This window comes from Rahnella variigena, from assembly GCF_003610915.1.
Lineage (GTDB): Bacteria > Pseudomonadota > Gammaproteobacteria > Enterobacterales > Enterobacteriaceae > Rahnella > Rahnella variigena.
In genome coordinates this window covers 4,492,232-4,549,902 of record NZ_NSDJ01000001.1, presented here as the reverse complement: position 1 = coordinate 4,549,902, position 57,671 = coordinate 4,492,232, and the positions used below count along the sequence as shown (strand labels likewise).

General features: G+C 52.0%; 54 protein-coding genes and 2 pseudogenes (2 of these 56 running past the window's edge). 35 read left to right on the top strand and 21 right to left on the bottom strand.

From position 1 onward, the window contains the following. A protein-coding gene (locus CKQ54_RS20980; RefSeq protein WP_120163734.1) for an efflux RND transporter permease subunit crosses the window boundary here: on the top strand, positions 1-722 show its 3' portion. The gene continues 2,404 nt to the left of window position 1, outside the view; only the last 722 of its 3,126 coding nucleotides appear in the window; its start codon lies beyond the left edge, outside the window; the stop codon is at positions 720-722. Next, positions 715-2,163 carry an efflux transporter outer membrane subunit gene (locus tag CKQ54_RS20975; protein WP_120163735.1) on the top strand — a complete coding sequence of 483 codons (1,449 nt, stop codon included), beginning with the start codon at positions 715-717 and terminating at the stop codon, positions 2,161-2,163. Before CKQ54_RS20980 ends, CKQ54_RS20975 begins: the two co-directional genes overlap by 8 nt. Positions 2,164-2,563: 400 nt before the next feature. Here the strand turns inward: CKQ54_RS20975 and CKQ54_RS20965 are convergent, their stop codons facing one another. The 4 genes from CKQ54_RS20965 to CKQ54_RS20950 form a co-directional block, all read right to left on the bottom strand. Continuing rightward, positions 2,564-3,043 (bottom strand): DUF2778 domain-containing protein, encoded by a 480-nt coding sequence (locus CKQ54_RS20965; protein ID WP_112290339.1) that lies wholly within the window; start codon positions 3,041-3,043, stop codon positions 2,564-2,566. Further along, a complete protein-coding gene (locus CKQ54_RS20960) occupies positions 3,040-3,522 on the bottom strand; it encodes an Hcp family type VI secretion system effector (protein ID WP_112290340.1) in 483 nt (160 codons plus the stop codon). The genes CKQ54_RS20965 and CKQ54_RS20960 overlap by 4 nt, the downstream gene beginning before the upstream one ends. A 297-nt stretch (positions 3,523-3,819) precedes the next feature. Then, a complete protein-coding gene (locus tag CKQ54_RS20955; RefSeq protein WP_167459655.1) occupies positions 3,820-4,998 on the bottom strand; it encodes a c-type cytochrome in 1,179 nt (392 codons plus the stop codon). Further along, on the bottom strand, positions 4,995-6,905 hold the full coding sequence (locus CKQ54_RS20950) for an NAD(P)-binding protein (RefSeq protein WP_120163066.1): 1,911 nt from the start codon (positions 6,903-6,905) through the stop codon (positions 4,995-4,997). Before CKQ54_RS20950 ends, CKQ54_RS20955 begins: the two co-directional genes overlap by 4 nt. A 261-nt stretch (positions 6,906-7,166) precedes the next feature. Here CKQ54_RS20950 and CKQ54_RS20945 point away from each other — a divergent pair, with 261 nt between their 5' ends. The 6 genes from CKQ54_RS20945 to CKQ54_RS20920 all read left to right on the top strand — a co-directional run bounded on the left by CKQ54_RS20945 (position 7,167) and on the right by CKQ54_RS20920 (position 10,068). Next, a complete protein-coding gene (locus CKQ54_RS20945) occupies positions 7,167-7,658 on the top strand; it encodes an Hcp family type VI secretion system effector (RefSeq protein ID WP_120163067.1) in 492 nt (163 codons plus the stop codon). A gap of 9 nt (positions 7,659-7,667) precedes the next feature. Further along, positions 7,668-8,024: a tlde1 domain-containing protein gene (locus tag CKQ54_RS20940; protein ID WP_120163068.1), complete on the top strand. Its 357-nt coding sequence runs from the start codon at positions 7,668-7,670 to the stop codon at positions 8,022-8,024. Further along, positions 8,021-8,521, top strand: coding sequence for a hypothetical protein (locus tag CKQ54_RS20935; RefSeq protein WP_120163069.1), 501 nt, complete (start codon positions 8,021-8,023; stop codon positions 8,519-8,521). Before CKQ54_RS20940 ends, CKQ54_RS20935 begins: the two co-directional genes overlap by 4 nt. Before the next feature lie 582 nt (positions 8,522-9,103). Continuing rightward, positions 9,104-9,373: a helix-turn-helix domain-containing protein gene (locus CKQ54_RS20930; RefSeq protein WP_120163070.1), complete on the top strand. Its 270-nt coding sequence runs from the start codon at positions 9,104-9,106 to the stop codon at positions 9,371-9,373. A 167-nt stretch (positions 9,374-9,540) separates the two neighbouring features. Beyond that, positions 9,541-9,798: a type II toxin-antitoxin system RelB/DinJ family antitoxin gene (locus CKQ54_RS20925; protein WP_112290346.1), complete on the top strand. Its 258-nt coding sequence runs from the start codon at positions 9,541-9,543 to the stop codon at positions 9,796-9,798. A 3-nt stretch (positions 9,799-9,801) separates the two neighbouring features. Next, the gene (locus CKQ54_RS20920) at positions 9,802-10,068 is read left to right on the top strand and encodes a type II toxin-antitoxin system RelE/ParE family toxin (RefSeq protein ID WP_112290348.1); all 267 of its coding nucleotides are present in this window, start codon (positions 9,802-9,804) and stop codon (positions 10,066-10,068) included. A 59-nt stretch (positions 10,069-10,127) separates the two neighbouring features. Here the strand turns inward: CKQ54_RS20920 and CKQ54_RS20915 are convergent, their stop codons facing one another. The 3 genes from CKQ54_RS20915 to CKQ54_RS20905 are packed head-to-tail and all read right to left on the bottom strand — an operon-like array spanning position 10,128 to position 15,816. Continuing rightward, entirely contained in the window at positions 10,128-11,531 is a 1,404-nt protein-coding gene (locus CKQ54_RS20915) for an efflux transporter outer membrane subunit (protein ID WP_120163071.1), read from the bottom strand. Continuing rightward, a complete protein-coding gene (locus tag CKQ54_RS20910; RefSeq protein ID WP_120163072.1) occupies positions 11,524-14,673 on the bottom strand; it encodes an efflux RND transporter permease subunit in 3,150 nt (1,049 codons plus the stop codon). The genes CKQ54_RS20915 and CKQ54_RS20910 overlap by 8 nt, the downstream gene beginning before the upstream one ends. 9 nt (positions 14,674-14,682) lie before the next feature. Then, complete coding sequence (locus CKQ54_RS20905) at positions 14,683-15,816, bottom strand: efflux RND transporter periplasmic adaptor subunit (RefSeq protein ID WP_120163073.1); 1,134 nt, start codon at positions 15,814-15,816, stop codon at positions 14,683-14,685. Between the two features lie 616 nt (positions 15,817-16,432). Here CKQ54_RS20905 and CKQ54_RS20900 point away from each other — a divergent pair. Further along, positions 16,433-18,034 carry a PTS transporter subunit EIIC gene (locus CKQ54_RS20900; protein WP_120163074.1) on the top strand — a complete coding sequence of 534 codons (1,602 nt, stop codon included), beginning with the start codon at positions 16,433-16,435 and terminating at the stop codon, positions 18,032-18,034. A gap of 6 nt (positions 18,035-18,040) precedes the next feature. Here CKQ54_RS20900 and CKQ54_RS20895 read toward each other — a convergent pair whose 3' ends face one another. Together CKQ54_RS20895 and CKQ54_RS20890 are read right to left on the bottom strand one after the other, a co-directional pair. Then, positions 18,041-18,781: a GntR family transcriptional regulator gene (locus tag CKQ54_RS20895; RefSeq protein ID WP_120163075.1), complete on the bottom strand. Its 741-nt coding sequence runs from the start codon at positions 18,779-18,781 to the stop codon at positions 18,041-18,043. A gap of 174 nt (positions 18,782-18,955) precedes the next feature. Further along, positions 18,956-20,710 carry an ABC transporter ATP-binding protein/permease gene (locus CKQ54_RS20890; protein WP_120163076.1) on the bottom strand — a complete coding sequence of 585 codons (1,755 nt, stop codon included), beginning with the start codon at positions 20,708-20,710 and terminating at the stop codon, positions 18,956-18,958. A 129-nt stretch (positions 20,711-20,839) separates the two neighbouring features. On the opposite strand from CKQ54_RS20890, the gene CKQ54_RS20885 reads away from it, so the two are divergent. Continuing rightward, the gene (locus CKQ54_RS20885) at positions 20,840-21,556 is read left to right on the top strand and encodes a tetratricopeptide repeat protein (RefSeq protein WP_120163077.1); all 717 of its coding nucleotides are present in this window, start codon (positions 20,840-20,842) and stop codon (positions 21,554-21,556) included. 26 nt (positions 21,557-21,582) lie between these two features. Here the strand turns inward: CKQ54_RS20885 and CKQ54_RS20880 are convergent, their stop codons facing one another. From CKQ54_RS20880 to CKQ54_RS20865, 4 genes are all read right to left on the bottom strand, one after another. Continuing rightward, positions 21,583-21,879: a HigA family addiction module antitoxin gene (locus CKQ54_RS20880; protein WP_112291957.1), complete on the bottom strand. Its 297-nt coding sequence runs from the start codon at positions 21,877-21,879 to the stop codon at positions 21,583-21,585. Then, positions 21,879-22,157, bottom strand: coding sequence for a type II toxin-antitoxin system RelE/ParE family toxin (locus tag CKQ54_RS20875; RefSeq protein WP_112291959.1), 279 nt, complete (start codon positions 22,155-22,157; stop codon positions 21,879-21,881). The genes CKQ54_RS20880 and CKQ54_RS20875 overlap by 1 nt, the downstream gene beginning before the upstream one ends. A gap of 117 nt (positions 22,158-22,274) precedes the next feature. After that, on the bottom strand, positions 22,275-22,607 hold the full coding sequence (locus CKQ54_RS20870) for a DUF805 domain-containing protein (RefSeq protein ID WP_120163078.1): 333 nt from the start codon (positions 22,605-22,607) through the stop codon (positions 22,275-22,277). A 281-nt stretch (positions 22,608-22,888) separates the two neighbouring features. Beyond that, positions 22,889-23,758: an MBL fold metallo-hydrolase gene (locus CKQ54_RS20865; RefSeq protein ID WP_120163079.1), complete on the bottom strand. Its 870-nt coding sequence runs from the start codon at positions 23,756-23,758 to the stop codon at positions 22,889-22,891. Positions 23,759-23,873: 115 nt separating this feature from the next. On the opposite strand from CKQ54_RS20865, the gene CKQ54_RS20860 reads away from it, so the two are divergent. Both CKQ54_RS20860 and CKQ54_RS20855 read left to right on the top strand, forming a co-directional pair. Then, a complete protein-coding gene (locus tag CKQ54_RS20860) occupies positions 23,874-24,791 on the top strand; it encodes a LysR family transcriptional regulator (RefSeq protein ID WP_120163080.1) in 918 nt (305 codons plus the stop codon). A 219-nt stretch (positions 24,792-25,010) separates the two neighbouring features. After that, positions 25,011-26,174, top strand: coding sequence for an MFS transporter (locus CKQ54_RS20855; protein ID WP_120163081.1), 1,164 nt, complete (start codon positions 25,011-25,013; stop codon positions 26,172-26,174). 71 nt (positions 26,175-26,245) lie between these two features. Here CKQ54_RS20855 and CKQ54_RS20850 read toward each other — a convergent pair. After that, positions 26,246-26,899, bottom strand: a pseudogene (locus tag CKQ54_RS20850) (Tn3 family transposase); the annotation flags it as partial. A gap of 9 nt (positions 26,900-26,908) precedes the next feature. Between CKQ54_RS20850 and CKQ54_RS20845 the strand changes: the two are divergent. The 6 genes and pseudogenes from CKQ54_RS20845 (at position 26,909) to CKQ54_RS20820 (ending at position 31,414) form a co-directional block, all read left to right on the top strand. Further along, positions 26,909-27,558: pseudogene (locus CKQ54_RS20845) on the top strand (recombinase family protein). Positions 27,559-27,616: 58 nt separating this feature from the next. Then, positions 27,617-28,681, top strand: coding sequence for a PAAR domain-containing protein (locus tag CKQ54_RS25845; protein ID WP_244220240.1), 1,065 nt, complete (start codon positions 27,617-27,619; stop codon positions 28,679-28,681). Between the two features lie 2 nt (positions 28,682-28,683). Then, entirely contained in the window at positions 28,684-29,850 is a 1,167-nt protein-coding gene (locus CKQ54_RS20830; RefSeq protein ID WP_120163083.1) for a hypothetical protein, read from the top strand. A 101-nt stretch (positions 29,851-29,951) separates the two neighbouring features. Continuing rightward, on the top strand, positions 29,952-30,296 hold the full coding sequence (locus tag CKQ54_RS25445; RefSeq protein WP_147412496.1) for a hypothetical protein: 345 nt from the start codon (positions 29,952-29,954) through the stop codon (positions 30,294-30,296). Positions 30,297-30,530: 234 nt separating this feature from the next. Next, entirely contained in the window at positions 30,531-31,016 is a 486-nt protein-coding gene (locus CKQ54_RS20825) for a hypothetical protein (RefSeq protein WP_244220239.1), read from the top strand. Between the two features lie 2 nt (positions 31,017-31,018). Then, complete coding sequence (locus CKQ54_RS20820) at positions 31,019-31,414, top strand: hypothetical protein (protein ID WP_120163084.1); 396 nt, start codon at positions 31,019-31,021, stop codon at positions 31,412-31,414. A 94-nt stretch (positions 31,415-31,508) separates the two neighbouring features. On the opposite strand, the gene CKQ54_RS20815 is transcribed toward CKQ54_RS20820, so the two are convergent. Continuing rightward, entirely contained in the window at positions 31,509-32,501 is a 993-nt protein-coding gene (locus tag CKQ54_RS20815) for a LysR family transcriptional regulator (RefSeq protein ID WP_120163085.1), read from the bottom strand. Positions 32,502-32,634: 133 nt separating this feature from the next. On the opposite strand from CKQ54_RS20815, the gene lysA reads away from it, so the two are divergent. Then, entirely contained in the window at positions 32,635-33,894 is a 1,260-nt protein-coding gene (gene lysA, locus CKQ54_RS20810) for a diaminopimelate decarboxylase (RefSeq protein ID WP_120163086.1), read from the top strand. A gap of 164 nt (positions 33,895-34,058) precedes the next feature. Here the strand turns inward: lysA and CKQ54_RS20805 are convergent, their stop codons facing one another. Then, entirely contained in the window at positions 34,059-34,376 is a 318-nt protein-coding gene (locus CKQ54_RS20805) for a PTS lactose/cellobiose transporter subunit IIA (protein WP_015696044.1), read from the bottom strand. 278 nt (positions 34,377-34,654) lie between these two features. On the opposite strand from CKQ54_RS20805, the gene CKQ54_RS20800 reads away from it, so the two are divergent. Genes CKQ54_RS20800 through CKQ54_RS20780 form a run of 5 tightly spaced genes read left to right on the top strand, consistent with a single transcriptional unit; the run spans position 34,655 to position 39,058 of the window. Then, complete coding sequence (locus CKQ54_RS20800) at positions 34,655-35,998, top strand: PTS sugar transporter subunit IIC (protein ID WP_113877584.1); 1,344 nt, start codon at positions 34,655-34,657, stop codon at positions 35,996-35,998. A 24-nt stretch (positions 35,999-36,022) separates the two neighbouring features. Beyond that, positions 36,023-37,459, top strand: coding sequence for a glycoside hydrolase family 1 protein (locus CKQ54_RS20795; protein ID WP_112288283.1), 1,437 nt, complete (start codon positions 36,023-36,025; stop codon positions 37,457-37,459). Between the two features lie 15 nt (positions 37,460-37,474). Next, on the top strand, positions 37,475-37,792 hold the full coding sequence (locus CKQ54_RS20790; RefSeq protein ID WP_112288284.1) for a PTS sugar transporter subunit IIB: 318 nt from the start codon (positions 37,475-37,477) through the stop codon (positions 37,790-37,792). Positions 37,793-37,829: 37 nt separating this feature from the next. Further along, positions 37,830-38,603 carry an FCD domain-containing protein gene (locus CKQ54_RS20785; RefSeq protein WP_095923259.1) on the top strand — a complete coding sequence of 258 codons (774 nt, stop codon included), beginning with the start codon at positions 37,830-37,832 and terminating at the stop codon, positions 38,601-38,603. A gap of 5 nt (positions 38,604-38,608) precedes the next feature. After that, positions 38,609-39,058 carry a GNAT family N-acetyltransferase gene (locus CKQ54_RS20780; RefSeq protein ID WP_120163087.1) on the top strand — a complete coding sequence of 150 codons (450 nt, stop codon included), beginning with the start codon at positions 38,609-38,611 and terminating at the stop codon, positions 39,056-39,058. On the opposite strand, the gene galR is transcribed toward CKQ54_RS20780, so the two are convergent. Both galR and CKQ54_RS20770 read right to left on the bottom strand, forming a co-directional pair. Beyond that, positions 39,055-40,062, bottom strand: a complete 1,008-nt coding sequence (gene galR / locus CKQ54_RS20775; RefSeq protein WP_112288286.1) for an HTH-type transcriptional regulator GalR — start codon at positions 40,060-40,062, stop codon at positions 39,055-39,057. The genes CKQ54_RS20780 and galR overlap by 4 nt on opposite strands. Before the next feature lie 223 nt (positions 40,063-40,285). Continuing rightward, the gene (locus CKQ54_RS20770) at positions 40,286-41,206 is read right to left on the bottom strand and encodes a LysR family transcriptional regulator (RefSeq protein WP_113877587.1); all 921 of its coding nucleotides are present in this window, start codon (positions 41,204-41,206) and stop codon (positions 40,286-40,288) included. Between the two features lie 119 nt (positions 41,207-41,325). Here CKQ54_RS20770 and CKQ54_RS20765 point away from each other — a divergent pair, with 119 nt between their 5' ends. From CKQ54_RS20765 to lplT, 9 genes are all read left to right on the top strand, one after another. After that, a complete protein-coding gene (locus CKQ54_RS20765; RefSeq protein ID WP_113877588.1) occupies positions 41,326-42,297 on the top strand; it encodes a transporter substrate-binding domain-containing protein in 972 nt (323 codons plus the stop codon). 76 nt (positions 42,298-42,373) lie between these two features. Beyond that, positions 42,374-43,267, top strand: coding sequence for an L-isoleucine 3(1)-dioxygenase (gene hilA / locus CKQ54_RS20760; protein ID WP_112288289.1), 894 nt, complete (start codon positions 42,374-42,376; stop codon positions 43,265-43,267). Positions 43,268-43,329: 62 nt separating this feature from the next. Continuing rightward, positions 43,330-44,061 (top strand): 3(1)-hydroxy-L-isoleucine 4-dioxygenase HilB, encoded by a 732-nt coding sequence (gene hilB, locus CKQ54_RS20755; RefSeq protein ID WP_120163088.1) that lies wholly within the window; start codon positions 43,330-43,332, stop codon positions 44,059-44,061. Next, positions 44,058-44,789, top strand: a complete 732-nt coding sequence (locus CKQ54_RS20750; protein WP_120163089.1) for an SDR family NAD(P)-dependent oxidoreductase — start codon at positions 44,058-44,060, stop codon at positions 44,787-44,789. Before hilB ends, CKQ54_RS20750 begins: the two co-directional genes overlap by 4 nt. Positions 44,790-44,836: 47 nt before the next feature. Continuing rightward, positions 44,837-46,093 (top strand): ATP-grasp domain-containing protein, encoded by a 1,257-nt coding sequence (locus tag CKQ54_RS20745; protein ID WP_120163090.1) that lies wholly within the window; start codon positions 44,837-44,839, stop codon positions 46,091-46,093. 59 nt (positions 46,094-46,152) lie between these two features. Further along, the gene (locus CKQ54_RS20740; RefSeq protein ID WP_112288293.1) at positions 46,153-47,391 is read left to right on the top strand and encodes an MFS transporter; all 1,239 of its coding nucleotides are present in this window, start codon (positions 46,153-46,155) and stop codon (positions 47,389-47,391) included. Between the two features lie 136 nt (positions 47,392-47,527). Further along, positions 47,528-49,786: a molybdopterin guanine dinucleotide-containing S/N-oxide reductase gene (locus CKQ54_RS20735; protein WP_120163091.1), complete on the top strand. Its 2,259-nt coding sequence runs from the start codon at positions 47,528-47,530 to the stop codon at positions 49,784-49,786. Between the two features lie 356 nt (positions 49,787-50,142). Then, positions 50,143-52,308, top strand: a complete 2,166-nt coding sequence (gene aas, locus CKQ54_RS20730; RefSeq protein ID WP_113877593.1) for a bifunctional acyl-ACP--phospholipid O-acyltransferase/long-chain-fatty-acid--ACP ligase — start codon at positions 50,143-50,145, stop codon at positions 52,306-52,308. Continuing rightward, positions 52,305-53,513, top strand: coding sequence for a lysophospholipid transporter LplT (gene lplT / locus CKQ54_RS20725; protein ID WP_112288295.1), 1,209 nt, complete (start codon positions 52,305-52,307; stop codon positions 53,511-53,513). The genes aas and lplT overlap by 4 nt, the downstream gene beginning before the upstream one ends. A gap of 76 nt (positions 53,514-53,589) precedes the next feature. Here the strand turns inward: lplT and CKQ54_RS20720 are convergent, their stop codons facing one another. The 3 genes from CKQ54_RS20720 to mutH all read right to left on the bottom strand — a co-directional run bounded on the left by CKQ54_RS20720 (position 53,590) and on the right by mutH (position 55,818). Then, a complete protein-coding gene (locus CKQ54_RS20720; RefSeq protein WP_112288296.1) occupies positions 53,590-54,630 on the bottom strand; it encodes an NADP(H)-dependent aldo-keto reductase in 1,041 nt (346 codons plus the stop codon). Positions 54,631-54,807: 177 nt separating this feature from the next. Beyond that, positions 54,808-55,026, bottom strand: a complete 219-nt coding sequence (locus CKQ54_RS20715) for a YgdI/YgdR family lipoprotein (protein ID WP_167459677.1) — start codon at positions 55,024-55,026, stop codon at positions 54,808-54,810. 105 nt (positions 55,027-55,131) lie between these two features. Continuing rightward, complete coding sequence (gene mutH / locus CKQ54_RS20710; RefSeq protein ID WP_112288298.1) at positions 55,132-55,818, bottom strand: DNA mismatch repair endonuclease MutH; 687 nt, start codon at positions 55,816-55,818, stop codon at positions 55,132-55,134. Between the two features lie 695 nt (positions 55,819-56,513). Between mutH and rppH the strand changes: the two genes are divergently transcribed. Both rppH and ptsP read left to right on the top strand, forming a co-directional pair. Further along, entirely contained in the window at positions 56,514-57,041 is a 528-nt protein-coding gene (rppH, locus tag CKQ54_RS20705; RefSeq protein ID WP_013574162.1) for an RNA pyrophosphohydrolase, read from the top strand. Positions 57,042-57,052: 11 nt separating this feature from the next. After that, a protein-coding gene (gene ptsP, locus CKQ54_RS20700) for a phosphoenolpyruvate--protein phosphotransferase (protein WP_112288299.1) crosses the window boundary here: on the top strand, positions 57,053-57,671 show its 5' end (the start). 1,628 nt of this gene lie beyond the right edge of the window; the window shows 619 of its 2,247 coding nt (coding positions 1-619); the start codon lies at positions 57,053-57,055; its stop codon lies beyond the right edge, outside the window.

The window sequence follows — 57,671 nt, the reverse complement described above, 5'->3', positions numbered from 1 at the left end:
AGGGGCAGACGGCGACCACTACTATTGCGTTCAACCTCGCCGACGGCTATGCGCTGGAAGATGCGCAGGCTGCGCTGAAAACGACGATGGCGCAGATTGGTCTGCCGGATACCGTTCACGGCAGTTATGCCGGTACCGCGCAGGCGTTTGAAGCGCTGGCCAGTTCCATGCCGTGGCTGATCCTGGCGGCGCTGGCGGCGGTATATATCGTGCTGGGCGTACTGTATGAAAGTTATATTCATCCGCTGACCATTCTTTCCACGCTGCCGTCTGCCGGACTGGGGGCGCTGTTGCTGATGCTGGTAACGGGGACGCAACTGACGGTGATCGCACTGATCGGGATCCTGCTGCTGATCGGTATCGTGAAAAAGAACGCGATCATGATGATCGACTTCGCACTCGACGCTGAACGGCGGCTGGGTCTGACGCCGCAACAGGCGATCACTCAGGCCTGTCTGATGCGATTTCGTCCGATCCTGATGACCACGCTGGCTGCATTCTTCGGTGCATTGCCGCTGGCGCTGGGCAGCGGCGGTGATGCGGATCTGCGCAGTCCGCTGGGGCTGGCGATCGCCGGTGGTCTGGCGCTGAGTCAGGTTCTGACGTTATTCACCACGCCGGTCGTTTACCTGTATATGGATCGCACCAGCCGCGCGACGCATCGTCTGTGGCACCGTTTGCGTCCTCACACGACGTCTCCGGAGGCCAGTTCTCATGACTGATCACACTGAAACTCATTACCCTGAAGCGAATCTGATGACTCTGCAAAAAACACGTTCTATGGTGTTCCGGCTTGCTCCGCTGGCGCTGGCACTTCTGGTCAGCGCCTGTGCCGTCGGCCCTGATTACAAACGGCCTGACGTTGCGATGCCCACGGCATTTAAAGAAGCCAAAGGCTGGACGGCGGCGATCCCGAAAGATAATCAGACCAAAGGCGACTGGTGGGCGGTGTATCAGGATCCTGAGCTGTCATCATTGCTGACACAGGTACAGATCTCCAACCAGAACGTCGCGCAGTATGCTGCGCAATACCGTCAGGCACAGGCGCTGGTGACACAGGCACGTTCCGATTTGTATCCGTCAGTGGATGCTACCGTCGGCAGCACGCGCAGTGGCACATCCACCTCAACCACTAACAGCCAGTCCGCACAACTGAGTGCCAGCTGGGAACTGGATTTGTGGGGCAAACTGCGCCGTACGGCAGAAGAGCAGGACGCCAGTGCGCAGGCCAGCAAGGCCGATCTGGCTGATGCAACGCTCAGCGCACAGTCCGAACTGGCGCAGGATTATTTCCAGCTGCGGGTGATGGATCAGCAAATCGCGCTGTATAAGCAAAGTATCGATTCTTATCAGCGTTACCTGACGGTGATCCAGAATCAGTATGAAGGTGGCAACACCTCACGCGCTACACTGGCGCAGGCGCAGACTCAGCTTGAAAGCACCAAAGCCTCGGCGCTGGATCTGCAATGGCAGCGCGCCCAGCTTGAGCACGCTATCGCGGTACTGATCGGCAAACCACCGGCGCAGTTCAGCCTTGCGGCACGCGACGTCAAACTCAACCTGCCTGCGATGCCGGACGCCATTCCGTCGCAGTTGTTGCAGCGTCGTCCTGATATCGCTGCCGCCGAACGCACCATGGCGTCTTCCAACGCCGCCGTCGGTGTAGCGACTGCCGCGTATTATCCCGATCTGACCCTGAGCGCCAGCGGCGGGTTCGCCAGCTCGGCATTCCACAACCTGTTCTCGCTGCCAAACCGCGTCTGGTCTTTAGGCCCTGAACTCAGCCAGACGGTACTGGATTTCGGTTCTACCCGCGGCAAAGTGGCGCAAGCCGAAGCCGCGTATGATGCCGATGTCGCCAGCTATCGCCAGAGCGTGTTAACCGCAATGCAGGAAGTGGAAGATTATCTGGTCGAACTGCACACGCTCGACAGCGAGCTGGTCGCCCGTCAGAACGCCGCCGATTCCGCCAAAGAATCCGCCCGCGTGACTTACAACCAGTATCAGGCCGGGATGATCGACTATCTTGACGTCGCGACTACCGAAAACACCAGCCTGACCCAACAGCAAAGTGTCCTGTCACTGCTCAGCACCCAGATGGTCACCAGCGTCAAGCTGATCGCTGCCCTGGGCGGCGGATGGAACGGGGATGTGGGTAAATAGAAGAGTTTGAATTATCTCTGCACTAAGGACACGTAAAACGGTCTCTGGTGTAGAGAACATCATTTATTTCAGTGCGAATGCTGCCATTCATCGTAAGTGGCCTCAATCACTTTAGACATAGCAATAAAATTGACGGGGAGCAATGTCACCGGGCTGCCTGTTTGCGATATGCGAAAAACTTTGCGATTACAAAAATTAAAAAAATATCTACAAGGGCTGAGCCTCCAAACAAAATGCTCATATAAATATTATCCCAGGTGTTTTCCTGAATAAAGTCTGTATGCGCTGAAATTTTCGAATAGAACCATTGTTCAGAACATAAAGCGAAAAGTGTCGTAAACGTCATTGTAAACAAGAAAACACTTCCGAGCCAAATAATCACACATTTCAAAGGGGACATTTAATATACCTGTACAGTTCCGAAAGCATTTAATGTTGAGCTGATTTTTATTTGTGGTGTATTTAATAATGCCTCACGCAGAATTGTAAAATGATCCTTTGAAGGCAACGTTATGCACCCGTGGCTTACCCCTTTGTAACCCGCCGGGTGTAGTCTGAAATTACCTCTTTTAACCTGATCGATGAAAGTTAAATCATCTATGCTGTTATCGTTTCTGTAAAGTGCAAACCACACTGACCTGTCGGATCCACTCACGACTGATCCAAAAAAATCAGAAACATGGGTGCCTATCCCACCAGTCCCTCGGGTCACTATATAATATTGTCCGGGTGGCAAAGGTCCGATATCTTTCACATCTGCTGAGTCAGGGTTGTTGCGATGTGGACCTACCTCACCAGAATAGGCGGGAAAGAAGCCGTAGCCAGGGCAACTGAGAGTGGATAAGCCTGAACCGTTCAAACGAAATGTGCATCTGATCATCTGTCATTCCACGCATCGGAAAAAATGATATTCCCATCACTATATTTCCAGGTGATCCGCTCGTATCTCAGAGATATAGATTCGAGGTGGTTGTGCTTTTCTGTTGCTGGATTTTTGCAGTCATGCATCAAAGGGCAGATCGCAACAACTTTCACATTTTCCAGCAGCATATTGAAATACTCAACTTCCTGACCAGCATCATTGATGCGATACCACCGGATTTCAGCAGATTTTAACGTTTGTCCTTTTGCTACAGCTTGGTATAAATATGGACTGGAGGAATCAAACTCTTTTTCAAACGTCATTGCTGAGTGCACTCGGGTACCGGTGATTTTTCCCGTATTATTATCAGTAGGCAAAAATAAACCATGCCCGAAACCCAAAATCTCAATGCTACTTTCACGCCCATTCACATCAACGGATCCTTTGATATGCGCACCGCCATCATCTTTAAGCCATAAATAAGCAGGAATCGCCATCTTTAAATCTCCCTATTGAAAGTAATAAATAAACTACTCCACAGGAGGATAACTGCAAGCGTATTTTTTGCATTGTATTAAGGTTTTTTATAATGATAATAATCAAGTATGAATTATTATTTTAGATTGATACTGGTAATTATTGGTTGAAGTTATTTAAATGAATATAAGGAAGTTCAACTGGAGTTTTTATTAAAGTTGATTGTGCATCAAATATCTGTAACCCCCCCTCCCAACTCCCCCTTCGCAGGGGGAGGAGCTCATCGAGCCAGGTTTTACCTGCGGTGAAACAAGCCCTTATTTCCCTGCTTTCCTCGCTTTCGCCACATCTCCCGGCGTGACGGCTGCTGCCTGATTTCCCCAGCTGGCGCGCAGGGTATTGGTGAGGTCTGCGGCCTGTTGATCAGTCAGCGTCCAGCCGTAGCCAGGCATTGTATTGGACATATGTTCTGCCGTCACCGGCGTCTGAGCGCCGTAGAGGATCACGCGCAGCAACGTCTGCGGGTTCTCTGCACTGACGGTCAGATTGCCCGCCAGCGCCGGAATGGCAAACGCTTTTCCGTCGCCTTTCACACCGTGACAGGTCGAACAGTAACGCATAAACGTCTGTTGTCCGGCCTCAGTCGCGACGGCCTTTTTGGCCGGTGCCGGTTGTGCCTCCGCTTTCAGACTGAGCAGATACACCGCCATGCTGTTGAGATCGTCATCGGTCATAAACTGCGTGCTGTTAGTGATCACTTCCCCCATCGGGCCGCTGACGGCGTCATGAGTATTGCGACCGGATTTCAGCAGCGTCACCAGTTCCGGCTGACTGATTTTCAGCCCGCGCAGGGAAGGTGCTGACCAGCCGTCCAGCTCGCCGCCGCTGAGAAACGCCATGTCCTTTTCATCGAGGGCTTTCTCCTGTTGCGCCCAGCCACGCGGGGTGTGACAGGCTCCGCAGTGTCCGGCACCCTGCACCAGATAAGCGCCATGATTCCATTGCGCACTCTGATCCGCCTGTGGCCTGTACTCGCCGTCTTCAAGAAAAATGCTGTTCCAAACCCGCAGCGGCCAGCGCACCGACATCGGCCAGCTGATGTCATTTTCACGGTTGGCAACGGGCTGCGGTTTGACCTCTTTCATCAGATAGTCATACAGCGCGCGCATGTCCTTCCCGCTCATTTTTACGTAAGAGGTGTAGGGCATCGCCGGATAGAGCGCATGGCCGTCTTTAGCAATCCCTTCGCGCATCGCCTTGTCGAACTCTTCAAAACTGTAGCCGCCAATTCCGTGCTGAATATCCGGCGTAATATTGGTGGAATAAATCTCGCCTACCGGTGTGGCAAAGCGCACACCACCGGATAAATCTGCACCCTGAGGCGACGTATGGCAGGCGGCGCAGTCGGCGGATTTCGCCACATACTCACCTTCGGACATCGCCATGGCAGAGCCTGCCGTTGCCATCAGCGTGGCAAAAATCATCAGCTTCTTCATGCGCTCACCTTTTTCATTGCCGTCAGTTCATTCACTGCCCGCCAGGCCTGATCAACTGCTGAGTTGGCGTACGGGCTCCAGTCAGAATCTGAGTTGGCGATAGTGATCCGCCCGACAGGCGTGCGCGCCAGATGAATGGTTTTCTGCGCGTCGTCTTCGTCGTCGAACATCCCGCTGAGGAAGTAGGAATAGCCGTGCGACCAGCGGTTAACGGTGATCGCCATGATGTCGCGCTGATGGTCAAAACCAGCTTCGCCGAACATGCCCTGCAACTGATCGCGGATCATTTTTTCATGGGCATCAAACGAGGTGCCGAGCAGTAACGCACGGCCTTTACGTGACTGCTCGCGTGGGCTGAGGCCGCTGCCCGGCAGCGTCGGCACATACACCATATGCAGGCCAATCGGCTGGTTCGGGTCACGCGGATGCTGATAACCGCCCATATCCACCGGATAATCCAGTTTCACGCGGCTGTAAGGCGCTGCCGGAGAGTAAATTTCATGGACGCCAAGTTTGATAAACGGCTGCCAGTTGCGGATCACCACTTTCGAATAGACCAGCGGCGCTTTGACGTTTTCTTTCAGCGCGGCTTTCTGCGCTTCAGGGATTTCCGGCACCAGATACGGGATCATCATATTGTATCCGGCCATCACTGCCTGACCGGCGCGGACGCGGTGCAGCGTGCTGCCGGTCATATAGGTCACTTCTACCGCCGGTTTGCCTTCGTGTTCTGCGTTGGCGACATGCATTCCGGTGCTGTTGAGGCGAAGCCGCACCGGCTGCCCGGCCTTATCGAGCTGGCTGTAATCGAATTTCGCCAGCACGATATCTTCCATCGTATTTCCCGGCGCGACCTGCGGGATCAGATGGCGCACCATCAGCCGCGCTAAACCGGCGTTGCCATCGGGGAAGTGGAAAATATACGGCTCGTCGAGATCGGCCAGCGATTCGGCGTCCAGCGGCGGCAGGCCCATACCTTCCAGACCTGGCAGGGCGCAAATGCGCGCATCGCTGCATGAGGTGGCATCGATTCCAACCGCCTGAAAATCATTGGTCCGCTGCTGGAAATAGCGGATAGCAATCTCGCTCAGCCCGACTTTTTCACGCAGGAACTGGGTATAGCTGTGCCCGTCGACCCAGGCGACTTTTTCTTCCTGACTCATGCCGTGCAGATAATCTTTTGATTCAGTGTGCAGGGCGATCAGTGCCTGACGGTCAGATTCCGGCAGCGGGAAGTCACTGATAAAGTCTTTGATATCACGGCCATTGAGACGCTCTGGTGGAATATCATCAGCCACCGCACGTCCCGGATCGCCGCTGACAATTTTATCGACGCCGAAGTTTTTACGGTCGAAATACACCCCGCGGCTGAGATGCAGATCAGGGTAAAACGTCTGATCGAAGTCTTTCGCCATCTTCTCGATATCGACGTTGAGGGTTTTCAGCAACCCCATTGCAACCGGACTGAAATTGGTGCGTGGCGACTGAAAGGACTCGCTGCCGCCGTAGCCCAGCAGCATTTTATCCTCGACGTGAAATTCATTACGTTTGGCATGCCCGCCGAAATCATCATGGTTATCGAGCAACAAAATACGCTGGTCTTTACCGTGCTGTTCCTGCCAGAAACACGCCGCCGCAAGCCCGCTGATCCCGGCTCCGACCACCACCAGATCAAACTCATCTTCCACCGGCAAACCGGAAGATTCGACCTTTTTGCCTTCGCGCCCGAGGATATGCGCCGCTTCATAAGAACCCTGATGATTTCCGCGCAAACCGGTAAGGGAAGGCGGATAATACAACGACTGCGTGGCTGTTTGCGGCGAAGCCCGCAGCGCCTCAAACGGAGTCATTCCGGCAGTGACCGTAATAGCCACGCCGTTTAGAAAATCACGACGAGTGATGCCCATATTGTTTCCTTAAAATTTACATCATCAACCCGCGCGGAAGCCGCACGGCAAAAGCGTTTCGCTCAAAAAATGTCTAAGTATTTTAACAAATTTAACATAAAGAAACACTTAGCGAGCGTGACGGCGGGCGCAAATGAGGAAACAAGGGGAGTTCACCAGTAACAAACTTCTGAAAATTCCATTTTTAAAGGTTCTCCAATGGTTTGTGAAAACATACGGGCATAACGTATTGCCTCACTTTTTAAAAAGGAATTTATCAGAATGGCAATCCCGGCATATTTATGGCTTAAAGACGATGGTGGCGCGGACATCAGAGGATCGGTTGATGTACATGGTCGCGAAGGAAGTATCGAGATTATTGGATTAGCTCATGCCCTGGAAATCCCAACTGACTCCAATACAGGTAAAATTACAGGCACAAGAATTCATCATCCTTTCGTATTTGATAAAGAAATAGATTCATCGAGTCCCTATCTTTATAAAGCTGTTACTACGGGTCAAACGTTTAAATCAGCTGAGATAAAATTGTATCGAATTAACGATGCTGGGCAGGAAGTCGAATATTTTAATACGAAGCTGGAAAATGTGAAACTGGTGTCATTATCGGCAATGATGTATGACGTGAAAAATCGTAATTTTGAAAAGCAAGGACACATTGAATGTGTGGAACTGCGTTACGAAAAAATAATCTGGACTTACACTGACGGCAACATTATTCATTCAGACTCATGGAACGAACGTGCAACTGCATAAGGAAGATTTATGACCTGGACATATAAACAAAGCACCGGTGAATTATTTCATGATGGAGTATTCATTGAAAAGGGATATTCGGGCGTCCTGACAAATAAAAATAACCCAGATCGTCAACATGTCAAAGGAATGGGACCACTTCCACAGGGGTCATATCGCGTTGGTATTGCCACAAGTTCCAAGGGACCACTTACGATTGAACTGCATCAAACCTCCGGTGAATCATATGGTAGAAGCTTATTTCGCATACACGGCGAGAGAAGAGAAGGCCCGGCCGGGTTTGCTTCAACTGGTTGTATCATTATGAGCAATCCTACCCGCCGTTTAATAAGAGGAACCTCAGAAGTTCTAGAGGTGGTGAGATGAAAATTCTTCCCTTAATTTTTCTTGTTCCAATAATGGCTTTTGCTTCTGCTACACCGAAGGATATAAGAACAAGTGTCCAGAAATATGGAAGCAACAGTTTTGCATCTAAAATAACAGCTGAAGACTGGGCTGAGACGATAAATAAAATCTCCACGGGTGACGGTGAATGGCTAATGTTAGTCCCGGATTTAGCGCCTGTAGTGAATCTACAACAATCCAATCAACTTTCAGGTGCTCTCTATTACGCGCTCGATGCGAATGCTAAAGAAGCGTTAAAAGTGATGTCAATTCTCGATAAGCACCATTATAAATACCAGCAAGGAACGGATATAGCCTGCGTCCCGCCATTTGACAAAATAACGAATAGCGATATGGAGACATATAATCGCATCCGTCTTTCTTTGTTAGATGCAGGACCACAAGCCGCGACTTGCCTGTGGATAATGGAGGGTTGGGTCGAAGAGATCAAAGCAAACGAGGCTCGAAAATCCTCATAGACCCAGTAGAAATTCTCGTTCATAGCCCGGAGTTATCCGGGCTAATCTTGAATGCGTTATTTTGCGAGAAGTCTCTACAGAATTTCTTCATCGGTTTGGATTTTGAGCCCAGCTTTCAGCACACGGGCGAGCCCTCGGGAAAGATCTTAAGCAGATTACGCACCAAAAAAACGGTCCGCCCTCGACGGCTTAGTGCTTCCAGTCTTCTGATGGCTTCAAGTTTCTTCATTTTATCTATACACAAAAGCGACAAAAAAGTGTCTTTACTGTAGAGCTGGAGTGTAGGTGTTTAGGGGACGGGGGAAAATATAGAAATGTAAATGATAAAAAGGCTGCACAGCAGCCTGAATAAAAGTATTCAATCTAGAGTTGTTGAGAGCTCTATCAGATCGAAAATTTTCATCAAAATAACTTTTTTATCGACATTAGCTCAGTTAACTCATCAATATTACATTTCATCTTATCTATCAATGACCTGATCACTATTCATCTGGTTTTATCCCGTTTTGGGATAATTTTTCTCCCGGTTTACTCTTCCTGTGTAGACGTTTTATTTACTCATAACTCAGGAAAGGATCCTCCATGAACAACACACAGAATCATAACGACTGGCATCAGGCAGACATCATTGCGGCATTGCGTAAACGGGGCACAACGCTGGCGGCGGTATCGCGCAGTGCGGGATTGAGTTCTTCGACGCTATCGAATGCGCTGTCGCGGTCATGGCCGAAAGGGGAGAAGGTGATTGCGCAGGCGCTGAATTTGCATCCGAGCGTGATCTGGCCGAGCCGTTATTTTGATGCGCGGGGAGAGTTGGTGGTGAAAGTCATTCGGAATTCAGCTAAATCCTGAGTGACAATGAGCTTTTTTGGAAGTTTTGCCGCAGCGATGAAAGTACAAAGTTGCTGATAAAACAGTATTCGATATTCTGCACACTGCTCTGTAAGTGAATACATTTTGTTCAGTGACTACATGAGGGCTACAATGTAGCTACACGACAAAATTGATCCGGAGGTTTTATGACTGACACTGTTGTCAGAGCTCGAGTAACTTCAGCGTCAAAGGCTGCTGCAATGGCAAACGCAAAGGCAATGGGGTTGGATCTATCGACAATCATTCGAATGGTTGTAAATAGGTTGGCTGTGAATGCTGAGCTACCCGTCGAATTGTTGCAGCCTAATGCCAAAACACTTCAGGCCATTCGGGATATGGAAAATGGAATTGGTGTTGAAAGAGTCGCAACGATTGAGGAGTTGAAGCACGATCTGGGATGGTGATATGTGCTAAGGATTGTTTATCAGACAAGATTTAAAAAGGATGCGAAAAAATACACCAACGATAAACGAGCGCAAGGAGCTATTCTGGAGACATTATCCTTGTTGCAGGCGGGTGAACCTTTACCTATTCGATATTGTGAACACCGGCTTTCAGGTGATTATGCGGGATATATGGAATGCCATGGTGCGCCAGATCTTTTACTCATTTATCAGAGAAATGACGAAGAATTGAAATTGTACCGGGTAGGGAGTCATTCTGAATTATTCTGATATCAGATGAACCCTGCGAAAAACGCCGACTTCCGTCGGCGTTTCCATTCACTCAAAAATCACTCCTTCCAGCCACCGCCCAGTGCTTTATACAAACTGATGTCCTGATTCAGTTGGGCAAGTTGTGTGGTGATCAGCGTTTGCTGAGCAGAATACAGCGAGCGCTGCGCGACCAGTACGCTCAGGTAGTTATCGACACCGCCTTTGAAGCGCATCTGCGAAAGATCATAGTTGCGCTGATTGGCGTCGGCATCCTGCTGGCGGGCCAGCAATTCGTCTTTGTAAGTCGCCTGTCCGGCTAAGCCGTCGGACACTTCTTTGAACGCCGTCTGAATCGCTTTTTCATAGTTGGCGATATCAATTTTCTTGGTGTCTTTCGCGATGTCGAGATTGGCCTGATTCACGCCGCCGTCGAAGATTGGGATATTAATCGATGGCATAAATGACCACGCACCGGTGCCGCCGTCGAACAGTTTGCTCAGGCTGCCGCTTTCGGAACCGGCGGTGCCGGTCAGCGTAATGCTCGGGAAGAACGCCGCTCGCGCTGCGCCGATATTGGCGTTAGCCGCTTTCAGCGTATGTTCCGCGGCAATAATATCAGGACGACGTGTCAGCAGATCAGACGGTAAACCGGCCGGCGTCTGCGGGAATTTCCAGTCCTGTTGCAGGGTGGCGTTCGCCAGCAAATTTTGCGGAATGGTGGTGCCGACCAGCAGCGTCAGCGCGTTCACATCCTGACGAACCTGACGCGTGTATTGCGCGATATCGGCCTGCGCTGCACGAACGGTGGTTTCGGCCTGCACCAGATCCTGCGAAGTGCTGATGCCGGAATCGTAACTGCGTTTGGTCAGCTCGTAGGATTTGTTCTGGCTGTCAGCGGTACTGATTGCCAGTTTCAGCAGATCGTTATCCGCCGCCAGACTCAGATAACCGGAAGCGACTTCAGACACCAGCGAGATTTGCGTCGCACGCTGCGTCGCTTCGGTGGCGAGGAAGGTTTCCAGCCCCTGATCGCGCAGGCTGCGCACGCGACCAAACAGGTCAACTTCATAAGATGTCACACCCAGATTGGCGCTGTATTGCTGATACGTCACCGGTCCGGTATTTTGCGTCGAATACAATCCGCCTGGCAGATGCTGGTTGGTTTCACCGGCGCTGGCGTCAAGCGTCGGCAGCAGCGCGGCGCGGTCAATCTGGAAGGCCGCGCGCGCGGTATCGACGTTTAACGCCGCGACCCGAAGGTCGCGGTTGTTAGCGAGAGACATGCCAATCAGCTGATTCATCGCCGGTTGATTGAAGAAGGCTTTCCAGCCGATATCCTGCGCAGCGCCGGTTTTGGCACCGTCCCAGTTGCTGGCGACCGGCAGCGCAGGGCGCTGATAATCAGGCTCCATCGTGCAGCCCGCCAGCAGGGTGAGTGAAAACGCGCCGATAAGCGACAGCGCGAAATGCGGTTTATTCATGGTGTGTTGCCTCAGACGCCGGAAGCGCCTTCTCTTGTTTTTTCGATTTGCGGGTGAACAAATTCACAATCGTCACGTAGAACATCGGGACGAAGAAGATCGCCAGGAAGGTCGCCGTAATCATCCCGCCGACCACGGCGGTACCGATGGAATGCTGGCTGCCCGCGCCCGCGCCGCTGGAAATGGTCAGCGGGAATACACCGAGAATAAAGGCCATCGAGGTCATGATAATTGGCCGGATACGCAGCTTGGCCGCTTCAATCGCCGCTTCCGTGACCGACATGCCTTCGTTCTCATGCAGTTCTTTGGCGAACTCGACAATCAATATGGCGTTCTTCGCCGCCAGCCCGACGGTGGTTAACAGACCGACCTGGAAGAAGACGTCATTCGACAAGCCGCGCAGCAACACGGCACCGATCGTCCCGAGGATCCCCAGCGGTACCACCAGCATGACCGAGAACGGGATCGACCAGCTCTCGTACAGTGCCGCCAGACACAGGAACACCACGATCATCGACAGGGTATAAAGTGCCGGGGTTTGTGAGCCGGAAAGCTTTTCTTCGTAGCTCAGACCGTGCCATGCCACTTTATAGCCCGGTGGCAATTTGGCCGCGATTTCCATCACCGCGTCGTTGGCATCGCCCGAGCTGTAACCCGGTGCCGGTGCGCCCATCAGTTCGACAGAAGACACGCCATTGAAACGCTCGTAACGCGGTGAGCCGTACACCCATTTGCCGCTGCCGAACGCGCTCCACGGCACCATATCGCCGCTCGAGTTACGGAAATACCAGTTGTTCAGATCTTCCGGTGTGACGCGTGAAGCCGCCTTGCCCTGGATGTAAACGCGCTTCACGCGGTTGTTGTACATGAACTGATTCACGTACGCCGAACCCCATGCCGCTGACAAGGTGTTGTTGATGTCGTCGAGGCTCAGCCCCAGCGCCTGTGCGCGTTCATCATCAATTTCCAGCTGATATTGCGGCTCATCTTCCATCCCGTTCGGACGCACGGCGGTCAGACGTTTGTCCTGCGAGGCCAGTTGCAGGAACTGGTTACGTGCCGCCATCAGGGCGTTATGCCCTTTGCCGTTGGTGTCCTGCAGGAAGAAGTCGAAGCCGGTGGCGTTACCCAGTTCCATAACGGCTGGCGGAACGAAAGCAAACACGCGGGCGTCTTTGATAGTGGCGAAATGCGCCATCGCACGACCGGCCAGCGCCTGAACTTTCTGCGCGGCGTCCGGACGTTTCGCCCAGGTTTTCAGCTGCACGAAGGCAATCCCGACGTTCTGACCACGTCCGGCGAAGCTGAAGCCGTTGGCGGTGAACACCGAAGAAACGATGCCGCCTTCCTGTTTCATCAGGTATTCACGCACGTTATCCAGCACCTGCTGGGTACGTTCCGCCGAGGCGTTGGCAGGTAGGGTGGCCTGAATCAGCATGACGCCCTGATCTTCATCCGGCAGGAAGGTGGTCGGCACGCGGGTGAACATAAAGCCGGTGGCAATCACGATCAGCAGATAGATGCACATAAACATACGACGACGGGAAATCACCGTGCCGACGGCGCTGGTATAGCGCATCGCGCCTTTGTCGAAGGTACGGTTAAACCAGCCCGCAAAGCCTTTCTGCGATTTTTCCTCGTCATTGTGTTTGATGATGGTGGCACACAGCGCGGGAGTGAAAATCAGCGCCATCAGCACGGAGAGCGCCATCGCGGACACGATAGTGATCGAGAACTGACGGTAGATGATCCCGGTCGAGCCGCCGAAGAAGGCCATCGGCACTAACACGGCGGAGAGCACCAGTGCGATACCAAACAGCGCGCCCTGGATCTGTTTCATCGATTTGATGGTGGCTTCTTTCGGCGACAACTTATCTTCCGTCATCACACGTTCGACGTTTTCCACCACCACGATGGCGTCATCCACCAGCAGGCCTATCGCCAGCACCATCCCGAACATGGTCAGGGTGTTAATGGAATACCCCGCAGCCGCCAGAATACCGAAGGTACCGAGCAGCACCACCGGCACTACCAGCGTGGTGACCAGCGTTGCGCGCAGGTTTTGCAGGAACAGCAACATCACGCAGAACACCAGCACGATGGCTTCGATCAGCGTTTTCACCACTTCTTCAATCGATGCACTGACCACTGGCGCAGTCTGGTACGGGAACTCGACTTTCACGCCAGCCGGCAGGGAATCTTCCAGCCCTGCGACGGTGGCTTTTACCGCTTTGTCGGTATCCAGCACATTTGCGCCGCTCGCCAGACGCAGGGCGATAGCGGTAGACGGGCTGCCGTTAAAGGTCGAGGAGATAGAATAACTTTCCGGCCCCAGGTCAACATTTCCGACATCACTCAGGCGCACCTGCGAGCCGTCGGCATTCACTTTCAGCAGCACGTTTTTGAACTGATTAATGCTGTCGAAACGGGTTTTACCGATAATGGTGGCGCTGAGTTTGCTGTCTTTGACCGTCGGCAGTCCGCCGAGTGAACCGGAGGACACCTGCACGTTTTGTGCTTCAATAGCGGCGCTGACATCACTTGGGATCAGCTGATATTTATACAGTTTTGCCGGATCGAGCCAGATACGCATCGCGTATTCGGAACCCAGCACCAGGAAGTCGCCGACGCCTTTGGTACGCACGATCGGATCTTCCAGTTTGGTCACCAGCAGGTTACTCAGATCCGAGTTACTCATTTTGCCATCGGTCGAAATCAGGCTGACCAGCAACATGAAGTTGGCCTGATATTTGGCAATTCGGATCCCCTGATTGACCACTTCCGTCGGTAACTGCGATTCGGCCAGAGACACTTTGTTCTGAACCTGAACCTGCGCGATATCCGGGTTAGTGCCCTGATCGAAGGTGGCAATAATGGTGGCGCTGCCGTCGCTGTTACTTTGCGATTCGATATAGCGCAGGTTATCCAGCCCGTTCAGTTGCTGTTCAATAACCTGAACCACGGTGTTCTGCGCGGTTTCCGCCGAGGCACCCGGATAGGTGACGCTGACGGAAATCGCCGGAGGCGCGATATTCGGGTACTGGTTGATCGGCAGTTTCATGATCGACAGCGCACCGGCGATCATGATGACGATGGCAACAACCCAGGCGAATATGGGGCGATTAATAAAGAAAGTAGACATTCAGCTCACCTATTGCGCGGAAGGATCGGTCATCGCGAGATTAGCCTGTTCGGCAGGGGCACTGGCTTTGCGCTCGGTGGCATTCACTTTGGCGCCCGGCCTGACGTTCTGTAATCCGTCAGTGATCACTTTGTCGCCGTCATTCAGACCCTGATTCACCAGCCAGTTACCGTTCATCATCTGACCGGTGGTGACGGAACGCTGCTCAACCGTGTTATCGGTTTTCACCACGTACACGTATGGCGCGCCTTTCACGTCATGCATGATGGCTTCCTGCGGCACCAGAATACCTTTGTCATCAATGCCTTGTTGCAGCTGGGCGTGGACAAACATGCCCGGCAGCAGTTCGTCGTGCGGGTTCGGGAACGAGGCGCGCAGGGTGACGGAACCGGTGCTTTGCGACACGGTGACTTCAGAGAATTCCAGCTTGCCCGGCAGCGCATATTTGCTGCCATCTTCCAGCGTCAGCGTGGCCTGCGCGGCGTTATCACCGGCACTTTGCAATTTGCCGGAAGCCAGCGCACGGCGCAGTCTCAGTAAATCCTGCGAGGATTCATTGACGTCGACATAGATAGGATTGAGCTGATCGATAGTGGTCAGATACGCGGTCTGGCCGCTGGTCACCAGCGCCCCTTCGGTATACAGCGAGCGGCCGATGTGGCCGGAAATCGGCGCGTACACTTTGGTGTATTGCAGATTTACGCGGGCGGTTTCGACATCTGCTGCGGCTTCGCGCTCGGCGGCGACTGCATCGTCATATTGCTGGCGGCTGACGGCTTGCGCATCGACCAGCGGTTTGTAGCGGCGGGCGGTGGCATCGGCGCTTTTCCAGGTTGCCATCGCGCGATCAAATGCGGCCTGATAGGTCGAAGGATCAATCTGATAAAGCTGCTGACCGGCTTTGACTTCACTGCCTTCAACGAACAGACGTTTTTGGATCACGCCGTTCACCTGCGGGCGGACTTCCGCGCTGCGAACCGCCGTGGTACGACCGGGCAGGCTGGTGGTCAGGGCGACGGGCTGACTGTGTAAAGTGACGACATTAACCGCAGGCACCTGTGCCGCCGGGGATGCAGAACCGGCGGAACCATCACATGCGGAAAGCAGTACGACTGTACTGACAGAAAGAAACTTCAGGCGCATAGAATTCACTCTTATTGGGGAATTGAGAATAACCATTCTCAACAAGTCCTCCACTATACGAGAGCGCCAGAGTTCGCTGTGTAAGGATATTGTCATTACCCATGAGTCGATGTTTCTAAGTATGAAGAAAATGTTGCTGTATAATCCATTGAAATTATAAGGTTTTAAACTTTTTGTGCAGTGGTAAATGGCAGGAAAGTCGTTACTTAGCAAACTAATCGATAGTTCTTAAGAATGATAACCAGTTAAATATTCTAAAAGTGAATGAATTGTTGGTGGTTAGAAAAGTGTGATGCAGATCAAACAAATTTATACATTTTAACCCGCTGCTTACCAGAAAAGGCTGAAGGATCGCGGCAACTGCCGTTACCTTAAGGGCCGAGAGCGAGCAGTTCTCACATTTGCTTGTTGCCAGCCGTTCTGAACGACGGCCAGTCGCAACCCCCGCGCCCACAGTCCGATGTGGGCTTTTTTTTGCCTGCTGCGCCAATCCGTTTTTCCCCGGCAAAACTGTGATCCCTTTCATACTCCTGACTGCTATGTCTATACAACTATACATTCTGTGACTTAACTCAATTAACGGCTTATTTTTAGCCAGCTAACTGAGGGACGACAGATGATAAAACTTGGCAGCAAGGTGCATGATCTGGGCAAGGCCCTGATGACGCCTATCTCGGTGATTGCCGCCGCCGGGATTTTCTTAGGTCTGGCGGCGGCGTTGCAGAATCCTGCCGTCACCGGTGAAGCCTTCACGCAGATGAAAACCCTGCAACTGGTGATTGGGTTTATTCGCCAGGTATCCGGCGCATTGTTCGCCAATCTTCCGCTATTTTTTGCCGTCGCCACTGCGATGGGTCTGGCCAATGCAGAGAAAGCCACAGCGGCTTTTTCCGCAGTGATCGGCTTTGTCGGGTTGCACGTCGGTGTTAACTACAGTCTGCTGGCGCAGGGGATTACGCCGGAAACCATTACGGTCGCCAAACTCATGGCCAAAGGCATGACCGAAAGCGATGCGATGATTTACGCTGCCGAGTTCACCAATACGCTGGGGATTTTCACCTACAACATGAGCGTGCTGGGCGGGGTGCTGGTCGGCTTAATCACCATGTGGCTGCACAATCGCTTTTATACGATAGTGTTACCGACGGCGATCGCGTTTTTTGGCGGACGCCGTTTCGTGCCGATCATCACCATTCTGGTGCTGCCGATTGTCGGCGTGCTGATGTCGCTGATCTGGCCAACGATTGCCATGGGGATCCAGTGGATCGGTGAACTGATCGGGCGCACCGGTGAGATCGGCACCTTTATCTATGCCACGTCGGAGCGTTTGCTGATCCCGACCGGTTTGCATCACATCATCAACGAAACCGTACGTTTCACACCCATTGGCGGCGTGACGACGGTGGATAATCAGAGCATTGTCGGCGCGCTGAATATCTTTAATGCCGCGCTGGCTAATCCCGGCATGATCCCGGACGCGGTGACGCAGCAGGCGACGCGTTTCCTGGCGCAGGGGAAAATTCCGGTGATGATGTTTGGTTTACCGGCGGCGGCGCTGGCGATGTATCACTGCGCCAGACCGGAACATAAAGGCCGTGTAAAAGCACTGATGCTGGCGGGCGGACTGGCCTCGTTTACCACCGGGATCACTGAGCCGCTGGAGTTCTGCTTTATCTTCGTTTCGCCGGTGCTGTATATCCTGCACGCCGTGCTGACCGGCCTGTCATTTGTGCTGATGCAGATGCTGCATGTGATGATCGGTAACGTACAGGGCGGGGCGATCGACTTCCTGATCTTCGGTGTTCTCGGTGGCAGCAGAACGCACTGGTGGTATCCGCTGATCCTCGGGATCATCTACGCGCCGGTTTACTACTTCAGTTTCCGCTGGGTTATCTTGCGGATGCAGATCAAAACGCCGGGGCGCGAGGATGAAAACGATGCTGAAGAACGCGCGAAGCCTGCGCAGGGAACCGGCGAGAAAACCAAAAATATCATTATCGGACTGGGCGGCGAGGGGAATATTACGGCGGTCGATTGCTGCTTTACCCGTCTGCGCGTGAAGGTCAAAGACATGGCGCAGGTGCAGGACGGGACGCTAATGAAAACCGGTGCGGCAGGCGTCAAACGCATTACCGACACGGACGTGCATGTGATTTATGGTCCGCAGGTTGAGCAGGTGGCAAATCTGGTGAAGGCAGAGCTGTCGGGTATTGCCTGAGGGCGGCTAGGCTTTGACTTTGGCATGGACGCTGAAGGCATAGTTTTTCTGGTTGTAGTACACATCAGACACTTCAAACAGCGTGTCGTCGGTGAATGAGACAATGGCATGAGAATGCAGAACCGGCTGATCGCGTGACAAATTCAGCGCGAGGCGGATTTCGTTAGAGGGCAGTTCGGCGGAAATCAGTTTGGTGCTGCCTGCTGGCTGAAAACCTTTGGAACGGATATAGGCATATTTTGAAGATGTCATGGCGGCACGCGTGATGTCCGGGAAGCGGTCGCACAGCATCCAGCACTGTTCATAGACGAAGGGTTCATCGCCTAATAAGCGCAGGCGGATCATAAAATAAACCTCGGTACCGTCCGGGATATTCAGCTCGCGGGCGATGTCTTCACTGGCTGGCATGCGCCGAAATTCCAGCACCTGATTTTCAATCCGCTGATTATTTTCCTGGGCGACTTCACTGGCGGTGAGATGGCGGTCGAGCGGGAGGATGATTTTCTGCTGCTCAGCCGGTTCGACCACAAAGGTACCACGGCCACGAAAACGCGCCACACGGCCCTGACGCACCAGATAATCGACGGCTTTTCGTGCGGTCATGCGTGACACTCCGTAGATTTCGCAGAGCGCCGCTTCGGTCGGGATGGAGTCGCCCGGTTTGATTTCGCCCGCGCTGATTTTTTCGGTCAGTTGCTGCTCAATTTGCAGGTAAAGCGGGGTGAATGAATTCTTATCTATTTTCATTAAGCCTGACCTCCGGTTCTTCACTTAAGAATAATTGTATAGTTAGCTATACAAATGAGCTAACCGCGTTGCTGATATTCTGTTCAAAATGGGTTTCAGCACACAAAAAAGAAAGGTTGCTGATATCAGCAACCTTTGTTCGTTTTCAGCCACTTCGCAGTGGCGTCTCAGGCGTTACTCAGGCAGCAGTGCGCTGGAGGTAAATCCACACGGACCGTTTTCCTGATTTTTGAACCGCCAGCAATGCTCATGGTATTTCGCCACGGTATTACGGTGCGCCACACTGATAACCGATGTCTGCGGCAACTCGCTGAGCAGCAGAGAGTAAACCTGTTGCTCGGTTTCGTCATCCAGCGCGCTGGTGGCTTCGTCGAGGAACAGCGTATCCGGCTGGATCAAGAGGGCGCGGGCGAATGACAACCGCTGTTGTTCACCCGGCGACAGGCGCTGGCTCCAGTTGGCGTAATCATCGAGGATTTCAACCGAGGCCAGATGCGGCAGGCGGCATTGTTCCAGAACCTGTTGCAGGCGTTCATCGGTATATTCGCGGCTGGCGTCAGGATAACTCAGCGCATCACGTAATGTACCAATCGGGATATAACTGCGCTGCGGCAGGAACAGATAACGCTTCCCTTCCGCCAGCGCAATATTGCCTGAACCGTAAGGCCAGATACCGGCGATGGCGCGCAGCAGGGTTGATTTACCACAGCCAGAAGGACCGGCAATCAGCACGCGCTCACCCGGCTTCATTGAAGCGGAAACGTCACAGAACAGCGGATTACCGTTCGGCAGATTCAGTGTCAGCTTGTCGAGTTGCAGGGCATGTTCACTGCTTTTACCGACGTTAATCCCGCGTGGTTGAGCATTGACCTGATCGATAGCGGCATTGAAACCGGCAAGACGGTTAACCGTGGCTTTCCAGTTGGCCAGATCGGTAAACGCATCGATAAACCAGGATAACGCGCCCTGTACCTGACCGAACGCAGAAGCGATTTGCATCAGCGCACCCATCTGAATGGCACCGGCGAAATAGCGCGGCGAGGCCACCAGAATCGGGAAGATATTGGCAAACTGTGCATAAAAGTTGGTCGCGACGTTCAGACGACGGGTGACGCGCATGATTGACCACCAGTTGGTTTTGATGGATTCAAACTTGCCGGTCAGCTGGTCGTGCTCGTTTTTCTCACCGTGATACAGGGCAATTGCATCGCTGTTTTCGCGGATACGGATCAGGCCAAAACGGAAGTTTGCCTCGAACCATTCCTGATTAAACCCGAGTTTTACCAGCGGTTTACCGATATACCAGATAATGAAGGAACCGACGGCGGCGTAAAGCAGCGCGAACCAGAGCATATAGCCCGGAATTTCAAAGTGATGCCCTGCCAGCATGAAGTTCAGCGGGCCACTGATCGACCACAAAATAAACACGAACGAGAACAGCGTCACCACGCTCGACAGCAGCCCGAGCACCAGAGAAAGTGTCCCGCTGGTCAGGGCATTCAGGTCATCTGAAATACGCTGATCGGGGTTATCCACCTGATGCTGATACTCCGTGTAATAATAGGCGTGATTGGTCAGCCACTTCTCCATATACTCTTCGGTCATCCAGCGCCGCCAGCTCATTTGTAGGCCCTGCGTCAGATAGACCCGGTAGATGGCAATCACGATAAACAGCAGCGCCAGCCAGGTAAATTTCCACAGCTGGGCTTTGAAAACCGGATAGTTTCTGTTTTGCAGCGCGTCATAGAAAACGCGGTTCCATTCGTTAAACTGCACGCTGAGGTACACGCCAGCCAGCGAAAGGATGATGATAGTGGTCAACATGCCCCAGGCTCGCCACTTTTCTTCCGAACGCCAGTAAGGCTTAATTAACTGCCAGACGGCGCCCCATTGCGCCGATTTCCCAGGTTTTTTAGTCATAATAGCCATGTGTAATCGATATGTTGTGAAGCCAATCATCCCAGAATGAGTGTCTCAGTGCGATAGGGCAATGAACCACTTGTAAGGATGTTTTTCCAGCACGAAGCTCTGTAGACCACAAAAGTAGAAGGATGTTTGATGAAAGTCGCAGTGAATTTACTGCTGGTGGCAGGATGTTTTGCCAGTGTTCAGGCGTTTGCTCAGATTGATGAACCTGATATTGATGCTGATTGCGTAAAAGCAGGCATTTATGCTGCTGCCGGAAAAGTCGCGTATCAGCAGGGCGATATGGGCAAAGCGCGGGAAATTTTCCGCAATCAGGTCGCGTGGAGCGAGTTTTGCCACAAGCCGCAGGATCAGATTGCAACGGCTTACAACAACATCGCGCTGACCTACATTAAGCAGGGCGATTATCTGAAAGCCAAAGCCTGGCTGATGCTGGCGCCTGCTGACAAAAAATCACAATACAACCTGGGTCTGATCCAGCCGGAACTTGCTGCAATGCCGCAGGCACAAAGTCCGGCGGGCGTTTACTGGCAATATGCCGGTTTTGGCAGCTGGAATATCCTGGAAGTGAAAGGCGAAGAAGCGCAGTTCAAAATCGATTTTAGCGGCTTATACATGGGACAGATGTCGTTATACTACGGCCCGAACACCGGCGAGTTTTCAGTGGTGACGGCAATTAAAGACAATCACGCGATTTACCACGAAGCCGACGATGCCTCTGCCGGTGGCGGTGAGTGCAGCGTAGACATGAATTTCGACCCGCAGAACGTGAAACTGCATACCACCGGTGACTGCGGTTTCGGCCATAACGTCCAGGCCGAAGGCGGATTTGTACGGGTAACGCAGTAAGTTTTGCTAGTTATAACTAACCCGCCTCAGGCGGGTTTTAATGTCATCGCCAGCCGGTGTAATCCGCTGACATCAACAGTTTGTTCCGCAATCCATAAACTACGATTTGCCTGCAGTTTAAGCCAGTATTCGGCCGAACTGCCTAATACTGCTGCCAGTTTCACTGCCATTTCCGGCGTCACTGCCATTTTCCCGCTCACAATACGCTGCGCAGTAGAAGGGGCAATTTGCAGGGCACGGGAAAATTCACGCACGCTGACATTCAGTTCTTCAAGCGTTTCTGCAATCAGTTCGCCGGGATGAGGGGGGTTATGCATGTTCATCAGTGATAATCCTCGTAATTGACGATGTAAGCATTTCCATCAATAAATTCAAAGGTAAGACGCCAGTTGCCAGAAACCGTTATTGACCATTCTCCCTTACGGGAACCCTGCAGGGAATGTAACAGATAGCCGGGCCGGTCAATGTCATTTATAACCTGTGCTGCGTGAAGCGTGGCAAGTCTGAGCCTGAGTTTCTTAGCATGTTCAGCGTTGATCCCGGCTGTAGAACCGGATGTGAAAAATCGACTCAGGCCTTTATGTTTGAAATCCTTAATCATTGGATGCATCCTGCATGTTGCGCCTTACGCAACAGTATAAAGGGTGTTGCGTGAGGCGCAACACCCTTTGTTATAAATGGATGATTAATTGCACCTGGTGCAAGATATCTTGAGGGTCTACGCCTGTGGCTCAACCACATAAGGGCCGAAGCAGTTATCCTCTGGATCGCTTTGGAAGAACATCAGGATCAGATTGAAGACCGGACACAGTACCCACCAGCCGCTGTATCCTGCATCGTGATTACGACGCACGGCTAATGCCAGGCTGGGAAGAAACACGAATAATGAGTAGAGCAAAGACAGTAAATACTCATCGCCAAATATCTTTGCAATAATGCTTACACCCATTGATATAAGAATATTAAATAACACGAACCACCAATATTCTCTTCTCCGGGCGCGACCAGAAAAATTAGCGTAGTTTTTTAATGCCTTTAAATACCAGTTCATAATAATCCTTTATTAATTGGATAAGGTACATCCTCTGACTGAATAGCAGAAGATATTGACCGTTTTTGGTGGGGCGGCAGGATTTTATTATGCTGTTTTTTACTATTCAATGATTTATTAATGCATTGAGAGTGAAGGGGAAAGTGATGGCAAGTTTTTTTAGAAAGTTAATTTACAACTGTATGATTTTACTTGATGCTCTGTTTCTAAGGTTTCTGAAAATAAAATAACGGCAGGGTATTTTCTGCCGTTATAATAAATCCGTTATTCGTTATCTATATTTACTGCGGCCACTTCATTTCGCCCTTCAATACTTTCGCGCTCAGTTCTAATGACGAATCATCTTTAAGCTGCGGATAATGTTTTTTCATCGCAGTGATAAGTGCCGCGGAATCTTTCGCTTTTGGTAATTCTTTTTCCAGTGTCAGCAGATACTGGCGGGTGAATTTCACCGATTCCAGCGTTTTTGGCGCACCCGTCAGGAAATGTCCCGGCACCACGACGTCCGGTTTCAGGCCGGTAATTTCATCCAGTGCTTCCACCCACTGTTTACGCGCTGTCGCAGTCTGCGTATCTGCGGTCCAGACGTGCATGTTGTCGCCATTTACCAGCACGCCGCCGACTACCGCTTTTAATGACGGGATCCACACGAACGTACGTTCTGCATCCACGCCCTGAATTTCAAATTTATGGCCTTCGAGCGTGAATTCATTGCCCTTCAGCGGCTCTGGCGTGGTGACGGATTTTGGCGCGTTGTCCTTAAGTTGTGGCCCCCAGAATGCGACTTTGCCGTCTTTAGTCGCATTAATCTGATTCACCGTTGCCTGCGTGGCTACCACTTTCGCTTCCGGGAATGCGGCGCGGATCACGTCCAGCCCGAAGTAGAAATCAGGATCTGACTGGCTGATGTACACGGTGGTCAGTTTCTTGCCGGTCGCTTTAATCATCTGCACCAGTTTTTCAGCATCATTGCGCTGGAACTGCGCGTCGATCAGTACCGCTTCTTTTTCGCCGGTGATGATTTCAGAGGACACCGGGAAAATGCTGTTTTCACCCGGGTTATACACCTCCATTTTCAGCGCGCTGGCGGCGTGAGCGGAAAGGCTGCTGCCCAGCAGGGCGGCGATCAGAGTCAGATGTTTCAGTTGCATGGGGTTTCCTCAGGGGCATTAATAATCACATTCAGTAAGTATCTACTGTACGTTGCATAATCCGCGGGAAAAACCGGATAATGCGCAACTGTTTGTTGCATAAACCGGACGAATCATGGACAGAATTACCGCTGCACAAGTGTTTGTTGCCATCGTTGAACGGGGAAGCATGATCAATGCTGCCGAGTCGCTGAATATGTCGCGGGCGATGGTGACGCGTTATTTGTCGGAGATGGAAAAGTGGTCGGGCGCGCGCCTGCTGCACCGTTCTACCCGCAAACTCAGCCTGACGGATGCGGGCGAAAACACGCTGGCGCGTTGCCGGAAAATGTTGTCAGTGGCGGCGGAAATGGCCAGCGTCGCGGATACGGGCGATGAAGCGCTGCGCGGTTTGCTGCGTCTGAGTTGTTCACAATCATTCGGGCAGGGCGCCGTGGTGATTGCGGTCACCGAGTTTTTGCGGCGACACCCGCAGGTCAGTATCGATCTTCAGCTGGAAAGCCGGGCGATCAATCTGGTCGAAGACCGTATCGATCTGGCGCTGCGTATTACTAACGATCTGGATCCGAATCTGATCGCCCGGCCGCTGGCGTTGTGTCCTTCCGTGGTATGCGCTTCTCCGGCTTATCTCGCCGCGCAGGGCACGCCGCAACATCCGCAGGATCTGGCGGTGCATAATTGTCTGACGTACACGTACTTCGGCAAAAGCCTGTGGCAATTTGAACGGCAGGGCGAGCAGGTGGCGATCCCGGTGAGCGGCAATCTGAGCGCCAATGAATCGCTGGTACTGCTGACCGGCGCGGTGGAAGGCGCGGGGATTGTCATGCAGCCTTATTACTCGGCAGCGCCGCTGATTGCCAGCGGGCAACTGGTTCCGTTACTTGAACAGTGGCAGCCGCAGGAAATGGGGATTTATGCGATTTATGCATCACGACGGCAAATGCCAAAGGCGTTGCGTGCGCTGCTCGATTTTCTGGTGGAGTGGTTTAAAGGGAATCCGCGCTGGATTTCGCTGAAAGAAGAAAAGCGCTGAGCTGACGGGGGAAATAAATCACTGGAATCGGTTCCTTTTCCGCTTTTAGCGCATTTTCCGCAATGTATTGTTATGTAAAGATTAATCCTCAAAACGGATATTTTTCAGGCAGCAAGGGCACAGACTGCGTCTGGTCAAAAGTGTGATCAACGTGGTATTTAAGCCAGTCCGGTGTCATACCGGAGCCTTTACTCATAACTAAAAATATCCGGAGTTTTTATGCCTGTCGCACTCCTGGCACTGGCGCTAAGCGCGTTTGCCATCGGTACCACCGAATTCGTCATTATGGGGCTGCTCCCCAACGTGGCGGGGGATCTGAATGTCAGTATTCCTTCTGCAGGCTGGTTAATCAGCGGATACGCACTGGGCGTGGCGATCGGCGCGCCGATCATGGCCGTGCTGACGGCAAAACTGCCGCGCAAGAAAACCCTGCTGCTGCTGATGAGCATCTTTATTATTGGCAACGTGATGTGCGCGCTTTCCTATAGCTACGGTTTCCTGATGCTGTCGCGTGTCATTACCGCGCTGTGTCACGGTGCCTTCTTCGGGATTGGCGCGGTGGTGGCGGCAAGTCTGGTGGCACCTAACCGCCGTGCTTCAGCCGTTGCGCTGATGTTTACCGGCCTGACGCTGGCTAACGTGCTGGGTGTTCCGCTCGGTACCGCGCTCGGGCAGGCTTTCGGCTGGCGTTCAACATTCTGGGTAGTGGCCGTGATTGGTGTGGCGTCGCTGTTTGCACTGTATAAAAAACTGCCGGATAAGAAAGAAGAAGAGCCGACCGATCTGCGCAAGGAAATCCGTGCGCTGGGCAGCCTTGGTTTGTGGCTGTCGCTGTCGATCACCATTTTCTTTGCGGCGGCGATGTTTGCGCTGTTTACCTATATCGCGCCGATCCTGACGCAAATCACCGGCGTAACTGAGCACGGTGTCAGCTGGACGCTGCTGCTGATTGGCCTCGGTCTGACCATCGGTAACGTGCTGGGCGGACGTCTGGCCGACTGGCGTCTGGGCATCTCGCTGACCATGACGTTCCTGATGCTCGCCATATTCTCCGTGCTGTTCAGCTACACCAGCGTGCATCTGGTGGCCGCCGAAATCACGCTGTTTATCTGGGCGATGGTGAACTTTGCTGCGGTGCCGGCGCTCCAGGTTAACGTCGTGACTTACGGTAAAAATGCGCCGAATCTGGTTTCCACGCTGAACATTGCCGCCTTTAACGTCGGCAACGCGCTGGGCGCGTGGGTTGGCGGTGCGGTCATTGAACGCGGAATGGGGCTGAGCACCGTGCCGCTGGCGGCGGGCGGACTGGGCGCCATCGGCTTCGTGCTGTGTGTGATCACTTTCCGCCGTGCGGCGAAGAAAGCGGAAAAAGCCGTCGCGTAAATCAGTACATTGAGAGATAAGGCGGCCGGAGAGGCCCTCAGTTGCAGGGCCGATAACAACCGGGACGATTATTTGCGCAATGTGCTGAATTTTTCGGTAATAAGATGAAGCGGTTCGAAATTATCCTTACGTGCAAGGAGCCGGGTTTCCTCCAGGCTGGCGGCAAAATCTTCCCACGGTAATATCTGTTCAACAGCAGACAGAGGATCTTCGCCTGCGTTGCGTGCATCCAAGATAGCCTGTCCAACGGAAACATACTGCCGTAATTTCTACTGTATCAGCTTGCCCGTTTTCTGAAGGCGTTCGGCCTGCTGACGTTTTGCCCGACTGAACATACTGCCCAGTATGCGTTCATGCAGTTCTATAATTTCATCAATGATTGTGGCTCTGGCCTCAGTCAGTACACAGACCATTGTTGCGTATCGACGAGTAGGGGAAAAATCAGCTAAATCCCGGCTGCTCATTTTGCGGCCTTCCCGCGCCAGTTTCAGCAGCCGGTTCTGATGAACTGTTTTATCCACGCCTTCCGGTAGCACCAGTGCTTCAATGGCGTTAAGGCGGTCGATATGTTGTAGGACATTCTTTCCATTGATCTTCCCAGGAGGCTGAAGCAACCACGTTAAACGAGAAATTTGCTTTTCAGTTGTCACCAGTAGCGCATCAAACGCTGATTTATGCGTGGCGCTAAGGTGCGTATTCAGCGTTGTATAAACCGCTTTATCACCCTGCAAAAAATGTTCATCAGAGCTTATTTAAGGGCATCGACGGAAGATCAGTTCGCCGATCGGGCAAAAGAGATGCTGGAGCAGTTCGTCCAGGAGCGGGGCATAAAATCGCCAGCTACTATCGGGAGAACATCAGCGGTACAAAACTTGACCGTCCGGAGCTTGGCCGCTTACTGATGGACAGTCACCGTAATGATATTTTGCTGGTCGAGCAGATAGACCGCCTGACCCGTCTGAGTAACAGCGACTGGATGACGCTGAAAAAGCAGATAGAACAACAAGAGTTGCGGATTGTCAGCCTGGATGTCCCCACTTCATGGCAGGCGCTGTCAGATAAAGACCCTTCGCAGGTCGACCCTATCACCCGCGCAGTAATAACCGCCATTAACAATATGCTTATCGACCTGATGGCCGCAATGTCACATAAGGACTGGCTGAGTCGCCGCCAGCGACAAAAACAGGGAATTGAGCGGGCGCATACGCTGGGTAAATATCGGGGTAAGCAAGCCGATCAGGATCGGCATCAGAAAGTCCTGTACTACCGGCAGGTCAAGAAACTCAGTATCAGGGAAACAGCGGATGCAACGGGATACAGCCCTTCCCAGATATGCCGCATTCAGGCGCTGTACCGACAATCAGAAGCGAGTGATTTTGGTTAAGTCGTGATTACTGTATGATGCCGGTGAGTATAACCGCTTATATATTGAGGGATTAATAATGGCAAGAGCACTGGCCTGCCTGGGCGACAAAACAAGTTATGGGGAAATCATTTCTGCCACTGCGACCTGGTTTGAGGGAAATAAAGCAATAGCCCGGACCGGTGACAAGGCATCATGCAGTAAATGTGATGGTTATTTTGAACTTCTGGCTTCGGCTCAGGACTGGGCCGAAGAAGGGCGGGCTTATGTTGCCACGGGTGACAGAGTGTTATGCCATTGCCCGGACCATTACGTTTTCGGCTCTGCCACACAGTATACCAGCACGATGCCGGGTACCCTGATCTCCCGCAATACCCATCATACCTCCATTCCTGCACAGCAAGCTCAGGACTCCAGCGCCCGGAACTGTATTCGCTTTCAGTGCGCTGGTGACGAGGGGCAGCTAATGGCCGGTTGCCGTTATACCCTGATGTTCCCGGACGGACGCTCTGAAGCTGGCGTTACCGATGAGCACGGGGTTTACCGGATGGCATTATGCCGAATCGGTAAACGATATCAGCCTGCATATTCTTACGGACTGAGGAAAACATGTATGTCAGACAACAGATGGAGCGGTGTGCACGGCAAAAACTCCGGGCTTGATGGTGATAAAACGTCAACAGGGGCAGTCTGTTATGCCGGGAGTCAGGGCTGGTCGGTGAACGGAAGGCGAAAGCTCTGCGTGGGCGATAAAACGTCACTCTGCCCGAAATGCGGGCAGCCAGGAGTGATTGCATCCGGCGATCTCCGGCAGACCAACCCACAGGGACGGGCCGTAGCCGTCAATGGTTCACCAGTGCGCTGTGGATGTGAGACCGGAACGAACTTCGTTATTGCGGCGGGAAATCCTTCAACGGGAAAAATTGTCAGCGCACAGAGCCAGCCTGCACAGCAACCTTCTTCACGTAAAACCCTTCGTTTTCAGTGTGCCGATGATGATGGCAGGCTGATGGTGAATTGTCGGTATGTTCTGATGTTCCCGGACGGTCATACAGAAACGGGGAATATGGATAGCCAGGGGATGACAGAGTGGCATTATGCTGAATCTGCTGAAAATATTAACCTGCATATATTAATGGATTAATGATGGCTGTTTACCACCTCAGTACCCGTATTAACTCTAATGTCCCGGCTGATTCTTTGTTGTATGACCTGTGTATTTATCGCATGGACGCCAGCAGGAATAAATATCCCCTGGTGGATGTGAAACAACAGCCGTTTCTGGGAAATTATGAAACACAGAGCCACATGACCGGAAATATAAATGAGTCACTCTCAACCATTTATATTATGGAAATGAAGCTTTACCGAAAAACCATGTTGCATACGCACTGTGTAACGCCTGTTCCGTTCACTAAGATGTACACCCTGGAAGAATTTGCGTCAGGCAAAGCCTGGTCTCCGGTTAAGCGGGAGAACCCCTGCTATTTTGAATCAAAAGGGACAATGAAGCCTGAGAGTCAGGGGGGGGAAACAAAGCAGATTAAAATCACTATCCCGGAGCGACCATTTGTTGCGAAAGAATATCCTATCGGAACACCGCAGGATCCGTTTGAAAGAAACAAAATTGAAGCGGATATTCAGGATAGATTCAGCAATCTCTCTTATCCTTCTCAATCCGGGGCTAGTGTGTGTGGCCCTGCTGCATTTTTTTACTGTCTGCAAAAAGACCGCCCTGATGTTTATGCACAGGCTGCCCGTGAACTTTGGCGATATGGCAAAACCAGAATCGGTGACCTTGAGATAGAACCTAGTGAGGGATGCCGCCATCCTACGGGGCATTTTTATAACAATATCTCCGGCCTTGACTGGATGACTCTGGCAGGGCTAAGAGATTCAGAGAATACAATATTTAGCTTTGATACCCTTGACTCTCCTGTTGCTGGCGTCACTCTGTGGAAAACGCTAACGGAATGGTTTGAAAAAGCTGGTTATGAGAAGGTGTTCAGCAATGTCGGGATAGCACAGGCTGGCATTCAGGGTATTCGAGATTTAAATGAATATATTAATAAAGGTTATAAAGTCATCACCCTTATTAATGATGGATTATTAAATGGAAGCTTGTCTGATAAATTGACAGTACCCACTCACTGGATTGTCTGGGATGGTCCTGTAACACAGGATATTAGTGGAGCAGTTCATTTGAAATTATTTTCATGGGGACAAGTGGAAAATCAAATAAAGCATGGGAAAAATATCTATTTTTTCATCAATCGATTTTTTGGGGGAGTGGTTTTTAAACCATTAAAATAAAAATGCGAACTATAAACTTTCTTATTATTGGTTGTACGTTTTTTCTTTCTGCATGTAGTTTATTAAGCCCGAAAGCCGAGTATATTCCAGAAAGCAGTAGATTGAAATCAGCCTCAGTGGGTGTTCCTTACTTTTTTAAAATAGATATTATTGGCGGGCCTGTTATGGGCGGATGGTATCACCAACGATCTGGTTATATTCCTGGTACTGTTACACCATCTGATGCAGGTATTTTCCTGCGAAATTGCTTGTTACCTGACGAAAATACAGATGACTCTATGGCGCATAAAGAGCCACGTTATAATGGAAACTGTGTAGAAGTTTATGGCACACCGAATAAAGTAGTTGAAATTAAGATAAATATTAGTGGTGGAATGTATGGAAGCATGATCGCTCCAGCTAACTATTTTAGTAAAGACTATACGCTGAACGTAGTTAAGCCCTGAAGCAGAAAGGAGCTTCTGGAGAGGATTTAGCGCCCCATCAAGATATGAGAACCCGCTCAGATAGCGGTTTTTTCGTATCTTGATGGTTAAAAAACAGCCTTAACGTACAATAATTTTCGATATCCAAACTGACCCCTATATGCACAGGCGGTCTGGGAACTATGGCGATATGGAAAGACCAAAATAGGTGCACTGGCCATCTCCCCAGGAGAAGGATGTAAACATCCTTCGGGTATGTTTTATACAAGTGGAGGGAAAGCAAGGATATTAGGACTTGACTGGATGACTCTGGCTGGGCTTAGGGATTCAGAGAACACAGTATTAAGTTTTGATGCTCTTGATTCTCCTGTGGCGGGTATCACAATGTGGCAAACACTGACGGAATGGTTTGAGAAAGCCGGTTATGAAGTGATCTTTAGTAATGTAGGGATCACTCAGGCAGGTGTTCAGGGAATAAGAGATTTAAATAAATATGTAGAGAAAGACTATAAAGTCGTCACATTAATAAATGATGGGCTTCTTGATGGCAGTGAGAATAATACAACATTACCTACACACTGGATTGTGTGGGATGGTTCTGTAACACAAGATAGTAATGGATATGTTAAATTGAAATTATTTTCTTGGGGGCAGTCAGCTAACTGGATTAAACAGAAAAAAGATTTGCAATTTTTTATCAATAGATTATTCGGGGGGATGGTTTTCAAACCATTAAAATAACCATGAAGATATTTTCTGTTGTTTTTGTTTTATTTGCATTATCAGCGTGTACTTTACATGCTGATGTTACTCCTGATGGTAATGTTCTTAACGATGCCATAGTAGGAACGCCGTATGTCAGTGACATAAATATAAATGGTGGGGCGGTATCTTCTTTAGATTCTAATGGGAAAGAAGGATTTGTAGGTGACATAACTCCATCCGATACAGGATTATTTTTAAGGTATTGTAATGACTCACCAGCTCACAATTGTGTCAGGATTCAGGGGGTGCCAGTAAAGCCTGGAGTTGTCTATGTTCGGGTATCGGGCGGACTGTTTGGTACAAATGTAGCGACAGGCGGCGAATTTGATAAAACCTACACTATTACGATTAAGGATCCAAAAGGATCTTCTTAAGATTGTTTGAGAGGTACTCTCAGCATTGTTCATCAAGATATGAGAACCCGCTCAGAGAGTTGTTTCCTCACATCTGAGCGGTTAAAAAATAACCTTAACGTACAATATTTTCCGTTTCCCAAACGGAGCCCTTGTTCAGCGCGGCTTTAAGGCGATCGGCAAAGCGCTGCGCCTGCTGATGGCAGTGTTCGATAAATGTGTCTACCAGTGCGGAAGCGGGGCGGTGCAGCGGGCGGATCAGGCTGACGGTGAAGGGTACGGCAATGCTGAATTCCCGTAAGACGACGCCGTTCTCGCTGTTTTTAACAGAGCCGCTCTCGCTGTTTTTAACAGAATAGTCCAGCGCGGTCAGCGGATTGACAATCGACACGCCCGCGCCTTCGCGCACCATGCTGCACACCGACGCCGCACTGTGGGTTTCCATCACCAGTCGCCGCGTAACCTGTTGTTCCGTAAATAAAGTATCCAGCAGTTGCCGGTAACTGTCAGTCGCCGACAGGCTGATATAATTCAGGCCGCTGAAATCTTGTGGCGTGAGTCGTGATTTCTCAGCCAGAGGATGTCCGGCAGGCAGTACGCAGACTTCATTCAGCGTCAGCAGCGTCTGGCGTTCGGTTCCGGCAGGCGTCTGGGTATTTTCCGTCAGCCCTAAATCATGGCGCTGCGCAGACAGCCATTCTTCAAGCAGCGGCGATTCCTGCGGCACAATATTGAAACTGACGTCAGGGTAACGGTCGAGGAACGGTTTACACACCGCAGGCAGCAGCGACTGACTGAACACCGGCAGGCAGGCGATTGAGAGCTGTGCCTGCTCGAACTGGCGGATCCCTTCCGCCGCGCTGATGATCCTGTCCAGCCCGTAATATGAGCGCTGCACTTCCTCAAACAGCCGCAGACCCTGAACGGTAGGATATAAACGCCCGCGCAGGCGTTCGAATAATTGCAAATTCAGCAGCTTTTCGCAGCGTGCCAGTTCGCGGCTGACTGTCGGCTGTGAGGTATTGAGCAGCGCGGCAGCTTCAGTCAGATTGCCGGTGGTCATTACCGCATGAAAAATTTCGATATGGCGCAGGGAAATCGCAGGCATGGTTTATCCGGTAAACGGCGTGATTTATCCATATCATAAATGAATAGACTGGCCTGAAATAGATATTTTATCGCCAGATTGTTACGCGGCATACTGAGGGAAATATGACTGAATTCACCTGACGGAAAATCTTATGCCACGCGCCCTGAACGATATGTCTACCGCGCTTAATGCCGCGAACTTACTGGCTCTGCCGCAACAATTTGGCTGCCCTGTGTGGGCGTATGATGCGGAGATTATTAAAGCGCGCATCGCGCAGTTGCGTCAGTTTGACGTCGTCCGTTTTGCACAAAAAGCCTGTTCCAACATTCATATTCTGCGTCTGATGCGCGAGCAGGGCGTGAAGGTCGATTCTGTTTCGCTGGGCGAGATTGAACGTGCGCTGGTGGCCGGTTTTATTCCGGGCCGCGAAGACAGTGAGATTGTGTTCACCGCAGACGTGCTGGATCAGCCGACGCTGGAACGCGTGACGGCGCTGGATATTCCGGTGAACGCTGGTTCCATCGACATGCTCAGTCAGATTGGTCAGCATAAAGCCGGGCATCCGGTGTGGCTGCGCGTCAATCCGGGCTTCGGTCACGGACACAGCCAGAAAACCAACACCGGCGGTGAAAACAGCAAACACGGGATCTGGTATGCCGATTTGCCACAGGCGCTGGCAGAAATCGCCCGTTACGGCCTGAAACTGGTGGGTATTCATATGCATATCGGTTCCGGCGTGGATTACGGCCATCTTGAGCAGGTTTGCGATGCGATGGTGCGTCAGGTGATTGAAACCGGACAAGATATTGAAGCGATTTCAGCCGGCGGTGGTCTGTCGATCCCGTATCATTTTGAAGAAGAATCCATTGATACCGGCCACTATTTTGGCCTGTGGAACCGTGCGCGTGAGCAAATCGCTGCGCATCTGGGGCATGAAATTAAACTGGAGATCGAGCCGGGGCGGTTCCTGGTGGCGGAAGCTGGCGTGCTGGTGGCGCAAATCCGTGCGGTGAAAGACATGGGCAGCCGTCATTTTGTGCTGTGTGATGCAGGTTTTAACGACCTGATGCGTCCGGCGATGTACGGCAGCTATCACCATATTTCGCTGTTACCGGCCGATGGCCGCGAGGTGAGCGGACAACCGCTGACGGATTCCGTGATCGCCGGTCCTTTGTGCGAATCCGGTGACGTGTTTACCCAGCAGGCAGGCGGCGGAGTGGAAACCTTCCCGCTGCCGCCGGTACACATCGGCGATTATCTGGTGTTCCACGATACCGGCGCGTACGGCGCATCGATGTCATCGAACTACAACACCCGTCCTCTGCTGCCGGAAGTGTTGTTTGAGAATGGCGTGCCGCGGTTGATTCGTCGCAGGCAGACGGTGGAAGAGTTAATTGCTCTGGAATTGTAGTCCCTGCTCCTGAATGTGAGAGGGAATTTGCTCTGCTCCTCCCCCTGCGAAGGGGGAGGTCGGGAGGGGGTTTTAAATACAAAGCAATGAGTTAAAGCACACTTTGAATTTTGTTTTGGACCTTAATACCCCACCCCAGCCCTCCCCTTCGCAGGGGAGGGAGCTTACTTATCAAACATCTCTTTTCTCAGTAACACGATCTCTTCGGCCAGATCACGGCACAGCATGGCGGTCATCAGATGATCCTGCGAGTGCACCATGATCAGATTCACCGGGATTTTGCCCACGCCTTCATCCAGACCAATCAGTTGCGTCTGGACTTTGTGTGCGACCCGCGCCGCGTCGTCCGAGGCTTTCAGCATCGCATCAGCCTGTGCCCACTCTTTTTTACGTGCGTGCTGAATTGCCATCATTGCGTTAGATCGTGCTTCTCCGGCGTTGATCAATAACTCCATCACCGTTTGTTCCAGATCGAATTCCATCGAAAACTCCAAATTGGTATACCAGAAAAGTGTGAATTCATCATATTGGAATTCCAATATTCACATGTGAGAACGCTGTCACAGAAATTAATTCGTATTCCGCTATTTTTTGGCATGCCACATTACGGAAAGTTCGCCGGAAAGTGGCCGACAGGATAATTAACAGAACCGGATTCTGACTCCGCTTCGGACGACACCTTTAATCCTCATTCAATATAAAAAGGTGAAGACGAAACCAACACCTGTGAAGTATAGAAAAAAGAAAATGAGGTGCTGTCATGTCACTGAAAGACCGTTTTATCGATTCTCTCGGGGGATTCGCCAATACCTTTAATAGCCTCAGATATATCATGGCTATTAAGGCGTCTTTTATCACGTTAATGCCCGTTATTATTGTGGGGGCATTCTCAGTTTTAATTTCTAATATGGTTATGGATCCGAAAAACGGATTAGCCCATTTTGAAATGTTCTCCTGGCTGGCAACGCTTAAGCCGATCATGAGCAGTATTAACTACGCCACGCTGAGTTTTCTGACCATCGGTGCCGTATTTTTAATTGGTATTGAACTCGGGAAAATTAACGGTTCACGTTCGTTATTTCCCGGCCTGCTGGCGGTAATTTGTTTTATTGCCGTGACGCCGACCACCGTCGATATGATGGTCAATGGCCAGATGCAGGAAGTCAAAGATGTACTGGCCAAACAGTTCTCCGATACCAAAAGCCTGTTCCTCGGCATGTTTATTGCCATTCTGTCGGTTGAAATTTATTCCCGTCTCGAGCGGATAAACGGCCTGCGTATAAAAATGCCGGAGAGCGTGCCGCCAAACGTGTCGGCATCTTTCTCGGCGTTAATTCCCGCCATTATTACCGTGGTTATCGTCGCGACGTTTGGCTTTGTTTTCCATCGCGTCACCGGCATGTATTTGTACGACGCGGTGTATCAGGTGATTCAGCGTCCGCTGGAATCGGTGATGCAAAGCCTGCCGGGCATCCTGCTGCTGATGTTTGTCGCGCAGCTGTTCTGGGTGATCGGTATTCACGGCAACCAGATGATTAAACCGATCCGCGAACCGCTGCTGCTTGGCGCGATCATGGTCAACATGACGGCGTTTGAGCAGGGCCATGAAGTGCCGAACATCATCACCATGCCGTTCTGGGATGTGTATATGAGCATCGGCGGTTCCGGCTGCACCATCGGTTTGCTGCTGGCGGTGATGCTCGCCACAAGGCGTAAAGAGATGCGCGAAATCGCCAAGCTTTCTCTCGGGCCAGGCTTCTTCAACATCAATGAACCGGTAATTTTCGGTATGCCGATCATGCTCAATCCGATTCTGGCGATCCCGTTCATTATTACGCCGCTGATCACCGGCACCATCGGCTATTTTGCGACGAGCCTTGGTTTCGCCGGACGTGCCGTCGTCATGGTGCCATGGACCACGCCGCCGATTATCAACGCCTGGCTTTCTACTGCGGGGTCGATGGGCGCGGTGGTCACGCAGATTGGCTGCATCGTGGTGGCGGTGCTGATTTATCTGCCGTTTGTGAAAGTGGCTGCACGCCGTGCCGAACAGGCGCAGCTGGAAGCCCTGCAACAGAGCCAGAAACAGGCTGCTACGGCGTAAACCATTCGGAAAAAGAGGGACGTTATGAGTAAGGTTTCAATCGCCATTCCTGACGGATTTATTCTCGGTGCTGCGGCATCTGCGTGGCAGACCGAAGGCTGGAGCGGCAAAAAAGACGGGCAGGATTCGTATCTGGATCTCTGGTACAAAAACAACCGCCATGTCTGGCACAACGGCTACGGCCCGGCGAAAGCCACCGATTTCATCAACCGCTACAAAGAAGATGTGGCGCTGATGAAAGCCAGCGGACTGACGCATTACCGCACGTCGGTTAACTGGTCGCGCTTTTTCACCGACTACGAACGGGGCACAGTCGATGAAGAATACGCCGCCTACATTGACGACTATCTGGATGAGATGAAACGCAACGGCATCGAACCGATGCTGTGTCTGGAGCACTACGAGTTACCGGCGTTTCTGATTGAAAAATACGATGGCTGGAGCTCAAAAAAAGTCGTCGAACTGTTTGTGCTCTACGCGGAAAAAGTCTTTGAACGCTATGCCGGAAAAGTCAGCCGCTGGTTTACCTTCAACGAACCGGTGGTGGTGCAGACCCGCGTGTATCTGGATGCGATCCGCTGGCCGTTCGAACAAAACACCGCCAAATGGATGCAGTGGAATCATCACAAAGTGCTGGCAACCGCCAAAGTGGTCGAGCTGTTTCATCGCAAAAAATATAACGTCGCAGGCACAGTCGGGGTGATTTTAAATCCGGAAGTGACGTACGCCCGCTCATCGGCGGCGCATGACCAAAAGGCGGCGCATTTATACGATTTATTCTACAACCGCGTATTTCTGGATCCGATGATTAAAGGGGAATATCCGCAGGAGTTGCTGGAATTACTCGAAAAGCACGACGTACATTTCGATTATTCAGAAGCAGAACTGGCGGTTATCCGTAATAACACCGTGGATGAAGTGGGTATTAATCTTTATTACCCGCACCGCGTAAAAGCCCCGTCCCGCGAGTGGAATAAAGACACGCCGTTCCATCCGGCGTATTACTACGAACATTTCGAATTACCCGGTCGGCGGATGAATAAATCGCGCGGGTGGGAAATCTATCCAAAAATTGTTTATGACATGGCGATGCGCATTAAAACAGAATACGGAAATATTTCGTGGTTTGTTGCTGAAAACGGTATGGGTATCGAAAATGAAGGTCAGTTCCGCGATGCAAAAAGCGGGGAAATTCAGGACGACTATCGTATTGAATTTGTTGCCGAGCATCTTTACTGGACATTAAAAGCGCGGGAAGACGGTGCGAATTGTCAGGGATATATGCTCTGGGCGTTTACCGATAATGTCTCGCCAATGAACGCGTTTAAAAACCGTTACGGTCTTATTGAAATTGATCTTGATAACAACCGTGATCGCCGTCAGAAGAAATCATCTCACTGGTTTAAATCGCTCAGTGAAAGTGGTGTGTTGTCATTAACGCTCGATGACCAGGAAAAATAACCTAAGGAAAACACTATGAAACGACTCGTTTTAGCCTGTTCGGCAGGGATGTCCACGTCACTGGTGGTCACCAAAATGGAAAAAGAAGCCGCCGCGCGCGGTCTGGAATTTAAGATTTACGCCATCCCGGAAAATAACCTGCGCGATGAACTGGACGCTTATGGCCGTGATATTGTCGCCGTCCTGCTCGGACCGCAGGTGCGCTTTAAGCTGGCGGAGAATAAAAAGCTGACTGATGAGCACGGTATCCCGATTGCAGTGATCGACATGGTGGCTTACGGCACGTTAAACGGTGCAAAAGTGCTGGATCAGGCGCTATCTCTGATACAGTAACATCCGGTCTTTATTGTTTTTGCATCAGGGTGATTGTGTGGAAAAAGGTGTGGTTTCGCAGGACAGAAAGCAGTATCAGGAAATCGGGCACGACCTGCGTGAGCAAATCAAGCAAGGGCATTTCGCCGTGGGATCCCGCCTGCCGCCCGAACGCAATATGGCGGAAACCTACGGCGTCAGCCGGACGATCGTGCGCGAAGCCTTACTGATGCTGGAACTGGAAGGCACGGTGGATATCCGTCAGGGTTCCGGTGTGTACGTGATCCGCATTCCTTCTCAGGAAGAAGGCGAAGACGAACTGATGTATCAGGGGCAGATTGGCCCCTTTGAAATCCTGCAGGCGCGGCAGTTGCTCGAAAGCAATATTGCCGCGTTTGCCGCCAAAATGGCCACCAAAGCGGATATCGAAAACCTGCGCCGCACGCTGGAGCAGGAACAAATCGCCATCGTCGCCAATGATGAAAGCGGTGATAATGACCGGCTGTTCCACCTGCTGATTGCCGGTGCGACGCAAAACCAGATGCTGCTCGATTCGGTGAAAAATATCTGGATGCACCGCGATTCCAGCCCGCTGTGGAAACAGTTACACAGCCATATCGCTACCCGCGGTTACCGCCTGAAATGGCTGGCTGATCATCAGAATATTTTGGCCGCACTGCGCCGCCGCGACGTGATGGGCTCGTATCAGGCGATGTGGCAGCACATGGAAAACGTCAAAAATACGCTGATGGAACTGTCGGATGTCGATGCACCGGAGTTTGACGGTTATCTGTTTGAGTCTGTGCCGATTTTCCAGGGCAAGCTGGTCTGAGCGCGATGAAAATCATTAATCTCACCGAAAGGCCGGAATTTGCCGATGCGGTCACAGACTGGCTGTGGCAGGCGTTTGGCAGCGAAAACAGCCGGGCGTTTTTTGCCAGTGTGGTGAAAAGCTGTCTGACCGGCGCAGATTTGCCGCAAACCTTTATTGCGCTCGACGGAGAGACATTAGCGGGAACGGTGGGATTGTGGCGCTGCGATTTGATCAGCCGTCAGGATCTGACGCCGTGGCTGGCCGCGTTATACGTGGATGAAGCGTATCGTTCGTGCGGGCTGGGGCAGCAGTTACAGGAATTTGTGCTGGAGCAGAGCCGCCGCAGCGGCTTTCGTCAGTTGTATCTCTACGCCGAATTTACCGGCTATTACGAACGTTTTGGCTGGAAATATATCGGGGACGCGCTGGATTATCCGGACAAACCGGTGCGCGTCTATCACCAGTCGCTTTAGGTATTCGACGGGCTGCTTACCGAGTGACGGCGCACCAGCGTCGGGCTGAACATATGGGTCGTTTCCGGCAGCGGCTGACCGTTTGCCAGGGCTAACGCCAGTTGCGCAGCCTGATTCGCCATCGCCACCACCGGATAACGTACCGTGGTCAGGCGGGGGCGCAGGTAGCGCGAAATCAGCACATCATCAAAGCCAATCAGCGAAATCTCGCCCGGCACATCAATGCTGTTATCGCTTAATACCGATAATGCACCGGCGGCCATCGGGTCGTTATAGCAGGTCACCGCCGTGAATCCTTTGCCCAGTCCGAGTAAATCCGCCATGGCTTTTTCGCCACCAATTTCATCCGGTTCCGCGTAAGCAATCAGCTTGTCATCGACCGGAATATTGTGTTCTGTCAGCGCGTCGATATACCCCTGCAAACGGTCGCTGGCATCGGAAATACCGTGGTTGGAACATAAAATCGCGATGCGCTGATGTCCGGCCTGGATCAGATGACGCGTCGCCAGCCAGGAGCCATAGCGGTCATCGAGGGCGATACAGCGCTGTTCGAAGCCCGGTAACGTGCGGTTAATCAGCACCATACCGGGGATTTGCTGCATCAGGCTGGTCAGTTCATCTTCCGGCAGCATTTTGGCGTGAACCACTAACGCCGCACAGCGGTGGCGGATCAGTTGCTCAATGGCCTGACGCTCTTTTTCCACGTTATGGTAACCGTTACCAATCAGCAGAAAGTTGCCGGTGGCGTAGGCGACCTGTTCGACGGCTTTCACCATCGCACCGAAAAACGGATCGGAAACATCGGCCACGATCAGCCCCAGCGTTTCGGTCGCCTGCTGAGCCAGGGCGCGGGCGTTGGCATTTGGGTGATATTGCAGATGTTGCATGGCGTTCTGTACGGCTTCCCGCGAGCTGTCACTGGCTTTCGGGGAATGATTTATTACGCGTGAAACGGTCGCAACCGATACGCCTGCCAGTTTTGCTACATCCTTAATCGTCGCCATAACACTTCCGTTTTCCGTGAGGGTAATCGTTTACACTGACCAGTTTTGCGGAAAAGACCGCTGGCTGCAAGGATGCTGATCGCAACTTTGGGATGTAAGCGGAATGTAACGGGAAAAATACCGGAAGGTTTTGGCCTCCTCTGCGAAGGAGGAGGCGGGGCAGGGACGGAGATTTTGCAGGAAAAGGATTTCCAGCGTACACGTCAGTCACGTTTCGTTCTGGCTAAACCCTGCCTTCCTCCTTAATCCACTGCATAAAATCATCGATAAATACTCTGGTTTTAAGCGGCAGCAGTTTATTGGGCAGGGTGATTGCGTAGGTGTTGCGCGGCAGAGGGTTCTCCACTCGCCATTCAGGCAACACGCGATGCAATTTACCATTCGCGATGTATTTGTTGGCGATGAAAGTGGGGATCAGCGCAATGCCGACACCTTGCAGGATGGCATCAATCATGGCGTCACTGTTATTGATCATCAGCCGTGGAACCAGCGTCACAGTCTCCATTATATCATTGTGCCAAAAACGCCAGGCACCGCGAAATTGCCGTTCATCGGGGAAAAAAATGTTGTGTTTGGTGAGCGCAGCCGGGAAATCGGGCAGCACTTCGTCGTAATCCGCAGCACAAACCAGTACGTAATCGATAGGCATCAGGGCACGGGCTACCATATTTTCCGGCGGACTTTCGGTGACGCGAAGTGCCAGATCGTAGGCGTCCTGCGTCAAATTAGTGACGCGATCGGTCAGCGACAGTTCGACGTTTATTTCAGGATAGCGGCGTAAAAAGGCGGGCAGAAAAGGGGTGAGCAGGATCTTACCCAGTGTGTTTGGCGCGGTGATACGCAAAACACCCTGAGGAGTATCGCTGAAGCTATCCGCCCGGGAGAAAAGTGTCTGCGTAGCGGACAGTACCGTCAGCGCCTGCTGATAAATTTCCAGTCCGATCTCGGTGATGGCGACTGAGCGGGTCGAGCGGGTAAATAACACCACATTGAGGCGTTTCTCCAGCCGGTCAATCATCCGGCTCACAGAAGAGGGAGCCAGCGAAGCTTCCCGTCCTGCTGAAGAAAAACTACCTTTTTCAACCACCTGAATAAAAACGGACAAACTGGGAAGGAGTTCGGCTAACTCATTTGTGCTTTTCACGCATAGCTCTTTTGTTTCTGGAATATCTATCCAAATTATCATCAAGCCGTATGATGTTCAACAGAGGCAATCTCTGGTGAGAACCAGTCACAATAGTCAATTTAATTAATAGGTTAGCTATGTTGAACCAAACGGTTATTGAACGGATACGCCAGCACGATGTGCTGAATGTTGGCGTTAGTCTGGGTTTTAAAGGATTGTCGTTTCGCAATGCATTACACAATTGCTGGGAAGGGTTCGACATTGATCTAGCCCGGGCGGTCGCGGTGGCGGTGTTAGGTGATGTCGGGAAAATTCATTATATGCCGTTGCAGTCCGGCGACCGGTTTCGGGCGCTGCGTGACGGAGTGATTGACCTGGGGTCATTTAATTCCAGCATCACCTTCCAGCGTGAATCAGAGTCAGAAGTCAGTTTTGTTCATCCGATGTTGTTTGATGGTGAAGTGCTGATGACGCCGGCGAGTAATTTGCTCGAACCCGTTGAACAGGCAAAGTATACCCGCGAGCGCCGGATAGCAGCCATGCGGGGATCCACTACCGAAGAAAACCTGAAGCGTTACTTTGGAAATTTAAATCTCTCTTGCGAGATCCGACTGTTTGATTCGCCGACGCAGGCTCGTCAGGCTTATCAGCTGGGCGAATGCAATATTTACTGTCTCGATTCCTATCTGCTGGCCGGCGAACGTGCTCAGCTGAAAGATAAAGAAGCGCACATTATCTTGCAGGATCGCATCTCGCTGGAAGCCATGTCACCGGCAGTGTCCTCTCATGATACGCAGTGGCTTAAAGCGGTGACCTGGATCATGCGTACGCTGATAGAAGCGGAAAACTTACAGATCACCAGCAAAAACATTCTGGAAATGAGTCAGGAGGCGACGGGTTACCTGCGCACTTTCCTTTATCCGTCAGAGCAGCATTGTAAAAATCTGGGGCTGCGTCCGGATTTTATCCGCGCGATCATTCATCAGGTCGGAAATTACGGTGAAATATTCCAGCGTAATTTAGGTAAATACTCAGAGCTTAATCAGGAACGTCGGGATAATAATTTATGGTCTCAGGGGGGGATGCTGTACTCGCCTTTATTTATCTGACATCTTACTTACCCTGGTTAATTAATAACAAAATTTTTGTGCGATTATCATTTTAATATTCTTTGGCAGGAACATAATGAGTGAATTATTGGCTGAAAAACAGCAAGAGATGGTATTGTCCGGTTCAGTAAAAAAGGGCTTCAGTTATTTAGAAACTGAGCCTGATAATGTCGATTTTAGTGTTATCAAGAATATTATTCTGCACGGTCATCATCAGGGTAATGTTCTGTATATTATCCGTAATTTTGCGAATAAAGAAATCTGCCAGGATGTAGCAGAAAAGTTTAATCAGATGGTGGATCGCAACGGTGGCGGAAATCGCGCCGATGACGGTTTTGTTCTGACCAATCAGATTGGCGCCACACAGTTTTCCCGTAACGGCGAGCAATATATGGCGGAAGTTAACCGGGTCAACGGCAGTGTTGCAGAACTGATGTCCGTCGCGGACAGCTATGCCACCGAGTCCCTGTTCCTTAACCGTACTCTGGAAGATTTATTCCTGGATGAAGGCATCCATTTTGGTCCGGCGCGTTATAAGAATTCTTACGCCTGTTTTGCCACGTTCCGTCGCTGGCTGGATAACGGTGTTATGTCGCTGATGCCTCATGAAGACCGCGCCCAGCTTAAGTTTGCACAGCAGGATGATTTTGAAATTGCCGATGCAATGACGGTTACCGCGTTTAATGTGTGCCTGGAAGCGGCGCAGGGCGGAGGCGAATTGAAGATGTGGAACCTCGATCCGGATGAGCCTTGCCGCGCCCGCTTTGGCGTGACGGACACCGGTTATCCGTATCCCCCGCACCTGTTGCAGGGAGTGGAATCACTGTCAGTGCGACTGAATGCCGGGGATATTTATTTCATGAACGCCTGTCATCTGCACGGTGTCAGCAGCGTCAGTCAGGGAAGTCGTCTTACGGCCGGGCGCTTTATTGGCAGACTCAATAACAGCAAAGTGGTGTATTGGACATAACCGGAGTGAATTAATCCTGGTGATACTTTCTCTCTTTGTCCTGAATTAATAACGAGTCTTATATGGAATATGTTAATCATCTTGCCGCCGGGGGGTATGCATTTATTCCCGGTGGCTATTATCAGACATTGTCTGATGTGAATTACGATAATAAAGATATTTTTCTTTCTGAACTTGAACAGTTGAAACTGGCGTATGAACAACTGACGCTGGATCCTTATTCCGCGGGAAATCGCTGGCGCGGTTATGCGCAATGCCGGCGTAATGAGCAGGGGGAACTCAGTTTTGGCCATTTTACGGAATATAAGCAAACCAAAAAATACAATCCGGATACCGGCGGTATTGTTCGCCATTATCCTTTGCTGCCCGAGAATATTACTGCAAACCGCCTGATGCAGGCGATTTTGCAGGACGACATCGCTTTTGTTGAAGCCTATGAGCGTATCGGGCCGCTGGAAGAGCTGTCCGTCGGTATTCATTTATTCCGCTATGAGGCGCAGTGCGATGCGCCCGCGTACAGCTCGCCCGTCTGGCTGCATAAAGATGATGAGGATGTGGTGTTTGTTCACCTGATCCATGCCTCCGACAACATGCTGGGTGGCGACAATCTGATTGCCCCGAACCCTAAAAATATTGAGCGGGTGCTGCGTCTGGAGGCGTTATTCGACACGCTGGTGGTCAATCACGACAAATACCATGCGGTGACCCCCATCGGCTGCCGCCAGCCGGGAGAGACGGCACTGCGTGACATCATTCTGGTGACGTTCCAGCGCACGATGAAGGAAGCAGCATGAGCCTGAAACATAAAGCATTTATCACGGGCGCCTCCAGTGGTATCGGTCAGTCGATGGTGGCGGCCTATCTGGCCGCCGGCTACGCGGTAGAGGGCATCGACTGTTCCCCGTCCGTTTTCGCCAATGAACCTGAATACGTTCACCACCAGCTGGATATCACCGATTCAGTGCGTCTGAATGGCGTATTTGAAGCAGCAGAATACGCCAGCGATAACAATGTCTTAATTAACTGCGCCGGTACGCGTGAAATCTGCCGTATCGATGAATTATCACTGTCGCTGTGGGAACGTGTTTTTGCCGTCAACGTGACCGCCAGTTTTGTTGCCGGACGTGCATTCTGTCAGCAACTGGTTCGCCATAACCTGCCGGGCAATGCCGTCAATATCGCCTCGGTCTCCGGTCTGATGGGCGAGCCTGATCGCACCGCTTATGTCTCATCAAAGCACGCCGTGATCGGCCTGACAAAACAGCTGGCGCTGGAATACGGCAAGCATCAAATCCGGGTGAATGCCATTGCGCCCGGTGTTATCCGCACACCGCTGACCGAACCTTACTACGACAATCCGGCACAGATGGAGAAGATCCAGCGCGGTCAGTTCCTGCCTGTGCTCGGCGAAACGCAGGATGTGGCAAAAGCGGCAATGTATCTCACCTCTTCCGATGCGCGATTTGTGACCGGTTCCACGCTGGTTATTGATGGCGGCTGGACGATTGGTAAAGACCTTTAATCCGATGGCCGGCATAACGGCCACTACTGACTTGCAGGAGTTTTATTATGAACAACACCTATATTTTGATCCTTGGCGGTGAGTTTGCTTTACGTGAGCGTGTGCTGGCCGGGGCTTTACGTGCCTCAGGCGGAATGCGGGTACTGACGATGGCAAAAAACCGCACCACGCCGACCATCAAATTTTTCGACGGCTTTATTCCGGGGGATGTGGCTGATGCAGAGGCTGTACTGCGTGCTGTACAGGCTCATCAACAGGAAACCGGTGAAACCCCTGCGGCGGTTATCCCGATGAACGATTTCACCGTGCGCGCCGCCAGCCTTCTGACTGAGCATTACCAGCTTCACGGAAATGATTGCCAGACGATCACCAACTGCCGTGACAAATTTGTGATGAAGCAAATCCTGCAAGCCGCTGGCCTGCCGGTGCCTCGCTTCGCGGCGTTCCGTACGCTCAACGAACTGAAAAACCTGATCGCAGAGTTCGGTCTGCCGGTGGTGATTAAACCGCGTGAACTGGCGGGGAGTCTGGGCGTGTTGAAAATCACTCACGAACAGGAAATCGAAGAAGTGTTCGCCCGTTGCGTTACCGATGTGATTTCACTCAATGGTGAATCCTTTGCGCCGGAAGACTTGTTCCAGGTCGAGGAATATATTCCGGCGTGGCAGGAAGTCAGCGTTGAGGTGATCAATCAGGGCGACTATCACCGGGCCATGGCAGTTACCGACAAATACCTGGGTGAAGAGCCGAATTTTGTTGAAGTCGGCCACAGCATGCCGTCGCTGCACAGTGACAATCAGCAACTGCGTGACATTGCTGAACGGGCCTGTCATGCACTGGGGATCCGTTACGGGGTGGCGCACTTTGAAGCCCGTATTACGCCTGCCGGTGAAATCAAAATCATCGAAGTGGGCGCACGCACCGGCGGCGACACCATTATGGATTTGGTGGAAAGAACCTACGGTATCAACCCGTATGAACTGCACGTACTCAGCCATCTGAACAAACTTAAACCGCTGCCGGATACGCTCGAACCTCGCGGCCTGAGCGCCGTTGCTTTTATTAAAGCCGACGTGGGCGTGATTGAGAAAATCACCTTGCCCGCCAGCCTGCCGGCTCATGTGGTGAATATGCAGGTGACTGCTAAGCCGCTGGATCTGTCGAAAAAGCTGGTGTCGTGGAAAACCCGTGAAGGTTCCGTGGAGTATTTCTGGCCACAGCGTTCCGCAGAACAGGGTTTTGATGAGCACTTAACCATTGCCGATCAATACGCCCGCTCGCTGTTTACCCTCCGTCAGATCTGATAACACCCGAGCCACCTCATTTGTGGTGGCTCCCGAACTCCTTTAAGGAAAGCAATGATATGAACAGTGATCGTTTTGGATTAAAACGTTTCGTCTTTTCCCGCTTTGCCGGGTCACTGTGCGATCAGTTTCTGCTGTTTGCCGTGCCGCTGGCGATTTTAAAAGCCACCGGTTCTCTTACCTTTTCCTCGCTGGCATTCGTGATTGAATGGCTGCCGCGTATTCTGTTTTTCCCGCTGTCAGGTTTTTTGGCTGACCGTATCAGGCCCCGTTTTATCTTCTTTAACGTGGAAGCCGGACGCTGCGTGTTAATGGTGATCGCTTTCCTGACCCTGACCTTTCATCCCGGTGCCACATTCCCGGTGCTGGCGGTCATGATGGCGCTGCTGTCGGTGGCCTATGTCCTGAACTTTGTCGCCACTGAGGCGCTGTTACCGCGCCATATCCCCGCAGAGACTCTGCCGAAAGCACATTCAATGTTGCAGGGTGTCGACCAGACCACGCAGGTTCTCGGCCCGGCGCTGGCCGTGGCAATTTCTGTTTATGGTGGCGTAGGGGCGATTTTAGCCTGTGCCGCCGTGCTGTTTGCTGTCTCAGCCATCAACTATCTGTTCCTCGAAACGCATGACCTGGAAGTGGCAGAGAAGATGAGTCTGCGTTCCATTGTGCAATCCAATATTACGGCGATTCAGGTACTTAAGCAGAATAAAATCCTGCTGCATCTGTGTGCGCTGACCTGGGTGGTCAATCTGGTCTACGGTGCGGCGCTGGTGGTGAGTGCGGCGGTGATCCTCAAAGAGTTTCATCTGCCTGAGAGCTACTTTGGCGTGTTACAGACCTCGGCAGCGCTGGTCACCATCATTACGTTTTTCTTTGTGCCGCGCATTGCCAAACGCTTTGGGCTTTCCACGCTGGGAACCCTGTCATTTTGCGGCATGATATTGTCAGGTGCCCTGATGTCGCTTTCACTGGATTACGCGATGTATCTGGCTGGTTACGCATTACTGATGGCGTTTGACGGTGCATTCAGCGTCTACCTGCGCACCTTACGCAGCCAGATTATTCCGCAGAAACATCTGGGAAAAACCATGGGGCTTATTGGCCTGATGAATATGTGTTCGGTACCCGTCAGCGGCCTGGCGGTGACTGCGCTGGCAGGCAGCTTTATGCCGTTGCAAATCATCGCCATCATTCTGGTTTTTGCGCTGATATTAGGATTGATGTTGATCGTCATTGGCCGTCGTGCTTTTGGCTATAACAGCTGGTTACCGCCGGTCATCGCCCAGCCACAGGCCTGAATGAGCATGTCTGAGTAAATGAGGACGAAGGGGGAACAGGTCACCTTTTCTGTTTATCCACATTTGTGCTTTGAGTTATCAGCGCAGTGAATGGTATTTTTAAAGTCATTTATCTGCGCTGAGAAAAACAGAAATAATGTCTATTAAACGCTATCCGCAACTGGCCCACTGGGGCGCGTATACCGCCGTGGTGGAAGATGGCCGGTTGATCCGCTGCGAACCTTATAAAGCGGATGCCGATCCTTCCCCTCTGCTCGATTCCATTGCGCCGCTGGTCTATTCCGACAAACGTATCCGTAAACCTGCCGTGCGCCGGTCGTGGCTGAAAAACCGTGAGAACAGCGATCGCTCGCTACGCGGGCGTGAAGATTTTGTCGAAGTGGACTGGGATCTGGCGCTGGATCTGGTGGCGGAAGAGAACAGACGCGTGCGTGACCGTTACGGCGCTTCCGGCATTTTTAATGGTTCTTACGGCTGGTCATCGGCCGGTCGCCTGCATCATGCCCGTTCTCTGGTGCGTCGTTTTTATTTCACCGGCGGCGGTGGTGTGGATCAGCAGGGCAACTACAGCTGGGGCTCGGCGCAGTTCTTTCTGCCTTATGTTATCGGCACGTTTACCCCGCTGACCGGACGTGTGACGTCGTGGCCGAGCGTGGTCGAACATGCTGACATTCTGGTGGCGTTCGGTGGTCTGGCGCTGAAAAACGCGCAGGTCGCTTCCGGCGGTGCAGTGGAACATACCCTGAAACCGGCGCTGGAGCAGCTGGCGAAGAAAGGCACGCGTGTCATTAATATCAGCCCGATGCGTGACGACTGCCCGGAGTTTGTGAATGCGGAGTGGATCCCGATCCGCCCGAACACGGACGCGGCGCTGATGATGGCGGTAGCGTATGAGATTCAGCGCCAGGAAGCGCAGGACGACGCGTTTCTTGGCACCCATTGCGTCGGTTATCCGCAACTTGCCGCCTATCTGCGCGGCGAAACCGACGGCATCCCCAAAACGCCTGACTGGGCGGCCCATATTACCGGCGTTCCGGCAGAACGTATTGCGCGTCTGGCAGACGATCTGATCGGCGTGCGCAGCTTTATTACCTGTTCTTATTCGGTGCAGCGCGCCCATCGCGGCGAGCAGCCTTACTGGATGATGATCGCCATTTCCGCCATGCTCGGGCAGGTCGGTTTGCCGGGCGGCGGCTTCTCGTTTGGTCATGGCTCGATGAACAGCGTCGGCAATCCGCGTTATGACACGCCGGGCCCGGCGGTCAGCGCCGGACCGAATCCGTCAGGACTGTCGATTCCGGTGGCGCGCATCAGCGACATGCTGCTCAATCCCGGTCAGCCGTATGAATTCCAGGGCGAGACGCTGACTTATCCGGATATTCACCTGGTCCACTGGGCGGGCGGCAATCCGTTCCATCATCATCAGCAGCTTAACCGGCTGGTGGAGGGCTGGCAGAAGCCGGACACCGTGATTGTGCAGGATAACGTCTGGACGCCAGCGGCGCAGATGGCGGATATCGTGCTGCCCGCGACGACCTCGCTGGAACGTAACGATATCGGCGGTTCATCGCGTGACCGCTTCGTGCTTGCGATGCATCAGGCGATAGCGCCTCAGCATCAGGCGCGTAACGATTTTGATATTTTCGCGGATATTGCGGATCGTCTCGGTTATCGCGAGCAGTTCACGCAAGGGCGCAATGAAGATCAGTGGCTGCGCCATATTTACCGTCAGTGCGGTGAAGCGCAGAAAGGCACCGGCGTGGAATGGCCGGACTTCGAAACGTTCTGGGAGCGGGGTTTTGTTGAACTGCCGATGCCGGAAAAAGATTACGTGTTCTTCGAGGAATTCCGCAAAAGCCCGCGCGCTAATCCGCTCGGCACGCACAGCGGCAAAATCGAATTGTTCTCTGAAACCATCGCCGGTTACGGTTATAAAGATTTCGCGCCGCATCCCGAATGGCAGCCGCCGGTCGAATGGCTGGGTGCTGAAAGCGCCAAAGAATGGCCTTTGCACCTGATTTCCATTCAGCCGAAAGATCGCCTGCACAGTCAGCTCGATCAGTCGCCACTGGCGCAGTCGAACAAAACCGCCGGGAAGGAAACGCTGTTTATGCATCCGGAAGATGCGGGCAGCCGTCAGCTGAAAAATGGCGACCGGGTTAAAGTGCATAATGCGCGCGGCAGTTGTCTGGCGGGTGTTTCGCTTAACGACGGGATCGCGTGTGGCGTAGTACTGATGTCCACCGGTGCCTGGTTTGATCCGGGCTTTGGTGGCAAATGGCAGGAAACCGAGCAGGCGGGCAACCCGAATGTGCTGACGCTGGATATCGGCACATCGCGTCTGACGCAGGGGCCAAATGCCATGAGTTGCCTGGTTGAAGTTGAAATTATTTAAAGTAGTTTTCAATGGTTAGCCCGATTTAAGAGAAATCGGACTCATTTTCACCACTCGTTACACTTTGCGGAATTATGTTTCGATTGCCTGCTGGCTGTGGTTCGTACAAAACAGCTAAATTGAACGTCCCAGAGGTATTGATTGGTGAATCATCAACGTGCTCTGCATGTTGATACCGATTAAATTTGCACCAACCTACGCGGATGCGTAGGTTTTTTTTTGCTTCAATTCCGGCACGTCGCTAAGCAACCTCCTAAACTCTCTCTGACTGGCGTCTTTTACAACGGCTTATAGTATGCTGTTTCCCCAACCTTTTTCTTTCAAGATCAGGGATGACACATAAGGAGATGGCAAACATGTATAACTTTCTTTTCGCCGCATTCAGGTGGCTTTTCCGTCTGATGTTCCGGGTCACTGTGACCCCGGTGAAAAACGACTTTAATTACCCGCGATTAATTCTCACGCCGAACCATGTCTCGTTTATTGACGGCATGCTGCTGGTGCTTTTCCTGCCGATCAAACCGGTATTTGCAGTGTATTCCAACATCACGGACAGTTGGTTTATGCGCTGGCTGAAACCGTATGTGGACTTCATGCCGCTGGATCCGACCAAACCGATGGCGATCAAGCATCTGATCCGCGAAGTGGAAAAAGGACGTCCGGTGATTGTCTTCCCGGAAGGCCGTATCACGGTGACCGGTTCACTGATGAAGATTTACGACGGCGCGGCCTTTGTGGCGGCGAAGTCACAGGCGACGGTGATCCCGGTGCGTATCGACGGGCCGGAATACACACCTTTTGGCCGTTTGTTCGGCAGCTTTAAAATCCGCTGGTTCCCGAAAGTCACTATCAATCTTTTGCCGCCGACCACCATCCCGATGCCGGATGCGCCGCGTTCCCGTGACCGCCGTGTGCTGGCCGGTGAGCAACTGCATAAAATCATGATGCAGGCGCGCATGGATACCCGCGAGCCGGAAACGCTGTATCAGGCGTTGTTATCCGCGCAAACCCGTTATGGCCGCCGCAAACCTTGCATCGCCGATATCGCGTTCAAAGAAGATTCCTATCAGGGCCTGCTGAAAAAATGCCTCGGTGTGAGCCGTATCCTGCAACGTTTCACCCGTGAAGGTGAACACGTCGGCATGCTGTTGCCGAACGCCACCATCATGGCGGCGGCGCTGTTTGGCGCATCGATGCGCAACCGTATTCCGGCGCTGCTCAACTACACCGCCGGGGCGAAAGGGCTGCAAAGCGCGATGAAAGCCGCGCAGATCAAAACCATCATTACCTCCCGCCAGTTCCTTGAGAAAGGCAAACTGACGCATCTGCCGGAGAATGTCCCAGAAGCGAACTGGGTCTATCTGGAAGATCTGAAAGACACGGTGACCACGCAGGATAAGCTGTGGATCCTGTTCCATCTGATTTTCCCGCGTCGTGCGATGCTGCCGCAAAAGCCTGATGATGCGGCGCTGGTACTGTTTACTTCCGGTTCGGAAGGCAATCCGAAAGGTGTGGTGCATTCCCATGCCAGCCTGCTGGCGAACGTTGAGCAAATCCGGACTGTTGCAGACTTTACGCCGCGTGACCGCTTTATGTCGTCGCTGCCGCTGTTCCACGCTTTTGGCCTGACCGTCGGATTACTGACGCCGCTGATCACCGGCGCACGCGTATTTTTATACCCAAGCCCGCTGCATTATCGCATCGTGCCGGAACTGGTGTATGACCAGAACTGTACCGTGCTGTTTGGGACTTCCACCTTCCTGGGAAATTACGCCCGCTTTGCCCATCCGTATGATTTTGCCCGTTTGCGTTATGTGGTGGCTGGCGCTGAGAAACTGGCTGAAAGCACCAAGGAAATCTGGCAAAACAAATTCGGTATCCGCATTCTCGAAGGCTACGGCGTGACTGAATGTGCGCCGGTGGTGGCCATCAACGTACCGATGGCGACCAAAGTGAATACCGTCGGCAAAATTCTGCCGGGGATGGAATCGCGCCTGATTACCGTGCCGGGGATTGAAGAGGGCGGTCGTCTGCAACTGCGTGGCCCGAACATCATGAAAGGCTATCTGCGCGTGGAAAATCCGGGCGTGCTGGAAACTCCGCAGGCTGAGAATGCCGCAGGTGAAATGCAGGCTGGCTGGTATGACACCGGTGATATCGTCACGCTGGATGAAAAAGGTTTCTGCGCCATCCGTGGTCGCGTGAAGCGTTTTGCCAAACTGGCGGGAGAAATGGTGTCGCTGGAAAGCGTCGAGCAACTGGCGATCAAGGCTTCACCGGATAAACAGCATGCGGCGACGTCGCGCAGTGACGCCAGCAAAGGCGAGGCATTGGTGTTGTTTACCACTGATACTGAATTGCGTCGTGATGCGCTGAGCAAAGCTGCCCGTGAACTCGGGCTGCCGGAACTGGCGGTACCGCGTGATATTCGTGTCGTTAAAGCGTTACCGTTGCTCGGCAGCGGTAAACCCGATTTTGTCACCCTGCGCCAGATGGCAGAAAACCCGGAGACTGAGGCATGATCCAGCCAGTCAAGGCGGCATCGCCGCTGATGTCAAAAAGTATGAGTGCGGTGATTGTGGCGCAGTTCCTGTCCGCTTTCGGTGACAACGCACTGTTATTTGCCGCGCTGGCGCTGATCAAACAGCAGCTTTATCCCGACTGGAGCCAGCCCGTTTTACAAATGGCGTTTGTGGCGACGTACATTATCCTCGCACCGTTTGTCGGGCAGTTCGCGGACAGCTTCTCGAAGGGCCGCGTGATGATGGTCGCTAACCTGCTGAAACTGGCGGGCGCAGCGGTGATTTGCGCCGGTATGAATCCGTTCCTCGGCTATACGCTGGTTGGTATTGGCGCTGCGGCGTATTCACCGGCGAAATATGGCATTCTCGGTGAAATCGCCAGCGGTGAGCAGTTAGTGAAAGCCAACGGTCTGATGGAAGCGTCCACCATTGCCGCGATCCTGCTGGGTTCTGTTGCCGGTGGCGCACTGGCTGACTGGAGCATTCTGGCGGCGCTCGGGATCTGCGTGCTGGCGTACGGCGCGGCAGTGGCGGCAAACTGGTTTATTCCAAAGCTGGATCCGGCGCGTCCGGGGCAGTCGTGGAATCCGGCAAAAATGAGCCGGACGTTTTTCTCTGCCTGTAAAACCTTGTGGCAGGATGGCGAAACGCGCTTCTCGCTGGTCGGCACCAGCTTGTTCTGGGGTGCGGGCGTGACGCTGCGTTTCCTGCTGGTTCTTTGGGTGCCGGTGGCGCTGGGTATCACCGATAACAAAACGCCGACGCTGCTGAACGCGATGGTGGCGATCGGGATTGTGTTTGGTGCGGGAGCCGCGGCGAAATTAATCCGCCTGGACACTGTGAAGCGTTGTCTGCCCGCCGGTGTCGCCATTGGTATCGCTGTCGTGGTATTTGCGCTGCAAACCAGCATGCTGAGTTCTTACATCGTTCTGGTTGTTGTGGGGATTTTGGGCGGTTTCTTCGTGGTGCCGCTGAACGCCCTGTTGCAGCATCGCGGTAAAATTTCTGTCGGTGCCGGTAATGCGATTGCCGTACAGAATCTGGGTGAAAACACCGCCATGCTTTTGATGCTGGGTCTCTATTCGCTGGTGGTCATGGCGGGTGCGCCTGTCGTGGCGATTGGTATCGGATTTGGTGTGGTATTCGCGCTGGCGATTGCCGGGCTGTGGATCTGGAAAAACATGCAGAAACGCCGTCTGGCGTAATGTGGTTTTAGCACAAAAGGAAAGGGCGCTGAGCGCCCTTTTTTGTTGCCTGCGATCCGCATTAACTATGCAGGAATTACGGTGCAGGAATAGTGAAGCGTTTGTGGATATTTTCCAGGTCAGCGAGGATTTCTTCGTCAAGTGTCAGGTTCTGACTGTCGATGTTGATCTTCAGCTGTTCCATGGTCGTCGCGCCGAGCAGCGTGCTGGCCACGAACGGCTGCTGACGCACAAAGGCCAGCGCCATTTGTGAAGGATCCAGATTGCGTTTCTTCGCCAGAGCCACATATTCGGCAATCGCCGCTTCTGCCTGCGGTGAAGAATAACGGGTGAAGCGGCTGAACAGCGTATTACGCGCACCCGCCGGTTTCGCACCGTTCAGGTATTTGCCGCTTAAGGTGCCGAACGCCAGGCTGGAATACGCCAGCAGTTCAACGCCTTCGTGCTGGCTGATTTCTGACAAACCGATTTCAAAGCTGCGGTTCAGCAGGCTGTACGGGTTTTGAATCGACACGATGCGGGGCAAATCGTGTTTCTCCGCCAGTTGCAGATAACGCATCACGCCCCACGGGGTTTCGTTAGAAACACCGATGTAGCGGATTTTTCCGGCACGTACCTGTTCATTCAGTGCTTCCAGCGTTTCCAGCAAGGTCACCGGAGACTGTTCTTCGGTGTACTGATAACTCAGTTTGCCAAAGAAGTTGGTCTGACGCTGCGGCCAGTGCAGCTGGTACAAATCCAGATAATCTGTATTCAGACGCTTGAGGCTGGCATCCAGCGCGGCGCGGATATTTTTGCGATCCAGCATCTGAGCCGGGCGGATAGCGTTGTCACTACCACGGGAAGGTCCCGAGACTTTGCTCGCCAGAACAATCTTCTCACGGTTGCCGCGGGCTTTGAGCCAGCTGCCAATATAACTTTCTGTCAGTCCCTGCGTCTCTGGACGCGGAGGAACGGGATACATTTCGGCGGTATCAATCAGATTGATGCCTGCTGAAACGGCGTAATCGAGCTGCTGATGGGCGTCGGCTTCGCTGTTTTGTTCACCAAAAGTCATGGTGCCAAGTCCCAGTAAGCTCACTTCTAAAGAACTGTGGGGTATACGGTGATATTGCATTGCCGGTCTTCCTTTATATCTGAGAATGTCAGGCTAATGAAAAAGCGCCTCAACTGACTATATACAAGGGAATCATCAGGGGGAAGTGGCAGAGAGTGCCGGTCATCTGAGCAGGGCGGGGAATGAGCAAAAGAGCCGGTAAAAACCGGCTCTTATCGGACAGGACTGATACTTAACTTAACGCTTCATGACCTGACTTACGTTATCGTTGTTGATCTGGCGTTCATTGCCTTGTTCATCGGTGTAGCTCAGCAGACCGGTGGATTTATCCAGCTTTGGTTTGCCATCGGTCAGGATCATGCTGCCGTCTTTGGTCGAGATGACGTAATCGCTGGCGCAACCTGCCAGGGTAAAAACCAGCATTGCGGCACCGACCATCATCAATGTTTTTTTCATCATTATTATCATTCCTTTTATGTACGACAAGAGAGTCAGATTCTAGCGTAGCAAAACGTTTTAAAAGTGGCAGAAAAGGTGATTAAAATTTTCTAAATGCGGCGATCAAAGCAAAAAATGCCGGGCGAGCAATGCCGAGGTAAAACGCTTCTTAAGATAGAAACCGCGAGGCAACGTCAGGATCGGTTGCCCGAATTCGCCGATGGCTTCGGTCAGCGCCTTACTGTTCGCGGCCTTTGGCCTGATTTGTAAAAACTCGCCATGACGGGCAGTGATGCTTTCTACTTTGCCCAGCACAATCAAATCCATCAGTTCTTCCCAGTCCTGACGCAGTTGTTCATCTTCTTCAGGAGAAGGCTGCCACAGCAACGGCGCACCAATATGACGGTCTGACAGCGGGATCTGACGTTCGCCTTCAACCGGTATCCACAGCACCCGCGCCAGTTTGTGGCGCACATGGCTGCTTTCCCACGTCACACCGCTGTTGCCGGTTAAAGGTGCGACACACACAAAGGTAGTTTCCAGCGGCTTGCCACGGGAATCCACCGGAATGGTTTTCAGCTCAATGCCAATGTCAGCAAAATCCTGCTCAGGTTTACTGCCGGCTATCGCACCAAGATAAACTTCCAGCAACATGCCGACCCAGCCTTTCTCCCGTTTAAGGTTTTCCGGAATAGGGAGTCCCGCATGCGCCGCCAGTTCGCCCAGCGTGTGACCCGCCAGCGACTGCGCGCGTTGCAGCAGTTCCTGTTCGTGACGGGGCGGTGAGGTCGCGGGTAAAGGAATAGACATAAAAAACAACGCTCAGTTAAATGATTAATTTTTGTACTGCTTTGTGCAGGAACAATGAATAAAAAGTTATCCCTGTGGAGTAATGAAATAATAGCATGATTTACCTTAGGTTTTTTTCCGCTTTCTGGTCTCTTTTATTCACATTTGATTAGGTTGATCACCTGTTGAAGGCGACAATAAACAGGATCTTCCACCTACTTATCCACAGATTTCTTGGATAACCCTGCCTTTTACCGATCACTGGTTCGATTTACAGGCTTGACGGAAGGGGTTTTATGCAATTTTTGCCCTGATGACGTCAACTTTTAAACGATCGCTGTGGATAAAAACGACATTGGTGGATCTTTCACCAGGTCACTGTGCAGTGTGAGATAACTCTCATTTTTGACCGTGGGATAACTTCAGTTATTGTGAGTAATGTTATGTTTTATAGTGATTTTATGGAAATCCATTTTGCTGGCAAAAATAAGTTCAGCAGAGTTTTACCCCGCTTACTCTTAAGTTCTTCACATATCTATCCACAGAAAAAGTGAATAAAATCGCGGGTGATTTCCAAAATCTGTTTATAACTTCGAGGTTAACGGAGAGTTATCCCATTTTTATTCATGCTCATCGGCATTAACCAGTGGTTTACCGCCTGTTGGTAGTATGAAACAATCAGAACATCTATGATTTTAAGCTATTGAGGTAGTCCGGTGATCGATGATGATGGCTACCGCCCGAATGTTGGTATCGTAATCTGTGACAAGCAGGGTCAGGTATTGTGGGCCAGACGATACGGTCAGCACTCCTGGCAGTTTCCGCAGGGGGGCATAAACCCCGGTGAAACCGCTGAGCAGGCCATGTACCGCGAGCTGTTTGAGGAAGTGGGGCTTGGCCGTAAAGATGTACGTATTCTGGCTTCAACCCGTAACTGGTTACGTTATAAATTACCAAAACGTTTGGTGCGTTGGGACACAAAGCCGGTTTGTATCGGCCAAAAGCAAAAATGGTTCTTGCTGCAACTGATGTGTAACGATGCTGATATCAATATGCAGCGCAGCAGTACGCCTGAATTTGATGGCTGGCGTTGGGTGAGTTTCTGGTATCCGGTTCGTCAGGTGGTTTCTTTTAAACGCGATGTTTACCGTCGGGTGATGAAAGAGTTTTCCACCACGATTATGCCGATGCAGGAAGTCTCCCTTCCCAGGACATCACCCGCTTATCGTCGTAAAAGAGGCTAAGTCACGAAGAGATGCTCACGCGTTTGCGAGAAATTGTTGAAAAGGTAGCAATGGCGTCCAGCCTCAATGATGCGCTGGATGTACTGGTCAATGAAACCTGCCTGGCGATGGACACAGAAGTGTGTTCCGTCTATCTCGCTGACAATGACCGCCGTTGTTATTACCTGATGGCGACGCGAGGTTTGAAAAAACCTCGCGGGCGGACTATTACTCTGGCGTTTGATCAGGGGATTGTCGGTCTGGTAGGGCGTCTTGCCGAGCCTATTAACCTTGCTGATGCGCAGAGCCATCCCAGCTTTAAATATATTCCTGCCGTAAAAGAAGATCTGTTCCGATCCTTTTTAGGCGTACCGATCATTCACCGTCGTCAGTTGCTTGGCGTGCTGGTTATCCAGCAACGCGAACACCGCCAGTTCGATGAAAGTGAAGAGTCATTTTTGGTCACGCTGGCGACGCAGCTGGCCGCGATCCTTTCTCAGGCACAGCTTAATGTGCTTTACGGACGCTTTCGTCAGACCCGTGTCCGCGCGCTTGCGGCATCGCCGGGTGTGGCTATCGGTATCGGCTGGCAGGACAGCTCGCAGCCCTCGCTCGAGCATGTTTATATGGCGTCCACGCTTGATACGGTGC

Coding starts and splice junctions, on each gene's coding strand:
- CKQ54_RS20935 (WP_120163069.1), top strand. CDS start 8,021: ATGAAAATTCTTCCCTTAATTTTTCTTGTTCCAATAATGGCTTTTGCT.
- CKQ54_RS20830 (WP_120163083.1), top strand. CDS start 28,684: ATGGCTGTTTACCACCTCAGTACCCGTATTAACTCTAATGTCCCGGCT.
- CKQ54_RS20800 (WP_113877584.1), top strand. CDS start 34,655: ATGTCACTGAAAGACCGTTTTATCGATTCTCTCGGGGGATTCGCCAAT.
- CKQ54_RS20905 (WP_120163073.1), bottom strand. CDS start 15,816: ATGCGCCTGAAGTTTCTTTCTGTCAGTACAGTCGTACTGCTTTCCGCA.
- CKQ54_RS20720 (WP_112288296.1), bottom strand. CDS start 54,630: ATGCAATATCACCGTATACCCCACAGTTCTTTAGAAGTGAGCTTACTG.
- CKQ54_RS20925 (WP_112290346.1), top strand. CDS start 9,541: ATGACTGACACTGTTGTCAGAGCTCGAGTAACTTCAGCGTCAAAGGCT.
- hilB (WP_120163088.1), top strand. CDS start 43,330: ATGGAATATGTTAATCATCTTGCCGCCGGGGGGTATGCATTTATTCCC.
- CKQ54_RS20805 (WP_015696044.1), bottom strand. CDS start 34,376: ATGGAATTCGATCTGGAACAAACGGTGATGGAGTTATTGATCAACGCC.
- CKQ54_RS20715 (WP_167459677.1), bottom strand. CDS start 55,026: ATGAAAAAAACATTGATGATGGTCGGTGCCGCAATGCTGGTTTTTACC.
- CKQ54_RS20825 (WP_244220239.1), top strand. CDS start 30,531: ATGTTTTATACAAGTGGAGGGAAAGCAAGGATATTAGGACTTGACTGG.
- CKQ54_RS20740 (WP_112288293.1), top strand. CDS start 46,153: ATGAACAGTGATCGTTTTGGATTAAAACGTTTCGTCTTTTCCCGCTTT.
- CKQ54_RS20735 (WP_120163091.1), top strand. CDS start 47,528: ATGTCTATTAAACGCTATCCGCAACTGGCCCACTGGGGCGCGTATACC.
- CKQ54_RS20960 (WP_112290340.1), bottom strand. CDS start 3,522: ATGGCGATTCCTGCTTATTTATGGCTTAAAGATGATGGCGGTGCGCAT.
- CKQ54_RS20750 (WP_120163089.1), top strand. CDS start 44,058: ATGAGCCTGAAACATAAAGCATTTATCACGGGCGCCTCCAGTGGTATC.
- CKQ54_RS20910 (WP_120163072.1), bottom strand. CDS start 14,673: ATGTCTACTTTCTTTATTAATCGCCCCATATTCGCCTGGGTTGTTGCC.
- CKQ54_RS20880 (WP_112291957.1), bottom strand. CDS start 21,879: ATGAACATGCATAACCCCCCTCATCCCGGCGAACTGATTGCAGAAACG.
- galR (WP_112288286.1), bottom strand. CDS start 40,062: ATGGCGACGATTAAGGATGTAGCAAAACTGGCAGGCGTATCGGTTGCG.
- CKQ54_RS20875 (WP_112291959.1), bottom strand. CDS start 22,157: ATGATTAAGGATTTCAAACATAAAGGCCTGAGTCGATTTTTCACATCC.
- CKQ54_RS20855 (WP_120163081.1), top strand. CDS start 25,011: ATGCCTGTCGCACTCCTGGCACTGGCGCTAAGCGCGTTTGCCATCGGT.
- CKQ54_RS25845 (WP_244220240.1), top strand. CDS start 27,617: ATGGCAAGAGCACTGGCCTGCCTGGGCGACAAAACAAGTTATGGGGAA.
- lplT (WP_112288295.1), top strand. CDS start 52,305: ATGATCCAGCCAGTCAAGGCGGCATCGCCGCTGATGTCAAAAAGTATG.
- CKQ54_RS20860 (WP_120163080.1), top strand. CDS start 23,874: ATGGACAGAATTACCGCTGCACAAGTGTTTGTTGCCATCGTTGAACGG.
- CKQ54_RS20870 (WP_120163078.1), bottom strand. CDS start 22,607: ATGAACTGGTATTTAAAGGCATTAAAAAACTACGCTAATTTTTCTGGT.
- CKQ54_RS20765 (WP_113877588.1), top strand. CDS start 41,326: ATGTTGAACCAAACGGTTATTGAACGGATACGCCAGCACGATGTGCTG.
- CKQ54_RS20890 (WP_120163076.1), bottom strand. CDS start 20,710: ATGGCTATTATGACTAAAAAACCTGGGAAATCGGCGCAATGGGGCGCC.
- lysA (WP_120163086.1), top strand. CDS start 32,635: ATGCCACGCGCCCTGAACGATATGTCTACCGCGCTTAATGCCGCGAAC.
- CKQ54_RS20820 (WP_120163084.1), top strand. CDS start 31,019: ATGAAGATATTTTCTGTTGTTTTTGTTTTATTTGCATTATCAGCGTGT.
- CKQ54_RS20795 (WP_112288283.1), top strand. CDS start 36,023: ATGAGTAAGGTTTCAATCGCCATTCCTGACGGATTTATTCTCGGTGCT.
- CKQ54_RS20815 (WP_120163085.1), bottom strand. CDS start 32,501: ATGCCTGCGATTTCCCTGCGCCATATCGAAATTTTTCATGCGGTAATG.
- CKQ54_RS20865 (WP_120163079.1), bottom strand. CDS start 23,758: ATGCAACTGAAACATCTGACTCTGATCGCCGCCCTGCTGGGCAGCAGC.
- hilA (WP_112288289.1), top strand. CDS start 42,374: ATGAGTGAATTATTGGCTGAAAAACAGCAAGAGATGGTATTGTCCGGT.
- CKQ54_RS20895 (WP_120163075.1), bottom strand. CDS start 18,781: ATGAAAATAGATAAGAATTCATTCACCCCGCTTTACCTGCAAATTGAG.
- CKQ54_RS20885 (WP_120163077.1), top strand. CDS start 20,840: ATGAAAGTCGCAGTGAATTTACTGCTGGTGGCAGGATGTTTTGCCAGT.
- CKQ54_RS20915 (WP_120163071.1), bottom strand. CDS start 11,531: ATGAATAAACCGCATTTCGCGCTGTCGCTTATCGGCGCGTTTTCACTC.
- CKQ54_RS20900 (WP_120163074.1), top strand. CDS start 16,433: ATGATAAAACTTGGCAGCAAGGTGCATGATCTGGGCAAGGCCCTGATG.
- CKQ54_RS20790 (WP_112288284.1), top strand. CDS start 37,475: ATGAAACGACTCGTTTTAGCCTGTTCGGCAGGGATGTCCACGTCACTG.
- CKQ54_RS20930 (WP_120163070.1), top strand. CDS start 9,104: ATGAACAACACACAGAATCATAACGACTGGCATCAGGCAGACATCATT.
- CKQ54_RS20940 (WP_120163068.1), top strand. CDS start 7,668: ATGACCTGGACATATAAACAAAGCACCGGTGAATTATTTCATGATGGA.
- CKQ54_RS20745 (WP_120163090.1), top strand. CDS start 44,837: ATGAACAACACCTATATTTTGATCCTTGGCGGTGAGTTTGCTTTACGT.
- CKQ54_RS20965 (WP_112290339.1), bottom strand. CDS start 3,043: ATGATCAGATGCACATTTCGTTTGAACGGTTCAGGCTTATCCACTCTC.
- aas (WP_113877593.1), top strand. CDS start 50,143: ATGTATAACTTTCTTTTCGCCGCATTCAGGTGGCTTTTCCGTCTGATG.
- CKQ54_RS20950 (WP_120163066.1), bottom strand. CDS start 6,905: ATGGGCATCACTCGTCGTGATTTTCTAAACGGCGTGGCTATTACGGTC.
- CKQ54_RS20975 (WP_120163735.1), top strand. CDS start 715: ATGACTGATCACACTGAAACTCATTACCCTGAAGCGAATCTGATGACT.
- CKQ54_RS20945 (WP_120163067.1), top strand. CDS start 7,167: ATGGCAATCCCGGCATATTTATGGCTTAAAGACGATGGTGGCGCGGAC.
- CKQ54_RS20780 (WP_120163087.1), top strand. CDS start 38,609: ATGAAAATCATTAATCTCACCGAAAGGCCGGAATTTGCCGATGCGGTC.
- CKQ54_RS20955 (WP_167459655.1), bottom strand. CDS start 4,998: ATGAAGAAGCTGATGATTTTTGCCACGCTGATGGCAACGGCAGGCTCT.
- mutH (WP_112288298.1), bottom strand. CDS start 55,818: ATGTCTATTCCTTTACCCGCGACCTCACCGCCCCGTCACGAACAGGAA.